49 protein-coding genes, 1 tRNA gene, 3 rRNA genes and 1 other annotated feature (1 of these 54 only partly in view) are annotated in these 57,671 nt (G+C 44.5%); of the genes, 51 read left to right on the top strand and 2 right to left on the bottom strand.

What is annotated here, in order from left to right; translation table 11 throughout:
* The first annotated feature begins 10 nt into the window (after positions 1-10).
* The 19 genes from ACDZ28_RS05480 to ACDZ28_RS05390 all read left to right on the top strand — a co-directional run bounded on the left by ACDZ28_RS05480 (position 11) and on the right by ACDZ28_RS05390 (position 21,553).
* Positions 11-739, top strand: a complete 729-nt coding sequence (locus ACDZ28_RS05480; protein WP_375104162.1) for a glycosyltransferase family 2 protein — start codon at positions 11-13, stop codon at positions 737-739.
* On the top strand, positions 736-1,149 hold the full coding sequence (locus tag ACDZ28_RS05475) for a DUF2304 domain-containing protein (RefSeq protein ID WP_375104161.1): 414 nt from the start codon (positions 736-738) through the stop codon (positions 1,147-1,149). The genes ACDZ28_RS05480 and ACDZ28_RS05475 overlap by 4 nt, the downstream gene beginning before the upstream one ends.
* 359 nt (positions 1,150-1,508) lie before the next feature.
* Positions 1,509-2,456: a YbhN family protein gene (locus ACDZ28_RS05470; RefSeq protein WP_375104160.1), complete on the top strand. Its 948-nt coding sequence runs from the start codon at positions 1,509-1,511 to the stop codon at positions 2,454-2,456.
* Positions 2,449-3,459, top strand: a complete 1,011-nt coding sequence (locus ACDZ28_RS05465) for a glycosyltransferase family 2 protein (protein WP_375104159.1) — start codon at positions 2,449-2,451, stop codon at positions 3,457-3,459. Before ACDZ28_RS05470 ends, ACDZ28_RS05465 begins: the two co-directional genes overlap by 8 nt.
* 16 nt (positions 3,460-3,475) lie before the next feature.
* Positions 3,476-4,219, top strand: a complete 744-nt coding sequence (locus ACDZ28_RS05460; protein WP_375104158.1) for a sugar phosphate nucleotidyltransferase — start codon at positions 3,476-3,478, stop codon at positions 4,217-4,219.
* A 21-nt stretch (positions 4,220-4,240) separates the two neighbouring features.
* Entirely contained in the window at positions 4,241-4,792 is a 552-nt protein-coding gene (gene rfbC / locus ACDZ28_RS05455; RefSeq protein ID WP_375104157.1) for a dTDP-4-dehydrorhamnose 3,5-epimerase, read from the top strand.
* 34 nt (positions 4,793-4,826) lie between these two features.
* On the top strand, positions 4,827-5,849 hold the full coding sequence (gene rfbB, locus ACDZ28_RS05450; RefSeq protein WP_283909249.1) for a dTDP-glucose 4,6-dehydratase: 1,023 nt from the start codon (positions 4,827-4,829) through the stop codon (positions 5,847-5,849).
* Between the two features lie 8 nt (positions 5,850-5,857).
* A complete protein-coding gene (rfbD, locus tag ACDZ28_RS05445) occupies positions 5,858-6,721 on the top strand; it encodes a dTDP-4-dehydrorhamnose reductase (protein WP_076119192.1) in 864 nt (287 codons plus the stop codon).
* 212 nt (positions 6,722-6,933) lie between these two features.
* A complete protein-coding gene (locus ACDZ28_RS05440; RefSeq protein ID WP_375104156.1) occupies positions 6,934-7,956 on the top strand; it encodes a glycosyltransferase family 2 protein in 1,023 nt (340 codons plus the stop codon).
* Positions 7,957-8,113: 157 nt separating this feature from the next.
* A complete protein-coding gene (locus ACDZ28_RS05435; RefSeq protein WP_042132522.1) occupies positions 8,114-9,013 on the top strand; it encodes a glycosyltransferase family 2 protein in 900 nt (299 codons plus the stop codon).
* The gene (locus tag ACDZ28_RS05430) at positions 9,010-10,416 is read left to right on the top strand and encodes an undecaprenyl-phosphate glucose phosphotransferase (protein ID WP_375104155.1); all 1,407 of its coding nucleotides are present in this window, start codon (positions 9,010-9,012) and stop codon (positions 10,414-10,416) included. Before ACDZ28_RS05435 ends, ACDZ28_RS05430 begins: the two co-directional genes overlap by 4 nt.
* A gap of 122 nt (positions 10,417-10,538) precedes the next feature.
* Positions 10,539-11,405 carry a phosphatidylinositol-specific phospholipase C/glycerophosphodiester phosphodiesterase family protein gene (locus ACDZ28_RS05425; RefSeq protein ID WP_375104154.1) on the top strand — a complete coding sequence of 289 codons (867 nt, stop codon included), beginning with the start codon at positions 10,539-10,541 and terminating at the stop codon, positions 11,403-11,405.
* A 228-nt stretch (positions 11,406-11,633) separates the two neighbouring features.
* Positions 11,634-12,353: a heptaprenylglyceryl phosphate synthase gene (locus tag ACDZ28_RS05420; RefSeq protein ID WP_375104153.1), complete on the top strand. Its 720-nt coding sequence runs from the start codon at positions 11,634-11,636 to the stop codon at positions 12,351-12,353.
* Between the two features lie 160 nt (positions 12,354-12,513).
* A complete protein-coding gene (gene pcrA / locus ACDZ28_RS05415; protein ID WP_339288305.1) occupies positions 12,514-14,853 on the top strand; it encodes a DNA helicase PcrA in 2,340 nt (779 codons plus the stop codon).
* A 78-nt stretch (positions 14,854-14,931) separates the two neighbouring features.
* Complete coding sequence (gene ligA, locus ACDZ28_RS05410; protein WP_375104152.1) at positions 14,932-16,944, top strand: NAD-dependent DNA ligase LigA; 2,013 nt, start codon at positions 14,932-14,934, stop codon at positions 16,942-16,944.
* Positions 16,945-17,145: 201 nt separating this feature from the next.
* Positions 17,146-17,853 carry a response regulator transcription factor gene (locus ACDZ28_RS05405; RefSeq protein ID WP_042131255.1) on the top strand — a complete coding sequence of 236 codons (708 nt, stop codon included), beginning with the start codon at positions 17,146-17,148 and terminating at the stop codon, positions 17,851-17,853.
* A gap of 19 nt (positions 17,854-17,872) precedes the next feature.
* Positions 17,873-18,985, top strand: coding sequence for a sensor histidine kinase (locus ACDZ28_RS05400; RefSeq protein ID WP_375104151.1), 1,113 nt, complete (start codon positions 17,873-17,875; stop codon positions 18,983-18,985).
* Positions 18,986-19,049: 64 nt separating this feature from the next.
* On the top strand, positions 19,050-19,649 hold the full coding sequence (locus ACDZ28_RS05395) for a hypothetical protein (protein ID WP_375104150.1): 600 nt from the start codon (positions 19,050-19,052) through the stop codon (positions 19,647-19,649).
* Positions 19,646-21,553, top strand: coding sequence for a transglycosylase domain-containing protein (locus ACDZ28_RS05390; protein WP_375104149.1), 1,908 nt, complete (start codon positions 19,646-19,648; stop codon positions 21,551-21,553). The genes ACDZ28_RS05395 and ACDZ28_RS05390 overlap by 4 nt, the downstream gene beginning before the upstream one ends.
* A 20-nt stretch (positions 21,554-21,573) precedes the next feature.
* Here ACDZ28_RS05390 and ACDZ28_RS05385 read toward each other — a convergent pair whose 3' ends face one another.
* Positions 21,574-22,830, bottom strand: coding sequence for an MFS transporter (locus ACDZ28_RS05385; protein WP_375104148.1), 1,257 nt, complete (start codon positions 22,828-22,830; stop codon positions 21,574-21,576).
* A gap of 414 nt (positions 22,831-23,244) precedes the next feature.
* Here ACDZ28_RS05385 and ACDZ28_RS05380 point away from each other — a divergent pair.
* The 16 genes from ACDZ28_RS05380 to gltX all read left to right on the top strand — a co-directional run bounded on the left by ACDZ28_RS05380 (position 23,245) and on the right by gltX (position 42,451).
* Positions 23,245-24,802 (top strand): 16S ribosomal RNA (locus tag ACDZ28_RS05380).
* Between the two features lie 101 nt (positions 24,803-24,903).
* Positions 24,904-24,979: transfer RNA gene (locus ACDZ28_RS05375), tRNA-Ala, on the top strand.
* A 177-nt stretch (positions 24,980-25,156) separates the two neighbouring features.
* Positions 25,157-28,085 (top strand): 23S ribosomal RNA (locus ACDZ28_RS05370).
* A 133-nt stretch (positions 28,086-28,218) separates the two neighbouring features.
* Positions 28,219-28,335 (top strand): 5S ribosomal RNA (rrf, locus tag ACDZ28_RS05365).
* Together the 16S, 23S and 5S rRNA genes with 1 tRNA gene alongside form the textbook arrangement of a ribosomal RNA operon.
* Before the next feature lie 420 nt (positions 28,336-28,755).
* The gene (gene eis / locus ACDZ28_RS05360; protein ID WP_375104147.1) at positions 28,756-29,928 is read left to right on the top strand and encodes an enhanced intracellular survival protein Eis; all 1,173 of its coding nucleotides are present in this window, start codon (positions 28,756-28,758) and stop codon (positions 29,926-29,928) included.
* A gap of 290 nt (positions 29,929-30,218) precedes the next feature.
* Positions 30,219-30,680: a CtsR family transcriptional regulator gene (locus ACDZ28_RS05355; protein WP_042131251.1), complete on the top strand. Its 462-nt coding sequence runs from the start codon at positions 30,219-30,221 to the stop codon at positions 30,678-30,680.
* A gap of 30 nt (positions 30,681-30,710) precedes the next feature.
* A complete protein-coding gene (locus ACDZ28_RS05350) occupies positions 30,711-31,235 on the top strand; it encodes a UvrB/UvrC motif-containing protein (protein ID WP_042131250.1) in 525 nt (174 codons plus the stop codon).
* A gap of 28 nt (positions 31,236-31,263) precedes the next feature.
* Positions 31,264-32,328: a protein arginine kinase gene (locus tag ACDZ28_RS05345; RefSeq protein WP_042131249.1), complete on the top strand. Its 1,065-nt coding sequence runs from the start codon at positions 31,264-31,266 to the stop codon at positions 32,326-32,328.
* A 35-nt stretch (positions 32,329-32,363) separates the two neighbouring features.
* The gene (gene clpC, locus ACDZ28_RS05340; RefSeq protein ID WP_042131248.1) at positions 32,364-34,832 is read left to right on the top strand and encodes an ATP-dependent protease ATP-binding subunit ClpC; all 2,469 of its coding nucleotides are present in this window, start codon (positions 32,364-32,366) and stop codon (positions 34,830-34,832) included.
* 292 nt (positions 34,833-35,124) lie between these two features.
* On the top strand, positions 35,125-36,492 hold the full coding sequence (gene radA, locus ACDZ28_RS05335) for a DNA repair protein RadA (RefSeq protein WP_060625849.1): 1,368 nt from the start codon (positions 35,125-35,127) through the stop codon (positions 36,490-36,492).
* A gap of 14 nt (positions 36,493-36,506) precedes the next feature.
* Positions 36,507-37,583: a DNA integrity scanning diadenylate cyclase DisA gene (gene disA, locus ACDZ28_RS05330; protein ID WP_042131246.1), complete on the top strand. Its 1,077-nt coding sequence runs from the start codon at positions 36,507-36,509 to the stop codon at positions 37,581-37,583.
* 64 nt (positions 37,584-37,647) lie between these two features.
* Positions 37,648-38,385, top strand: a complete 738-nt coding sequence (pssA, locus tag ACDZ28_RS05325; RefSeq protein WP_042131245.1) for a CDP-diacylglycerol--serine O-phosphatidyltransferase — start codon at positions 37,648-37,650, stop codon at positions 38,383-38,385.
* Between the two features lie 180 nt (positions 38,386-38,565).
* Positions 38,566-39,654: a PIN/TRAM domain-containing protein gene (locus ACDZ28_RS05320; protein ID WP_042131244.1), complete on the top strand. Its 1,089-nt coding sequence runs from the start codon at positions 38,566-38,568 to the stop codon at positions 39,652-39,654.
* Positions 39,655-39,749: 95 nt separating this feature from the next.
* Entirely contained in the window at positions 39,750-40,448 is a 699-nt protein-coding gene (gene ispD / locus ACDZ28_RS05315) for a 2-C-methyl-D-erythritol 4-phosphate cytidylyltransferase (RefSeq protein ID WP_042131243.1), read from the top strand.
* On the top strand, positions 40,445-40,933 hold the full coding sequence (gene ispF, locus ACDZ28_RS05310; RefSeq protein WP_042131242.1) for a 2-C-methyl-D-erythritol 2,4-cyclodiphosphate synthase: 489 nt from the start codon (positions 40,445-40,447) through the stop codon (positions 40,931-40,933). Before ispD ends, ispF begins: the two co-directional genes overlap by 4 nt.
* 54 nt (positions 40,934-40,987) lie before the next feature.
* Positions 40,988-42,451: a glutamate--tRNA ligase gene (gene gltX / locus ACDZ28_RS05305; RefSeq protein ID WP_042131241.1), complete on the top strand. Its 1,464-nt coding sequence runs from the start codon at positions 40,988-40,990 to the stop codon at positions 42,449-42,451.
* 244 nt (positions 42,452-42,695) lie between these two features.
* Here the strand turns inward: gltX and ACDZ28_RS05300 are convergent, their stop codons facing one another.
* Positions 42,696-42,848: a hypothetical protein gene (locus tag ACDZ28_RS05300; RefSeq protein WP_170880370.1), complete on the bottom strand. Its 153-nt coding sequence runs from the start codon at positions 42,846-42,848 to the stop codon at positions 42,696-42,698.
* A 111-nt stretch (positions 42,849-42,959) separates the two neighbouring features.
* Here ACDZ28_RS05300 and cysE point away from each other — a divergent pair, with 111 nt between their 5' ends.
* The 16 genes from cysE to rpoC form a co-directional block, all read left to right on the top strand.
* Positions 42,960-43,652: a serine O-acetyltransferase gene (gene cysE / locus ACDZ28_RS05295; protein ID WP_042131240.1), complete on the top strand. Its 693-nt coding sequence runs from the start codon at positions 42,960-42,962 to the stop codon at positions 43,650-43,652.
* A 48-nt stretch (positions 43,653-43,700) separates the two neighbouring features.
* Positions 43,701-45,110 carry a cysteine--tRNA ligase gene (gene cysS / locus ACDZ28_RS05290; protein WP_042131239.1) on the top strand — a complete coding sequence of 470 codons (1,410 nt, stop codon included), beginning with the start codon at positions 43,701-43,703 and terminating at the stop codon, positions 45,108-45,110.
* Positions 45,107-45,541 carry a Mini-ribonuclease 3 gene (locus ACDZ28_RS05285; protein ID WP_042131238.1) on the top strand — a complete coding sequence of 145 codons (435 nt, stop codon included), beginning with the start codon at positions 45,107-45,109 and terminating at the stop codon, positions 45,539-45,541. The genes cysS and ACDZ28_RS05285 overlap by 4 nt, the downstream gene beginning before the upstream one ends.
* A gap of 37 nt (positions 45,542-45,578) precedes the next feature.
* Positions 45,579-46,343 carry a 23S rRNA (guanosine(2251)-2'-O)-methyltransferase RlmB gene (gene rlmB, locus ACDZ28_RS05280; RefSeq protein ID WP_042131237.1) on the top strand — a complete coding sequence of 255 codons (765 nt, stop codon included), beginning with the start codon at positions 45,579-45,581 and terminating at the stop codon, positions 46,341-46,343.
* A 2-nt stretch (positions 46,344-46,345) separates the two neighbouring features.
* Positions 46,346-46,867, top strand: a complete 522-nt coding sequence (locus ACDZ28_RS05275; RefSeq protein WP_076121171.1) for an NYN domain-containing protein — start codon at positions 46,346-46,348, stop codon at positions 46,865-46,867.
* A gap of 158 nt (positions 46,868-47,025) precedes the next feature.
* Entirely contained in the window at positions 47,026-47,670 is a 645-nt protein-coding gene (gene sigH / locus ACDZ28_RS05270) for an RNA polymerase sporulation sigma factor SigH (protein WP_036680496.1), read from the top strand.
* A 391-nt stretch (positions 47,671-48,061) separates the two neighbouring features.
* Positions 48,062-48,211 carry a 50S ribosomal protein L33 gene (gene rpmG / locus ACDZ28_RS05265; RefSeq protein ID WP_076099620.1) on the top strand — a complete coding sequence of 50 codons (150 nt, stop codon included), beginning with the start codon at positions 48,062-48,064 and terminating at the stop codon, positions 48,209-48,211.
* Positions 48,212-48,231: 20 nt separating this feature from the next.
* Positions 48,232-48,423 carry a preprotein translocase subunit SecE gene (gene secE / locus ACDZ28_RS05260; protein WP_036680497.1) on the top strand — a complete coding sequence of 64 codons (192 nt, stop codon included), beginning with the start codon at positions 48,232-48,234 and terminating at the stop codon, positions 48,421-48,423.
* A gap of 21 nt (positions 48,424-48,444) precedes the next feature.
* Positions 48,445-48,978, top strand: coding sequence for a transcription termination/antitermination protein NusG (gene nusG / locus ACDZ28_RS05255; RefSeq protein WP_036680499.1), 534 nt, complete (start codon positions 48,445-48,447; stop codon positions 48,976-48,978).
* A 75-nt stretch (positions 48,979-49,053) separates the two neighbouring features.
* Positions 49,054-49,479 (top strand): 50S ribosomal protein L11, encoded by a 426-nt coding sequence (gene rplK, locus ACDZ28_RS05250; protein WP_042131235.1) that lies wholly within the window; start codon positions 49,054-49,056, stop codon positions 49,477-49,479.
* An 82-nt stretch (positions 49,480-49,561) separates the two neighbouring features.
* Positions 49,562-50,254, top strand: a complete 693-nt coding sequence (gene rplA, locus ACDZ28_RS05245) for a 50S ribosomal protein L1 (RefSeq protein WP_036680504.1) — start codon at positions 49,562-49,564, stop codon at positions 50,252-50,254.
* 67 nt (positions 50,255-50,321) lie between these two features.
* Positions 50,322-50,474 (top strand) — a sequence feature (ribosomal protein L10 leader region).
* 64 nt (positions 50,475-50,538) lie between these two features.
* On the top strand, positions 50,539-51,042 hold the full coding sequence (gene rplJ / locus ACDZ28_RS05240; RefSeq protein ID WP_042131234.1) for a 50S ribosomal protein L10: 504 nt from the start codon (positions 50,539-50,541) through the stop codon (positions 51,040-51,042).
* Positions 51,043-51,108: 66 nt separating this feature from the next.
* Positions 51,109-51,468 carry a 50S ribosomal protein L7/L12 gene (gene rplL, locus ACDZ28_RS05235; RefSeq protein WP_042131233.1) on the top strand — a complete coding sequence of 120 codons (360 nt, stop codon included), beginning with the start codon at positions 51,109-51,111 and terminating at the stop codon, positions 51,466-51,468.
* A gap of 112 nt (positions 51,469-51,580) precedes the next feature.
* On the top strand, positions 51,581-52,180 hold the full coding sequence (locus ACDZ28_RS05230; protein WP_375104146.1) for a class I SAM-dependent methyltransferase: 600 nt from the start codon (positions 51,581-51,583) through the stop codon (positions 52,178-52,180).
* A gap of 423 nt (positions 52,181-52,603) precedes the next feature.
* Positions 52,604-56,149, top strand: coding sequence for a DNA-directed RNA polymerase subunit beta (gene rpoB, locus ACDZ28_RS05225; protein ID WP_042131231.1), 3,546 nt, complete (start codon positions 52,604-52,606; stop codon positions 56,147-56,149).
* Positions 56,150-56,264: 115 nt separating this feature from the next.
* On the top strand, positions 56,265-57,671 hold the 5' portion of the coding sequence (rpoC, locus tag ACDZ28_RS05220) for a DNA-directed RNA polymerase subunit beta' (protein ID WP_042131230.1). Its footprint extends 2,205 nt past the window's final position; 1,407 of the gene's 3,612 nt are visible here — the first part of the coding sequence; it begins with the start codon at positions 56,265-56,267; the stop codon falls past the right edge of the window.

Here is a 57,671-nt window from a genome sequence, read left to right as displayed (position 1 = left end):
GTGGGTAACATTGCAAAAAAGAGTCCTTTTAATCATTCCGGCTTATAATGAGCAAAGCAATATATTAACTCTATTGGATAAAGTTAATAGTCTAAGTATCACTAATGTTGAAATAGAGTATTTGGTTATAAATGATTGTTCCCAGGACAGTACAAGTTTGTTATGTAAGGGGGCTAACGCTACGATTGTAAATTTACCTTGTAATTTGGGAATTGGAGGAGCCGTTCAGACTGGGTATATCTACGCTTACAATAATGATTTTGATATTGCAATCCAGGTTGACGGGGATGGGCAACATGATCCATATTATGTGAAAGATTTGATAGCACCTATTGTTAAGGGGCATGCCGATTTTGTCATAGGGTCAAGATATATAGAGAAAAAAGGATTTCAGTCTACCGTGTTTAGACGAATGGGTATAAGTTATTTTAGTTTTCTGATAGGGATGTTGTATCGTGAAAAAGTAACTGATCCAACATCTGGGTTTAGAGCGTGTAATAAAGATATTATCAAATTGTTTGCTTTAAATTACCCCACTGATTATCCTGAGCCAGAGTCAATAGTGTATTTATTAAGAAATCGATATAGGGTAATGGAAGTAGCTGTAACTATGAAAGAGAGGGTAGGAGGAGTATCATCTATCCAATCTTTTAAGGCTGTTTATTATATGCTTAAAGTTACTCTCGCCGTATTAATTGACACCTTGAGAAAAAGAACAATAATTGAGGTGGAAAAATGATTGAATTAAAACTCCAACTGACCCTGATAATTAGTTCTCTACTAGTATTCATTGTATTAATGAATATGATAAGGAAATATCGTCTTGAGTTAAAATATGCTTTAATTTGGCTAGCTATGAGTCTCTTAATTATTATATTAGCTATATTCCCTGGAATTTCTGTTTATACCGCTCATTCAATTGGCATTGAAACTCCTGTAAATGTATTATTTCTGTTGTTCATACTTTCAAATCTTACAATATCTTTTAGTATGACGATAGTAATATCTAAAAATGCGTCTAAAATTACTAAGCTAACACAAGAGTTAGGCTTGATTAAAATGGATATAGAACAGTTGAAATCATACCAAATACCAATTAGCAACGAGCAGGTAGAAAAATATCGTTTTTATGAAAGTAGTGAAAGGTAAGTGGAAATTATTTTTTAACTATACTACCAGAATAAAATACATCTGTTTTATTGGGGAATCTATAGTTTTCATCGTATTTTATAATTTTCATAAAAATTAAAGTAGATAACACGTCATAATCTTTTTAGATTTAGAGGTAGTGAAAAGCAGTTTTAATAATCATTATTATTGTAAAAAGTAGCTAACGACTAATATATCTAAGGCTAAAGTGCACGAACCTATTCCTCCTTGACTAGTGCTGAGGCTAGCGCTTACCAACTATCAGTGTTTTTTTGATGGGAGATGAATTTGGTGAGTTGAAAATTATTGATTGATAAAATAAACGAAGTTATTGTTTATGGAGAGAAGAATGGTGAAAGGTGAATAAAAAAAGACTCTTATATGTTGTTTTAGGGGCTGTTTTTTGTATTGGATTAATTTTGTTTCTACAGAATAGATTTGGAAATATTAATTATTATTATTTAATTGCAGGATTTTTTGTATATACATTAGTACTTTTTTTGAGGTCTTTTAAGCTAAATAGAATTCTGAATGTGTACACAAACATTGGTTTTAAGGAAACTTTATCATTAACTGCTTCTAGTCAACTTATGGGTGCATTTATTCCAGGACGGGCTGGAGAGATTCTTGTTTCAGCTTATTTAAAATTTAAATATATAATTGACGTATCTAAAGTTCTACCGATTTTATTCTTAGATAAAATTATAGAGTTACTATGTGTCTTATTGTATTCATTAATTGCAATCTCGATCTTTAGTGGAAATTTATTTTCTTTTGTGAGTGATAATTTTAAAGGTATCCAAGATAACTATTTAATACTGATTGTGGTTATTTTCTGCATAATATTATTTTTTATAATGGTGATAAAAATATTCGGTGCAAGATTAAGGAGTATTTTAGTTAATATAAAGCAAAGCTTGCTTATTCCCATTAAAGAACCAAAACTTGGCGTTATTATTCTCATTACATCCTTTCTCACAATTATTTCTGAATACTTTTATTTATATTTGATATTTCATGCATTTAATATTGAAATCACAATTGCTAAGATAATCATAGTACATTCTTTAGGTATGATAGTTGGTGTTTTAAGTATGATACCAGGTGGCCAGGGTAGTACAGAAGTAACAATGATTGCTATATTACACTTTTGGGGCTATACAACATTAGCAGTATTATCCCCAATCCTAGCGAGTAAAATCTTAACTTATGTTACATTGTTTATTTATGCTGTTCCACTACTACCTTACAGCATTTCTGTGCTAAAACAAAAGAAGATATCTAGAAAGAAGGTGGATAGTGAATAATTTAGTATCTGTCATTATAGTGAATTATAATGGTGCGGATTATATCGGTGAGTCTATTGAATCAATAATCGATCAAACTTACACAAACTTGGAGATTATTGTGTTAGATAATAATTCTAGCGATGATTCTGTGCAGAAAATTAAACAGTATCCCTCAGTAAAACTAATAGAATCAAAGACTAATCTTGGATTTGCTAAGGGTAATAACGTGGCGATCAGAGAGGCTAACGGGGAATATATCGCGCTTCTGAACAACGATGCTACAGCTGAGGCTTCCTGGTTAGAGTCCATGGTTAAAGTTCTTGATCACAATGATGAGTATGGCAGTTGTGGCTGCAAAATAATCTCATATTATGAGCAAGATTATCTTGACTCAGCTGGTTTACTAATCAATCCTAGTGGAATGTCACGAGCTAGAGGTAGAAATGAAAGTATTCATGATTATAATATTTCCGAACCAATTTTAATACCTAGTGGTTGTGCAGTCTTGTACAGAAAAAAGGCCTTAGATGAGGTTGGATTATTTGATGAAGATTTTTTTTGTTATTGTGAAGATACTGATCTAGGATTTCGCCTTCAAATAGCTGGATGGAAGTGCTTCTATGTAAGTGAAGCTGTTGTCTATCATAGATACTCCTCAACTACAGGGAAGTATTCTCTTTTTAAGACTTACTTAGTTGAGCGTAACCATTATTGGTTTGTTATCAAAAACTTCCCGCTTTCTTTGGTTCTAATGAACCCAATGTATACAATTAGACTTTATCTTTACCAACTACTAAATATGTTTAAACAGAAAGGTGCGACTAATGAGTTAATGACTAACACTTCAACGAAAAAATTAGTTTTAACTCTATTAAAAGCGCATAAAGATGTATGGAAAATGCTGTTTGTAATGTTAAAGAAAAGATCTATAAATAATAAGTTGAAAAAAGTAGATAATAGACAAATTAAAGAGTGGATAAAACAGTACAATATATCTGTAGCAGACCTATTTAAGTCTTAACAACTGGAGGTTAGATATGAAAGGTGTCATACTCGCAGGAGGTACAGGCTCACGTCTATATCCTTTAACAAAGGTCACTAATAAACATCTGCTCCCCGTAGGGAAATACCCTATGATTTTTCATTCTGTTTATAAATTAAAACAAGCTGATGTTACAGACATACTAATCGTTACTGGTAAAGAGCATATGGGCGACGTAGTTAATCTATTAGGCAGTGGACGTGAAATGGGTGTCTGCTTTACCTACAAAGTGCAAGATGAAGCGGGCGGAATTGCACAGGCTTTAGACTTGGCCGAGCAATTCGTTGGGGATGATCAAATGATCGTTATTCTAGGTGATAATGTATTTGCTGATGATATTTCACCTTATGCACGTAATTTCCGTGAGCAAAAGATAGGCGCAAAGATACTGATTCAGGAAGTCCCTGATCCGAAGCGTTTTGGGGTGCCTGAATTAGATGGCAATCGGATTTTGTCCATTGAAGAGAAGCCAAGCGAGCCTAAATCTGGTTATGCAGTAACAGGCATTTATATGTTCGATAGCGAAGTATTTAACATTATTAAGACGATTACTCCCTCTGCACGTGGAGAACTAGAGATTACTGACGTTAATAATGCATATATTAAACGTGGAGAATTGACCTTTGATGTTCTTCAAGGTTGGTGGACGGATGCAGGTACACATGCATCATTAGCTAAAGCACATAACTTAGCTCAAGACCTTGTTTTTGGTGAGGAATTCGGAAAGCTGAAACTTTAGATGTGAAGGAGTTTTGTGATTATGAAAGCTACAGCCTTACAACTACAAGGCGCAAGCCTACTAGAACCGGTTGTCCATGGCGACAACCGGGGTTTTTTTATGGAAAGCTACAACGAAGAAATCATGCATAAACTCGGCGTTAACTATCAGTTTATCCAAGATAACCAATCCCTCTCCGCAGAGGTTGGGGTTTTACGTGGCCTACACTACCAATTAAATCCTAAGGCTCAAACGAAATTAATCCGTGTCTTAACCGGTGCTATTTACGATGTAATCGTTGATATCCGTCGTAATTCACCAACATTTGGTCAGTGGGTTGGCGTAATTCTTAGTGAATATAACAAACGCCAATTGCTTGTACCAAAAGGCTTCGCGCATGGATTCTGCACATTGGTTCCGAACACCCAAGTGTTATATAAGGTGGACGAATATTATTCCCCCGAAAATGATCGCGGCATATTATGGAATGATCCGGTGCTAGGTATTGATTGGCCGACTTCGAGTCCAGTATTATCGGATAAGGATCAGCGTCATCCATTGCTGAAGGACGCTGAACTTAATTTTGAGTTATAAACACAATATTTCATGAAATAAAGGTGGTCTACACATGAAACTGCTAGTTACCGGCGGAGCCGGATTTATCGGCAGCAACTTTGTATTATACATGCTGCAACAACATCCTGATTACCAAATCGTTAACGTAGACGCGTTGACGTATGCAGGTAATTTGGAGAATTTGAAATCAATTGAAAATCATCCGAACCACAAGTTCGTAAAAGCAGACATTACAGATGTACAGGCAATGGATGCTTTGTTTAGCCAAGGTGTGGATGTGGTGGTGAATTTTGCTGCTGAATCGCATGTGGATCGGAGTATTTTGGAGCCGGAAGTGTTTGTGAAGACGAATGTGCTTGGAACACAAGTGCTTTTGGATGCGGCGAAAAAATACAGTGTTACTAAGTTCGTTCAAGTTTCTACGGATGAGGTGTACGGATCACTTGGAGCAACTGGGTTGTTTACTGAAGAAACCCCTCTGACTCCGAACAGTCCTTATTCTGCAAGTAAAGCAGGTGGAGATTTGCTTGTTCGTGCATACCATGAAACATTTGGTCTGCCAGTGAACATTACCCGCTGCTCAAACAATTATGGTCCGTATCAATTCCCTGAAAAACTAATTCCGTTGATGATCTCTCGCGCACTTGCGGACCAAGCGTTGCCTGTTTATGGCGATGGGATGAATATCCGCGACTGGTTGTATGTTGAGGATCATTGCAGCGCGATTGATTTAGTCATTCATGAGGGTGTGAATGGCGAAGTTTACAACATTGGTGGTAATAACGAGCGTACGAATGTGCATATTGTAAACACGGTATTGCAGGAACTAGGCAAACCTGATTCACTGATTACTTACGTTCAAGACCGTCCTGGTCATGATCGTCGCTATGGTATAGATCCAACTAAGATTATGAACGAACTGGGATGGAAGCCGAAACATACGTTTGAAACAGGTATTAAAGAAACCATCCAATGGTATCTCAATAACCGCGAGTGGTGGACTCGTATTCAATCTGGGGAATACCAGAAGTACGCTGAATTACAATATGGCGATCGTTTGGGAGAATCTCTATAATGGCTCAACTGAAGGTACTTGTTACAGGAGCGGCCGGACAATTGGGTCAGGACGTAGTTTTACTACTCCAGCATCAAGGTCACCAAGTGATGGGCTGCGACCGTCAAGAGATGGATATCACCGATCTGGATCAGTGTATCCGGGTTATTGGTGAGTATGGACCGGATGCTGTCATTCACTGTGCTGCACACACGGCTGTGGACGCGGCAGAAAGTGATATTGATGCTGCTTATTTAATTAATGCGACTGGAAGTCGAAACGTAGCGATAGCTTCTGAAAAAGCTGGGGCTAAGCTGGTATATATCAGTACAGATTATGTATTTGATGGTTTAGGATCACAGCCTTACCATGAGTATGATAATACTGATCCTAAGAGTATATACGGTAAATCGAAACGTGCGGGTGAAGTGCTCGTTCAATCACTTTCCTCTAAGTATTTCATCGTACGCACATCATGGGTGTATGGTAAATACGGAAATAATTTTGTCAAAACAATGCTAAAGCTTGGCCAAGAAAAGCCAATGCTTCAGGTTGTTGATGACCAAAAAGGTTCGCCTACCTATACAGTCGATTTAGCTCGATTTTTGCTTGAGCTTATTCAAACTGAGAAGTATGGAGTATACCATGCTTCAAATAGCGACTCTTGCACTTGGTTTGAATTTACAAAGGCGATCTTTGCGGAGGCTGAGGATATTCTGGGCCTGAAATTTACTGCCAAGCTTGAACCATGTGCTACAGAACAGTTCCCACGCCCTGCACCACGTCCTCGTAATTCGGTTATGGAGCATTTATCGATACGTACGAACGGTTTTCAGGATATTCGGCCTTGGCGTGAGGGACTAAGAGATTTCCTTCTGGAGCTAAAAGAATAGCATAACTACAATGGAGACTTCCAAATCGTTCATAACGATGCGGGAGTTTTTTTGTTGAATACAAGAATTTATAAGTTTCACTAATATCCTTATATTTCTACGGGAAATGTTTATCATTTTTAAAAGACGACAACATCGTTTCTTCTTGATTCTTTCGCTATAATAAGAAGGGAGTAATTAGTTAATAAGAAATTACGAAGTCGAGGATACTCATGAATAACAAAACAGTAAGTGTACATATCGTCACCTACAACAGCGCGGATGACATTATAGATTGCTTAGAGGCAGTAATGGCACAGGATTATCCTATTGAGAAAATTGTCGTTGTAGACAATGCCTCTTCTGATGGTTGTGCTGAGAGAGTGAGCACTTTTCGCAGCACAATCCCTAAAGCTTCTCTAACTCATTCACTTGAGGGTATTGATCTGCCAAATATACCAAAGAACGAGGAAATATTCACCAACTTAGTACTCATCCAAAACCAAAACAACACAGGCTTCGCCCCAGCCCATAATCAGGCCATTGCCGCGACTGATACGGATTACGTGCTCGTTCTTAACCCTGACCTAACCCTGGCTCCTGACTATGTTTCTAGACTCATTGCACACATGGAAGCCAACCCGCAGATCGGCAGCGCGACAGGCAAGCTTTTGCTTAAGGGTGATCATAGGCTGGTAGACAGCACAGGTCTCCGTATGAACAGAGCACGCCGTGCGTTTGATCGCGGTGCAGGCGAGCCAGCTGATCAATGGACACAGTCGGGTCCGGTATTCGGTGTATCTGGAGCGGCTGCGATGTACTCTCGGCGGATGATCGATGATATTAGTGTTGATGGTGAATTTTTTGATGCTGACTTTTTCGCGTATAAGGAAGATGTGGATGTGGCTTGGAGAGGCCAGTTATTCGGCTGGCAGGGATATTATGATGCTGAAGCGATCGGATATCATGAACGTGGTTGGAAAACATCTGGTCGTAACACCAAGCCGATGTTTATCCGACGAATATCTTACATTAACCGCTATAAAATGATCTACAAGAATGAAACAGCTCGAACTATGCTGAAAACAATCTTCATTTCTCTTCCCTATGAAATTGCAGCTCACGGCTATATGCTGCTTAGAGAGCCACAGTTAATTATAGCGTGGAAGTCCTTTTTCTCTCAGCTCCCTGCGTTAAAAAAGAAGCGGGAGTATGTACAAGCCACAATAAAAGAGAGAAAAAAACACAAAAACTAAACCGAAACTGGAAAAACCTCCCTGAAACGTCACCTCCTCTCAGGGAGGTTTTATGTTATAATAATTGTCGGTAGATTACTATATTTGTCAGGAGCGTTACGTAGTGAATGTAGATGTAAGCATACTTATTGTCAATTACAACACTTGTCGCCTGACGATGGACTGTCTCAGGTCGGTGTATGACTCAGAAACGAACTATTCCTATGAGATTATTTTGATAGACAACAATTCCCGTGATGAATCAGTAGAGAAGATTAGTAGAGAGTTTCCAGGTGTAATGTTGATCGCCAATAACGACAATGTTGGTTTTGCCCGTGCTAATAATCAGGGGATGGAAGCTTCATCCGGACGGTATGTGCTTCTGCTCAACTCAGATACGGTAGTACGTAAGGATACGCTGGAGACAATGATCTCCTTTATGGACAGTCGACCCGATGTTGGGGCGTCAGGATGTAAGATTATTTTACCGGATGGTTCGCTGGATAAAGCGTGTAAGCGTGGATTCCCTACACCGTCAGCTTCCTTCTATTATGCTTTTGGATTTAGCAAACTATTTCCAGACCGCCCGAGGTTTAACGGTTACCAATTAGGTTATCTGGACCCGGATCTTGATTACCCGATAGATTGTCTGGTGGGTGCGTTTATGTTGCTGCGGCGGGAGACGATTGATCAGGTGGGCGGATTAGATGAAGAATTCTTTATGTACGGTGAGGATTTAGACTGGTGCTATCGAATTAAAGAGGCTGGTTGGGGGATTTATTATTATCCGAAGACCTCTATCGTACATCTTAAAGGCGGCAGCGCTAGACGTAGGCCGTTCAAGATCGTCTATGAATTCCACAGGGCAATGATTTTATTTCATCGTAAGCATTATAGTAAGAAGTACAACAGTATGATAAATGGAACAGTATATGCCGGCGTAGGTGTGAAGTTCGCACTTTCGCTTTTGCGGAATGCCTTAACCTCTCCTAAAACGGTCACATCGCCTGCTCAGAGTCTTAACTCTGCTAATGAAACAGGTGTACGTAACGAAAAGAATACTGAGGTGAATTTATGATTCGGCGTAATCAGAAATTTTTGACACAGCTCTATATGGTTGCTGACTTTATTGTCATCCAGCTGTCCTTTTTAGCGGCTTGGTGGATCAAGTTCAAGAGTGGATGGATGGAATCTTATAATACGCTGCCTGTAGAGTCGTACGCTTACTGGAGTATGATTTATGGCGGAATTGCAGTGTTAATCGGGATATTATTGTCACTGTATTTGCCTAAGCGGAAGAAACGTTTTGTCGATGAATTTATTAAGATCTTCCAAGTACACATCATGAGCATTTTCATCCTGCTCGGTCTGATGTTTTTTGTGAAAGAAATCGATATCTCTCGTACTTACCTTGCTATTTATATGGGATTTAATGTTTTTTCTATTATGCTGTACCGTTATGTGCTGAAGAAGATGCTGAAATCTTTTCGCGAAAAGGGCTTCAACCGACAGTTTGTACTTATCATCGGTGCAGGTACGTTAGGCAAAAGATTCTATAATAATTTAGAGCAATACCCTGAGCTCGGGTACGAAGCGATTGGTTTCTTGGATGACTATCACACTTGGGATGGAATTGAAGAACAACGCTATAAGCCGATCCTGGGAACAGTTGACCAGTTGTCCGGTATGCTAGAGATGCTGCCTGTGGATGAAGTTATACTAGCATTGCCGCTCGATGCGCATTCGAAGTATCCTTCAATTATTGCAGCCTGTGAAAAAGCAGGTGTGCGCACATTAATTATCCCTGACTTTTTTGACTACTTACCAGCGCGGCCGTACTTTGATAACTTTGCAGGCATGCCAATGATTAATGTTCGTGATATTCCACTAGATATGACGGGTAATAAGATGGCAAAACGATTGTTTGATATTGTGTTCTCCTTGTTCGCAATCATTATGATATCTCCTGTAATGCTCATCGTAGCCCTTGGTGTCCGACTTACTTCTCCGGGACCGATTATATTCCGGCAGGAACGTGTGGGACTGAACCGTCGTAATTTCATGATGTATAAGTTCCGCTCGATGAAGATGCAGCAGGACGGCGAAGAGGATACAGGCTGGAGTACACCAGAAGATCCTCGTAGAACTAAATTTGGGACCTTTATCCGTAAGACAAGTCTGGATGAGCTTCCGCAATTTTTTAATGTGTTGCTGGGACATATGAGCGTGGTTGGACCTCGACCAGAACGCCCGTATTATGTGGAACAGTTCCGTGACGAAATTCCAAAGTATATGGTAAAACACCATGTACGCCCTGGAATCACAGGCTGGGCACAGAGCAATGGACTCCGCGGTGACACTTCCATCGAGGAGCGGATCAAACACGATATTTTCTACATTGAGAACTGGTCTTTACTGTTCGATATTCGAATTATTTTCAAAACGATTCGCAACGGCTTCGTCAACAAAAATGCTTATTGATTCCTGCACTGATTCAGATTTGCTAAAACTTTAATTGGATCCCCGTTTCTACCTATGGTAGAGCGGGGTATTGTTTTTCTATTGGTTTTATAATCTAAACTTCGCAAAGGAAACTCTCAACTATGGATAAGAAAAGGATTGTTGCAACCGTAACTGTAATTGGGGCTCTTATAACTCTACTTGTAATCGCTTTTAGTAATGAAGACGAGCAGCCTGTAAGCGGCTTTGAAGCTCACAAGGTCGTGGCACATGCCATGGGTGGCATTAACGGTCATACATACACCAATGCTTTTGAAGCGTTTGTAGCTAATTATGCACAAGGAACTCGCGTATTTGAAGTAGACTTGTTATTATCGGCTGATGATCAGCTAGTTGGTCGGCATGAGTGGTCAGGGAATATGAGTAAGCTCTTAGGACAGTTGGATGTGCTTCCTGCTAATAAACAAGGGGTTGTACTAGATTATAAAGAATTCATGGATAGTCCAATTCTGAATATCTACTCCCCAATCGATGTTGAGAGGTTGCTTGATCTGATGCAGCATTATCCAGATGCCTATATCGTGACGGATACGAAAGAGATCAAATCTGAACTTATAAATAAACAATTTACATTGTTGGTAGAAGCGGCGCAGCGCCGGGATCCAGCCATATTAGATCGAATTATTCCACAAATATACAATCAGACGATGCTTGATGATATCAATAAGGTTTATTCTTTTCCGGAAGTGCTTTACACCCTGTACCAGTCCAAGGATACGGATGAACAAGTTATTGAGTTTGTTAATAAAACAGGTGTGGATATTACCATGCCGGTTAGCCGGGCCAACAAGAGCTTTATTAAAAAGCTGAAGAAGGCTGGCGCTCGTGTATATGTTCATACAGTGAATGAAGAAGATGAAATTCGGGAGTTATCCCGTATGGGCGTGGATGGTTTTTACACTGATTTTGTGCCGGAAGAGGATTTGATTAACATCTCAGGTGTACGTTGAAATCTTTGACTACTTATTACCACTAATATATCTCTACAAAGTGGTGCTTTCCATAGATGTGTATTCAGGTGCTTTGCGGGAGTCCCAAAATTTATATACGAAAAAATGTTCGCATTTTTGTTCGCTTTAAATTGACACACCTGCTGTGCTGGCATAGACTAGATCTATATCTTTTGCGGCGGCAGGAGTGTCTTTGTCTTGCCCAAATGACTATTAAGGATGATTCTCATGAAAGCAGTGCAGCAAATGATCAAACCTTGGCGGCATGTGTTTAAGCTAGACCCTGACCGGATGATTTCGGATGAGGATTTGGAGGCTGTTTGCTTATCAGGCACGGATGCCATACTGATAGGGGGCTCTACAGGAGTAACCTATGAGAATACAGTGGATCTCTTATCAAGAGTGAGGCATTTTGAGTTACCCTGTGCACTCGAGGTATCCGAACTTGAAGCTGCTGTACCCGGATTTGATCTTTATATGATTCCTATGGTGCTTAATACGCCTGATACAGCCTGGATTGTAGGCCATCATCGCCGAGCTATTGAACGCTATGGATTTATGATTCCATGGGATTCGCTTCTAACGGAAGGTTATATTGTGCTGAATAGTGACTCTTCAGTTGCACGGATTACAGGGGCTGAGACGGCCATTGATGCTGAAGAAGCGGCTGCATATGCCCAGGTTGCGGACAGGCTGATGTCACTGCCGATTGTTTATCTTGAATACAGCGGTAGATTCGGGGATATGGAGACCGTGCGGACGGTGCGTGAAATGGTGGAGCAGGCTCAGCTTTTTTATGGAGGGGGCATTACTTGTGAGGCAGAGGCCGAGCAAGCAGCAGCTCTATGTGATACAGTAGTGGTCGGCAATATTATTTATAGTGATGTACAGCAGGCACTGCTAACAGTTGCGGCTGTGAAGAAGACAGTACAAGAGCAATTTGATTAAAATATAAGAAAGTATAAGTTTCACGTTATACATTATCTTTATATTTTTCGTATAAACACTTACCGTCCTTATAAGGACGTCGAAGGTGATTATGCTTAGTGGTTATTTTTAGGACTACTTTTGATTTGTGATTTTATATTTAGAAAGGAGCATATTACACATGCAACTTATTAGCATACAAGACGCAGTAAGTCGACTGAATCCTCCACAAAGACAGGCTGTCGAAACTACTGAAGGACCACTTTTGATTATGGCTGGTGCGGGCAGTGGGAAGACGAGAGTGTTGACTCACAGAATTGCCTGGCTGATTGCCAATCGAAAGGCGCCGCCTTGGGCGATTTTGGCGATTACGTTTACGAATAAAGCTGCGCGGGAAATGCAGGAACGTGTATCTAAGCTTGTCGGACCTGAGGGAAGAGATATCTGGGTATCCACCTTTCACTCTATGTGTGTTCGGATTTTGCGGAAGGATATCGAGCGGATTGGTTTTACCTCCAACTTCTCCATTCTGGACTCTACAGATCAGCTATCCGTAATACGTAACTGTATGAAGGAACTGAATATTGATACGAAGAAATTCGAACCAAAAGCTGTGCAGGCCATCATTAGCGCATCGAAGAATGAGCTGATCACTCCGGCGCAGTATGAGCAGAAGGTTGGCGATTATTTTGAAGGCTTAGTTGCAAAGGTATATAAGATGTATCAAAGGCGTCTAAGAAGCAATAACTCGCTTGATTTTGATGATTTAATTATGAAGACCATTGAACTGTTTAAGGAAGTTCCCGAGGTCCTTGATTTCTACCAAAAGAAATTCAAATACATCCACGTGGATGAGTATCAGGATACGAACAGAGCACAGTATATGTTGTGCCGTATGCTCGCTGACAGCCACCACCGGATTTGTGTGGTAGGGGATAGTGATCAGTCGATTTATCGCTGGCGCGGAGCGGATATTACAAACATTCTTAATTTTGAAGAGGACTATCCAGAAGCGAAGACCATTCTTCTTGAGCAGAACTACCGTTCAACTGCTAATATCCTGAATGCAGCCAATGGTGTGATCGCACTCAATAGTGGACGTAAGCCGAAGAAGCTGTGGACCGATTCCGAGGAAGGCGCCAAGATTAAGGTGTACCGGGCGGACTCCGAGCATGATGAAGGTTACTTTGTAACCGGAGAAATCAGCAAAAATGTGAAACAGGGTCAGGCCTATCAGAATCATGCGATACTGTATCGTACAAATGCCCAGTCACGGGTAATCGAGGAAATTCTAATTAAATCTGATATTCCATATCAAATCGTAGGCGGGATTAAGTTCTATGATCGTAAAGAAATCAAGGATCTGCTCGCTTATTTACGCCTGCTGTCAAATCCTGATGATGATATCAGCCTGACGCGTATTATTAATGTACCTAAGCGGGGATTAGGGGATACAACGGTTGGCAAGCTGGCAGCTGCGGCTGCTGAGCGTGGTGTTTCTATTTTCCGCGTACTGCAAACTGTAGATGATTTGGGCTTTGCTGGGCGGACGCGGAATATGCTAGTAGAGTTCTACGATATGATTGAAGCTCTGCATCGTATGGTGGAGTTCTTGTCCGTAACCGAACTGACGGAAAAAATACTAGAGATGTCGCAGTATCGTTTGGAGCTGCAAAATGAAAACACACTCGAATCTCGCTCGCGACTAGAGAACATCGATGAGTTCCTGTCGGTGACGATGGAGTTTGAAAAGAATAACGAGGACAAGTCGCTTGTCTCCTTCCTCACGGATCTCGCGCTTATCGCAGATATTGATAGTGTAAATGATGATGAAGAGGACCGTAGTGACGCTGTAGTCCTGATGACGATGCACAGCGCCAAAGGTCTGGAGTTCCCAACGGTGTTTATTGTCGGGATGGAAGAAGGCGTGTTCCCGCACAGCCGTGCTTTCCAAGATAACGACGAGCTTGAAGAGGAACGCCGCCTTGCGTATGTAGGAATCACCCGCGCCGAGAAACAATTGTTTCTCTCTTGCGCGCGGATGCGTACGCTCTTTGGGCGGACGACGGCGAATCAGCCGTCCCGCTTCATTGAAGAGATTCCAGAGGAACTGAAGGAAGATACCGCTAAGACGCAGGACCGTTTCCAACGTGGAGGCTCGGAGGTAGGCGGTGCTTACGGTGGACGCGGCTTCAGTGGCGGCAGTCGTGGGAACTTCGGCGGCCGAAGTGGAGCCGCTGGTGCGGCACCGATTGGCAGCGGAAGCACAGCGTCCGCAGCGACAAGCAAAAGCAGCGTGACCGTAACCTCAGGAGGCGCTCAGCGCGCTACTGGATCAGGTGCTGCAGCAGCTGGCGAATACAAAGCGGGTGATAAGGTTTCACACGGCAAATGGGGCACCGGTACCGTTGTGGCTGTTAAGGGCACCGGGAATGACACGGAGCTGCAGATTGCTTTCCCGGCACCAGTGGGTGTAAAACGACTGCTTGCAGGGTTTGCACCGATTACCAGGGTGGAATAATAGTAGGAAACGATTAACGAACGGATATTTAGACCACGCTAACCATTAGGAAACTTATTGACGGAGGGATGTACCTGCATGGATGCTATGCATGTGATGGAAGAGCTTGTTGCGGAGTTAAATAATTATAATTACCACTACTACACGCTGGATGCTCCGCTAGTCAGTGATAAGGAATACGATGTTTTATACGACAAGCTTGTAGCGCTGGAGGCTGAGAGTGGCTTCGTACTACCGGATTCACCTACACAACGTGTAGGTGGAGAGCTGCTTAAGGGCTTCACGCCGCATCGGCATCTGGCTCCGCTTTGGAGTCTCGATAAAGCACAGAATATTGAACAGCTGCGGAGCTGGAATACGCGGGTACTCCGGTTAGTGAATGAGTACAATCTTAAGAATCCAGACAACCCTCTTCCTGATCCTTGTTATGCAGTAGAGCTGAAGTTCGATGGCTTAACGCTGAATTTAACCTATCGAAATGGCGTTCTTGAACAGGCATCGACGCGTGGTAATGGTGTCATTGGTGAAGGAATCCTTGCGCAGGTGAAGACCATTAAGTCTGTTCCATTAACGATTCCTTTTAAAGAAGGGGTCATTGAGGTTCAAGGTGAAGGGATTATGAATCTGTCTGTGCTAGCTGATTATAATACACGGGCTGCAGAGCCGCTGAAGAATGCGCGTAATGCAGCAGCAGGTGCACTGCGCAATCTAAACCCGAAGACTACTGCAGAACGTCGTTTGAATGCATATTTCTATAATGTAGGTTTTGCAGAAGGTGTAGAATTCGCCGATCATCAGGAGATGATGGATTTTCTGCGGAATAACAAATTCAAAGTAAATCCTTATTTGACTTACTGTAATGATTTCGATGATGTGACCGAACAGCTTGCTGGAATCGAGGAGAGTCGTTCGAGTCTTGATTACCTCATTGATGGAGCTGTAATCAAGGTGACTGATTTCCGTATTCGAGAAGTTCTTGGTTACACTGATAAGTTCCCCCGCTGGGCAGTGGCTTATAAATTTGAGGCTGAAGAAACAACGACCGTGCTTGAGTCTGTTAGCTGGAATGTAGGACGTACAGGCAAAGTGACTCCGCTGGCTCGTGTTGAAGCCGTAGAACTTGCTGGAGTTACTGTACAGAATTGCACATTAAATAATGTAGGCGATATTGAGCGCAAAAACTTGAAATTCGCCTTAGGCGCTCGAGTGTTTATTCGGCGTTCTAATGATGTTATCCCGGAAATTCTCGGTAAGGTAACAGAGGAGAATGACGGAGGAGAAATTATTTTTCCTGAGGACTGCCCGGCTTGCGGATATCCGCTAGAAATGCGCGGTGCGCATCTTTTCTGTAATAATAAGCTGAACTGTAGACCGCAAATTATTAGTCGGATCACCCATTTCGCTTCTCGTGATGCGATGGATATTGAGACGTTTAGTGAGAAGACGGCAGGTCAGCTCTACGACGAGCTTAATGTACATGACTCTGCGGATCTGTATGAATTGTCTTTTGAACAGCTTGTACAGTTGAACCGTTTTGGGGAGAAAAAAGCAAAGAATTTGCTGCAAGCGTTAGAGGATAGTAAAGGGCGCGATCTCGCCTCATTCTTATTTGCGTTAGGAATCCCTAACACAGGTAAAGCAACAACCAAGATGCTGGCTGATCATTTCCGCGATCTGGATGCTGTAATGCAGGCTAAAGCCGAGGAACTCGCCGAGTTACCGGACATTGGTGGGATTGTCGCTGAGAGTATTGTTAATTTCTTCGCAGATCCTGTAGTCGTGGCAAATGTTGCTCGCTTGCGAGCTTTGGGCGTTGAAGCAAAGGCTCCTGAAGCACCGCGTCCTGTTAATACCGATTCCTTCTTTAGTGGAAAAACTGTAGTGTTGACCGGTTCATTACAAAAGCTTACACGTGACGAAGCGGCTGAGCGCTTAGAAGCGCTTGGAGCAAAGGTATCCGGAAGTGTATCCAAGAAGACCGATTTGGTTATTGCCGGAGAGAAGGCAGGCAGTAAACTGGCCAAGGCACAGCAGTTAGGCATTCAAGTCATTGAAGATGAGGATGAGCTGATTCGATTGCTGGAGATGTAAGCATATTTTCAATAGATCCTAAAAGGGTACCCGTTCCATTTCGTTTAAGTACGAGAGGAGCGGGTGCCCTTTTTTGCGTAACCTACTTTATTGTCATGCGATTGTAAGTACATGTTTCTATTTTCGAGGAAAATCGTTCGATTGATCTGCTAATATAGAAGCTATAGATATTATTACTATAATTGAAAGGAAACCCCTTCCGTGAAGAGAGAGACGATATTGTTAGTAGATGATGAGAAGGAAATAGTCGAGCTATTATCGATATACCTCTGTAATGAGGGTTATCGGCTGCTTAAAGCCTATGATGGAATGGAAGCGCTGGCGTGTCTGCAGAAGGAAGAAGTAGATTTAATCATTCTTGATGTCATGATGCCTAAGATGGATGGACTAGTTGCGTGTATGAAGATCCGTGAAGAGCGGAAGATGCCAATTATCATTCTTTCAGCCAAAAATACCGATATGGACAAAATCTCAGGACTCAGCATAGGAGCGGACGACTACGTGGGCAAGCCGTTTAATCCTTTGGAGATTGTAGCTAGAGTGAAGTCACAGCTGCGTCGTTACCACGCCTTCAATAAAGAAAGTAATAGCTTGGGAACTGACAACAAACTGAGCTTTGAAGATTTAACTATAGATACGTCTAAGCATGAGGTACATATAGACCAGCAGAAGATTAAGCTGACTCCTCGGGAATTTTCTATTTTAGAGCTTTTGGCAAGGCACCAAGGTCAAGTGCTCAGCTTAGAGCAGATATACGATAAGGTTTGGAACGAACCATTTTTAGATGGGGGTAATACTGTTATGGTACATATTCGTAACCTCCGCGACAAAATCGAAGTGGATTCGAAGCGCCCGCGTTATATACAAACCGTCTGGGGAGTTGGGTATAAATTAGATGGACCTTCCTGAAAGGATTAGGTGAGGCTTCTTGAATTCCAAATATATAACTACGATTCGTTGGAAGTTTATATACGCCTTTTTGCTTAGTGTGCTTTCCGGTGGATTACTGCTGTTTGCAGGTTACCAGCTCGTTAATTTCATGATCTATTTGAATCCAGCGTCAGAGTCGGCTCCCTATTCACGTATCTTACGCTGGATCATTAATCATATTGGTTCTATGCCACTGCTGACCGCCGCTGGTATTATCAGCTTTTTGCTATTCTTTTTTATCTATACTCGTAAAGTAGTACTTTATCTGGAGGAGATCACCAAAGGGATTCGGGAAATCACAAGCTCTGGGATGTCGCACCGAATTGAAGTTAGAACCACGGACGAGCTGGGAGTGCTGGCTGAGAATATTAATGAAATGGCTGAACGTTTGCAGCACTCCGTGGAGGAGGAACGTAAAGCTGTGAACGCGAAAAATGATTTGATCACTGGTGTTTCACATGATTTAAGAACCCCGCTTACCTCTGTCCTCGGTTTTCTGGAGTATATCGAGCAGGATCGATGTCAGGAAGAAGTAGAAATACGTTATTACGTGAGTATAGCCTACAACAAATCGCTTGTGCTGCGTAAACTGATCGACGATCTTTTTGAATATACACGTGTTAATAGTGGAGAATACCCTCTGGTTCTGGAGAGATTAGATTTAAAAGCCTTTATACGGCAGTTAGCGGAGGAATCCGTTCCCGAACTAACAAAGGCTGAAATGACCTATGAGATCGATGACCAAGCAGATGAGTTATGGATAGAAGCTTCCCCTAAAGAGTTAGTTCGTGCTTATGAGAATTTGATTACGAACGCGATCCGTTACGGTAGAAGCGGCGGAAAAGTGGAGATTGGTTTCAGTAAAAAGGAGAATGAAGCGGTTGTCCGCATTAGCAACTTTGGAGAGATGATTGCAGAGAGTGATATCCCTTTTATTTTTGAACGATTCTATCGGGCAGAGAAGTCCCGTTCACAGCATACAGGTGGGTCGGGCCTAGGTCTTGCCATTTCAAAAAGTATCATTGAACGCCATAATGGCGTTATTTATGTAGAAAGCTCCCCCCTTCGAACGGATTTTAACACCCATTTCCCATTCTTCAGAGAATCTTAAGAAAACTCTTGGCGGGTTCTTAAGATTTGGAAGATATCCTTGTGAGCACAAGGAGGGGATTACTATGCACAAACTTCAGACGATTCGTATCCACTATCTTTATATTTTTATAGGGAGTGCTCTTTTGAGTGCTGCCTTTCTTTTTGTTGTCCAGCGGGGTGTTGCTTTGCTGTACACTCATTATTCGGGGCAATCAGGCGCTTTTTTTGTCCGTCTTACCCACGGGGTCATTAATCATATTGGAAAAATCCCCTGTGCTGTTATTCTATTTTTTCTGCTCTTCAGCGGTCTGTTTATTCTACGTTCACAGAAAATTTCCGATGATTTGCACACCGTATTGGTTGGGACCTCAGAGTTGGCAGACAAGGGAGCAACAAAAGAAATTAAGGTCCTCTCTGGAGGAGAATTAGGGCAAATCGCCGCTAACCTGAATCGTATGCAAAGAATTGAAGTTCCGAATAGAGGCGTAGCACCAGAAACGATGCAAGATACACCAGCTGTAGCTTTATTGATTAGGACTCGGGCAATTCTCCGTACTCTTCGTGAGGTAGAAGAGGGTGACATTACAGATGATGGGGCAGAAGCGCACGCACTTCTTGAAGCGGCAAATGTTGAAGCCCGTAGTATGGAGCGGTTCCTAGAGAACCTGATTATAGAATCATGAGTGCCGTTACCGAAAAAAAACTAAGTGGAGTCCATTCAGACAAAGATGGCAGATGGATCGTGCGTACTCGGATACTCCGTCTGGGATATTTATTTTTTGATGCGAGTGTCATTGGAATAATAATAGCGCTTGTGGGTTTGCTTTACGTATTTCAATACGGCGGACAAGTGGTTAAACAACAAGAGGATAAACTTCTACTGCCGGAATCGAGCATCATTAAGACCTCGGATGGGACGACATTAAGAATGATCCCTTTACCGGGTTCTGGGTATAGACATCTAGCAGAGCTGGAGGAGATGCCTGCATTATTGATAAATACATTTTTAGCAGTGGAGGACCGTCGTTTCTATAGCCATCAGGGAATAGATTACAAAGGGATATCTCGCGCCTTTTTGAATAATGTTGTGGATATGGATCTCTCCGAGGGCGGAAGCAGCATCACTCAGCAGCTTGCTCGCAATCTTTATTTGAACAGGAACAAGAATGTGATACGCAAGCTAAATGAAGCATCCATTGCGCTTGCTTTGGAGCGGCAGCTATCTAAACGAGAGATTCTAGGGCTTTACCTCAATCAGATTTATATGGGACGAGGACAGTATGGAGTGAAAGCAGCTGCCGAGCGTTACTTCGGTGTATCTGATTTGAAAAAACTAGAGATATGGCAAGTAGCCACCCTAGCGGGAATTCCTAAAGGACCGTCTATTTATAATCCGGTAGACAATAGTACATTATCCAAAACAAGAAGGGATCTCGTTCTACAGATCATGCTAGATCAAGGACTGATCACTACTGAACAAATGATGGAGGCCAGAGATAAACAGTATCAACCTCCGGCTGCGAACAAAGTAGAAGTCATTGGCGTGCATTATGTGGATGCTGCGCTTAAGGAAGCTTCTCAGATCACTGGAAAGTCAGTAGAAGAGCTTCGAACGGGAGGCTACACTATCGTTACAGGGTTGAATATTAAAGCGCAGCAGGCGCTTGAACAGGCTTTTCTTAAGGCGTCTTCTTTCCCGCCCGATGGAAAAGATCAACAGGTGGAAGCAGCTATGACCATCATGGATCATCGTACAGGTGAAGTGGTGGCACTGATTGGTGGGCGTGAGCAAAACGAGGGGAGCTTGAACAGAGCTACAATTGATGCGCGGCAGCCAGGCTCCAGCTTCAAGCCGATCATTGATTATGGACCCGCGCTAGAGAGCGGGAAGTATAGCCCAAATAGTATACTGTCTGATCATAAATATGCTTATGGCAACTATGTACCTGAGAATTTGAATGGTGTGTATCAAGGTCAAATTACAATGAGTAAAGCGCTGCAAAAATCCGTGAATGCGCCAGCCGTTTGGCTTTTGAAGCAGGTTGGAATCTCTTCTGCACGGCAATTTGCCGCGAAATTAGGAATAGTACTGACGGAGGAGGACAACCATTTATCAATAGCTTTAGGAGGGCTTCATAAAGGGGTATCTCCACTTAAAATGACACAGGCCTACGGTGTCTTTGCTAATGGAGGTAAATTCAATGAGGCTCATATGGTGCGCTCGATAACTGATGCAGGAGGGAAAGTCGTATATACACATCCCACTGTATCACGTCAGGTGATATCGCAACGAACAGCAGACGCAATGACGACTATGCTGCGTAGTGTTGTCAATGAAGGAACCGGCAAAAAGGCACAAATGAACAGACCCGTAGCAGGGAAAACCGGAACAACTCAATTGGACCTGCCAGGTGTGAGCAAGAAAGCAAATCGGGATCTATGGTTTGTTGGTTATACTTCGGAATGGACAGCTGCAGTGTGGATGGGGTTTGATCGTACAAATAAGGATAATTATATGACAGAGGGCAGCGGGAAGGCTGCCGCTCTATTTTCTACAGTGATGAGTAAAGCGCTAAGTAATTATTGATTCTATGATGTTATTGATGTTTATTGAGCGGCCCATTCTTCTAGTTTCTCATCTCTAGGAAGCAGGAGAGCGAGGAAACCGAGAAGAGGCAGGAAGCCACAAGCTATAAACACTTTTGAAATCCCAATGCTGTCAATCAGATTGCCGAGTACCAAGGAGCCAATTCCCCCGAGACCAAAAGCAAGACCGGTGATTAACCCTGAGACTGTTCCGATATTCCCTGGATAAAGCATTTGAGCATAGATTACAGTAACAGAGAAGCTGGACAAAAGGATGAAACCGCCAATCAGTAGGAGTACAGCGGCCCACATTTGGTTCACAAAGGGGAGAGCCAGCGCGAAGGGCACTGTTCCGACCATAGAGAGAAGAATGAGATTACGCCGTCCGAAGCGGTCTGCCAAGGGGCCTCCAAAGAATGTACCAACGGCACCAGCTGCTAAATACATGAAAATGTAGATTTGGGCTTTATCAAGCGTCATTTGGTATTTGTCCATTAAATAGAAAGCGTAGTAGCTGCCGATAGAAGCGCCGTACCATGATCTTACAAAGACTAGGAAGACAAGGATAATTGTTGCTGTTCGAATACTTTTGCGGCGGGCAGGATCGATTGCACGAGCTGTTGATTTCTTATGAAATGTATATCCCGCATCCAGCATCTCCCGATACCAGCGAGCAACGTAAGTCTGGACGGCGATACCGGCAGCTGCAACGATAGTGAAACCAAGCGCCCCAATCTGCCCAAAGGGGATGAATATCCATTTCGTGAGCATTGGTCCTAAAGATTGCCCAGCATTACCTCCGACTTGAAAAATGGATTGCGAAAGGCCTTTTCGCTGCCCGGCAGCCATATGAGCAACACGCATGCCTTCCGGATGAAAAGTAGCTGATCCGAAGCCGATTAGCATGACGGAAAACAATACAAGAATATAGTTGTTGGCAAAAGCCAATAAAAGTACGCCTAAAAATGTGCTGCACATGCCTAGTGGTAATAATATAGGACGAGGCTTACGGTCAGCAGCATATCCGATGACTGGTTGGATAACTGAGGACGTCATGTTTAGGGCAAAGGAGATCCATCCGATCTGAGCAAAGGAGAGCAATAAGTTATCTTTGAGAATAGGGAAGATTGCAGGTATAACTGCCTGAATAGAATCATTAAATAAATGAACAAAGCTGACTGCCAGCAAAATCTTATAGATTGTTGCTTGCTGCAGATTACGCTGCTCCTTGTCCTTAAGGTTTGTTGGGGTCTCAGCACTGGATGGTTGATTTTTCATTTAGACTCCTCTCTGTACGTATCATTCGAAGTTAATATATGGGATTGCGATAAGTTCTATTTAGCCACAGATCACGGATGATTGGAATCAATTTGTGTTGGTTTGTGCTGGTTTGAAAGTATTTATACGTCGATAATTTTTTATTTCAAAAAAAGCTTGCAAACATAAGAACCGCATGGTATATTATCTCTTGTGCTTATGACGCATCGAACAAATGAAACACAAACGATGAAAAAATAAGTTGACAAGAAATACGAAAACATGATATACTCAAATTCCTGTGCAAGAGACATTGAATGTCGAAATGCTGGGAGCAAGTTCTTTGAAAACTGAACAAATGGAACGCGTTAATTTTTAAAAGATTCATTTAATGAATCGTCAGTTTCAAAATGAGCATATCGCTCTTTTCAATACTAATTGGAGAGTTTGATCCTGGCTCAGGACGAACGCTGGCGGCGTGCCTAATACATGCAAGTCGAGCGGAGTCATTTTGAAAGCTTGCTTTCAAAATGACTTAGCGGCGGACGGGTGAGTAACACGTAGGCAACCTGCCCCTTAGACTGGGATAACTACCGGAAACGGTAGCTAATACCGGATAATTTCTTTCTTCTCCTGAAGAAAGAATGAAAGACGGAGCAATCTGTCGCTGAGGGATGGGCCTGCGGCGCATTAGCTAGTTGGTGGGGTAACGGCCCACCAAGGCGACGATGCGTAGCCGACCTGAGAGGGTGAACGGCCACACTGGGACTGAGACACGGCCCAGACTCCTACGGGAGGCAGCAGTAGGGAATCTTCCGCAATGGACGAAAGTCTGACGGAGCAACGCCGCGTGAGTGATGAAGGTTTTCGGATCGTAAAGCTCTGTTGCCAGGGAAGAACGTCCGGTAGAGTAACTGCTATCGGAGTGACGGTACCTGAGAAGAAAGCCCCGGCTAACTACGTGCCAGCAGCCGCGGTAATACGTAGGGGGCAAGCGTTGTCCGGAATTATTGGGCGTAAAGCGCGCGCAGGCGGTCATTTAAGTCTGGTGTTTAAACCTTGGGCTCAACCTAAGGTCGCACTGGAAACTGGGTGACTTGAGTACAGAAGAGGAAAGTGGAATTCCACGTGTAGCGGTGAAATGCGTAGATATGTGGAGGAACACCAGTGGCGAAGGCGACTTTCTGGGCTGTAACTGACGCTGAGGCGCGAAAGCGTGGGGAGCAAACAGGATTAGATACCCTGGTAGTCCACGCCGTAAACGATGAGTGCTAGGTGTTAGGGGTTTCGATACCCTTGGTGCCGAAGTTAACACAGTAAGCACTCCGCCTGGGGAGTACGGTCGCAAGACTGAAACTCAAAGGAATTGACGGGGACCCGCACAAGCAGTGGAGTATGTGGTTTAATTCGAAGCAACGCGAAGAACCTTACCAGGTCTTGACATCCCTCTGAATCTGCTAGAGATAGCAGCGGCCTTCGGGACAGAGGAGACAGGTGGTGCATGGTTGTCGTCAGCTCGTGTCGTGAGATGTTGGGTTAAGTCCCGCAACGAGCGCAACCCTTAACTTTAGTTGCCAGCAAGTAATGTTGGGCACTCTAGAGTGACTGCCGGTGACAAACCGGAGGAAGGTGGGGATGACGTCAAATCATCATGCCCCTTATGACCTGGGCTACACACGTACTACAATGGCCGGTACAACGGGAAGCGAAGCCGCGAGGTGGAGCCAATCCCATCAAAGCCGGTCTCAGTTCGGATTGCAGGCTGCAACTCGCCTGCATGAAGTCGGAATTGCTAGTAATCGCGGATCAGCATGCCGCGGTGAATACGTTCCCGGGTCTTGTACACACCGCCCGTCACACCACGAGAGTTTACAACACCCGAAGTCGGTGGGGTAACCCGCAAGGGAGCCAGCCGCCGAAGGTGGGGTAGATGATTGGGGTGAAGTCGTAACAAGGTAGCCGTATCGGAAGGTGCGGCTGGATCACCTCCTTTCTATGGAGAATCGTCTTCTGCAATGAAGACATTCAAATCGGAAGTTAAACTTCCACAATTATTTAACGCGTATCCATTTGTTCGGTTTTGATGGAATTTGCGGGGCCATAGCTCAGCTGGGAGAGCGCCTGCCTTGCAAGCAGGAGGTCAGCGGTTCGATCCCGCTTGGCTCCACCAACAAACTTCATCTATTTGTTATGTCTAGAATAGTTTTATCTTGATCCTTGAAAACTGGATACCGAAACGAATTTGCGTTTTAGAACATCTTTTAGCAACTTGTGCAAACAAGTAAATGTTATTAGTGAGATGATTCCAAGAGAGATATCGTATGATATTTTCCTGCGGAAAAATCATGGTTAAGCTAATAAGAGCACACGGAGGATGCCTAGGCGCCAGGAGCCGACGAAGGACGTGGCGAACAACGAAACTGCCTCGGGGAGCTGTAAGCAAGCTTTGATCCGGGGGTGTCCGAATGGGGAAACCCAGCTGTGGTAATTCGCAGTTACTCACATCTGAATACATAGGGTGTGTAGAGGCAGACCAGGGGAACTGAAACATCTAAGTACCCTGAGGAAGAGAAAACAATAGTGATTCCGTCAGTAGCGGCGAGCGAACGCGGAACAGCCTAAACCTAAGAGCTTGCTCTTAGGGGTTGTGGGACGTCTCACATGGAGTTACAAAGGAATATGGTAGGCGAAGAGGTCTGGAAAGGCCCGCGATAGAGGTAAAAGCCCTGTAACCTAAACTGTGTTCTCTCCGAGACGGATCCCGAGTAGTGCGGGGCACGTGAAACCCCGTATGAATCCAGCAGGACCATCTGCTAAGGCTAAATACTACCTGGCGACCGATAGTGAAACAGTACCGTGAGGGAAAGGTGAAAAGCACCCCGGAAGGGGAGTGAAATAGAACCTGAAACCGTGTGCTTACAAAAAGTCAGAGCCCTATCTATGGGTGATGGCGTGCCTTTTGTAGAATGAACCGGCGAGTTACGTTTAACATGCAAGGTTAAGTCGAGAAGACGGAGCCGCAGCGAAAGCGAGTCTGAATAGGGCGACTCAGTATGTGGACGTAGACCCGAAACCGTGTGATCTACCCCTGTCCAGGGTGAAGGTGCGGTAACACGCACTGGAGGCCCGAACCCACGCACGTTGAAAAGTGCGGGGATGAGGTGGGGGTAGCGGAGAAATTCCAATCGAACTCGGAGATAGCTGGTTCTCCCCGAAATAGCTTTAGGGCTAGCCTCGGTATAAGAGTAGTGGAGGTAGAGCACTGATTGGGTGCGGGGTCCGCAAGGATTACCAAGCTCAGTCAAACTCCGAATGCCATATACTTATTGCCGGGAGTCAGACAGTGAGTGCTAAGATCCATTGTCAAAAGGGAAACAGCCCAGACCATCAGCTAAGGTCCCCAAGTGTGTGTTAAGTGGGAAAGGATGTGGAGTTGCACAGACAACCAGGATGTTGGCTTAGAAGCAGCCACCATTGAAAGAGTGCGTAATAGCTCACTGGTCGAGTGACTCTGCGCCGAAAATGTAACGGGGCTAAACACACCACCGAAGCTATGGCTAGATACGTATGTATCTGGGGTAGGGGAGCGTTGTATGTGGGTTGAAGGTGTACCGTAAGGAGCGCTGGACAGCATACAAGTGAGAATGCCGGTATGAGTAACGAAAAGATCAGTGAGAATCTGATCCGCCGAAAGCCCAAGGTTTCCTGAGGAAGGCTCGTCCGCTCAGGGTAAGTCGGGACCTAAGGCGAGGCCGAAAGGCGTAGTCGAAGGACAACAGTTTGAAATTACTGTACCACCGTAATCCGCTACGAGCGATGGGGTGACGCAGGAGGGTAGTGACGCGGACTGATGGATATGTCCGTCTAAGCAGTGAGGCTGATGTGTAGGCAAATCCGCACATCATTAAGGCTGGGCTGTGATGGGGAGCGAAAATTGTAGTAGCGAAGGTCATGATCTCACACTGCCAAGAAAAGCCTCTAGCCAGGAGAAGGTGCCCGTACCGCAAACCGACACAGGTAGGCGAGAAGAGAATTCTAAGGCGCGCGGAAGAACTCTCGTTAAGGAACTCGGCAAAATGACCCCGTAACTTCGGGAGAAGGGGTGCCCCGGTAGTGTGAATAGCACGAGGGGGCCGCAGTGAAAAGGCCCAAGCGACTGTTTAGCAAAAACACAGGTCTGTGCGAAGCCGCAAGGCGAAGTATACGGGCTGACGCCTGCCCGGTGCTGGAAGGTTAAGGGGAGTGGTTAGGAGCAATCCGAAGCTATGAACCGAAGCCCCAGTAAACGGCGGCCGTAACTATAACGGTCCTAAGGTAGCGAAATTCCTTGTCAGGTAAATTCTGACCCGCACGAATGGCGTAACGACTTGGGCGCTGTCTCAACGAGAGATCCGGTGAAATTTTAATACCTGTGAAGATGCAGGTTACCCGCGACAAGACGGAAAGACCCCATGGAGCTTTACTGCAGCTTGATATTGAATTTGGGTACGATCTGTACAGGATAGGTGGGAGCCGTAGAAATCGGAGCGCAAGCTTCGGTGGAGGCGCCGTTGGGATACCACCCTGATCGTATCTAGGTTCTAACCTAGTGCCCTAATCGGGTACGGGGACCGTGTCAGGCGGGCAGTTTGACTGGGGCGGTCGCCTCCTAAAGAGTAACGGAGGCGTTCCAAGGTTCCCTCAGAATGGTTGGAAATCATTCGAAGAGTGCAAAGGCATAAGGGAGCTTGACTGCGAGACCTACAAGTCGAGCAGGGACGAAAGTCGGACTTAGTGATCCGGTGGTACCGCATGGAAGGGCCATCGCTCAACGGATAAAAGCTACCCTGGGGATAACAGGCTTATCTCCCCCAAGAGTCCACATCGACGGGGAGGTTTGGCACCTCGATGTCGGCTCATCGCATCCTGGGGCTGAAGTAGGTCCCAAGGGTTGGGCTGTTCGCCCATTAAAGCGGTACGCGAGCTGGGTTCAGAACGTCGTGAGACAGTTCGGTCCCTATCTGTCGTGGGCGCAGGAAATTTGAGAGGAGCTGTCCTTAGTACGAGAGGACCGGGATGGACGTACCGCTGGTGCACCAGTTGTTCCGCCAGGAGCATGGCTGGGTAGCTACGTACGGACGGGATAAGCGCTGAAAGCATCTAAGCGTGAAGCCCCCCTCAAGATGAGATTTCCCAATTAGTAAGACCCCTTGAAGACGACGAGGTAGATAGGTTGGAGGTGGAAGTGCAGTAATGCATGGAGCTGACCAATACTAATCGGTCGAGGGCTTATCCTATACTTAAAATGCAAATTCAATTCGGATTCAGTTTTCAGGCATCAAGCCTGTAACCAATAAGCTGCATGTCCTTTATAAGGGCTGATATTTTCTCGCAGCGATTTCGAGAAGCGAAAGCTTCGAAAAAATCATGTTTGGTGGCGATAGCGGAGGGGTTCCACGCGTACCCATCCCGAACACGACCGTTAAGCCCTCCAGCGCCGATGGTACTTGGACCGAAGGGTCCTGGGAGAGTAGGACGTTGCCAAGCACAATTAGACCACTGTTGAGTCATCGACAGTGGCTTTTTTGCGTTTATTATAGACTGTGGAAAACTTGTGGATAATATTTTGAATTTGCAGAAAAGTTACGCACATGTGGATAGATGATTGGAAGAGAAATAATCCCTAAATAGTGTGGATTAAATACATATTTATATGGATCTGTCAACAGAAAACCTAAGTAGTACACGGGTTGCTGTGGATATAGCCGGGATTATGTGGATAGAGCTATTGATAAGTGGATAACTATTTTAACTTGGATGTGACAAGATTTCAAGACTATTTTTAAAACTGCATAGAGCTGTGGATAACTAAAAATAAAGTTATAAATAATGCAATAGATTAGCGCACAATTGATGCTCTTGTTATACTTATCCTAAAAGTAATTTTATAAAGGATGAGGTGAGTTTGTGGTAATAAGACAGTTACGCCCAGATGAGTTCGATGCAAGCATGAACTTGTCAGAATATGCTTTTCAATACAAGTTACCTAGCGACAAACGGGAAAGTGCTCAAAAAAGTTTCAAGCCGGAACGGGTATGGGGTGCCTTTGAAGATGGGACACTCGAAGCAAAATTGACGCTTCTGCCATTCCAAGTGTACATACAAGGGAAAGTAGTGCCTATGGGTGGTATCGCTGGGGTAGCAACATGGCCAGAGAACCGCAGACAAGGGCATGTGGCAAAGCTTTTAACACATGCACTGCAAACGATGAATGAAGCGGGTCAAACGCTCTCTTTTCTGCATCCGTTCCTGATTCCCTTTTATCGTAAATTTGGTTGGGAAGTTTATTGTGAATATAAGAAATACTCCATTCCTGTAGCGAAGTTTCCCAAGAAGGTTGAAGTTGAGGGCAAAGTTAAACGGGACATTAAAGATATCGAAGTATTGGATAGCTTATACAATCAATTCGCTGTCAGATATAACGGGACACTTAAGCGTGATTTGGACTGGTGGGAGAATTCTGTATTAGATGACGAAGGAAAAAGTGCAGTGTTTTACTCTAAAAGTGGTGAACCAGAGGGATATGTGCTGTATAAGGTAGAGAACAGAGAACTGGTCATTGATGAATTTGTTTTTTTGAACGAACAAGCTCGGCAGGGGCTGTGGACATTTCTTGCGAACCATGATTCGATGGTGACCGGTGCATCGTTGAAGCTGGTGCCTTCGGACGACATGTTACCCTTCTTGCTGCCAGATCCGCGTATAGAACAGGAGAATTATCCTTATTTTATGGGTCGTATTGTGAATGCTAAGACATTCATTGAAGGTTATACCTTCAGAGGAAACAGCAGCCCAAAGAAACAGCTTATTTATATAGAAGATAAATACGCACCTTGGAATGATGGATTGTGGGAATGGAATATTTCTAATGAGGGATCGGCAACTTTTACACGCGGGGAAGGGAAACTGGCAGAAGCAGACTTAAACTGTGATATCGGCACATTGACGGCATTAATGCTTGGATATAAACGTCCGGCAGAGTTAGCTCGTTATGGATGCATCTCAGGTCATTCAGCTGCACTGGAATGGTTTGAAGAAATCTTACCGCAAGCACACACTGCATTATTTGATCATTTTTAAAATAAAAATTCGGGCTCTCCCCTTCGAAAGATGTTGGGAGGGCTCTTTATTTCCGAATACATTCGCTGAAAAAAGTGAAAAATAAGAGAATCCACTTGGAATTAGCACAGAATATGTTATAATATTAAAAAGTCAAAGAAAGTCAAAGTCAACGAAACTTAATGACATTGATCCGATCCTCTGAACACGTGGAATTATCCACAAATGTTTAAGTTCAATTAAAGACCATTGTCATTATGAATGCAAGTTGCAATCGGTATTATAAAGATTTAAGCACTGGAGGATGAGTGATGCGCAATATCTCTGATATTATCGAACAATATCTGAAGAATATTTTGCATGAAAGTCCCGAAGGTACGGTGGAAATCCAGCGAAATGACCTGGCGGACCAGTTCTCATGCGTACCGTCACAGATCAATTATGTCATCAGTACACGCTTTACTTTGGAAAAAGGTTATGTGGTGGAAAGTAAGCGTGGTGGCGGGGGATATATTCGTATTCAACGTTTTGAATTGCCACCAAACGTGGCACTGCATGCCCATTTAAACCATACTATAGGTGGCGGGATTGATCAGAACGCTGCTGAAGGGCTGATTTATCAGCTGGAGGAAGCCGGTTTTCTAAGTAAGCGTGAAGCGTGCCTTATGCGCGCTGCTGTTTCTCGGGAATGCCTAACGGTTAAGATTCCATACCGGGATGAGATTCGTGCCAAGATTATGAAGGCGATGTTAATCTCTTTGTTAGGCAAATAATTGTCAACCATAAGGGAGGGGCTTTCGCTTATGCAATGCCAGGAATGTGGCGTCAAGCCGGCAACACTCCACTTCACTAAGATCGTGAATGGAGAGAAGACGGAGTTTCATATCTGCGAGAGCTGTGCACGGGAGAAGGGGGAACTCATTCCCGGAACGGCTGGAGGGTTCTCGATCCACAGTCTGCTGTCAGGTCTGCTTGATCTAGAGGGTGCCGGCAAGGAGAAGTCGGCTGCAACGAAGACAACGCAGAGTCTGCAATGTGAGAATTGTGGGATGACGTACTCCCAGTTTAGCAAGTTAGGCCGTTTTGGCTGTAGCTCCTGTTATAAATATTTTAACAGCGCACTTGACCCGCTTTTTAAGCGAGTGCATGGTAGTACTTCACATGTAGGTAAGATTCCGAAACGTGCAGGAGCTCAGATTGTATTTAGACGCCAAATTGATGAACTCAAGAAGGAATTACAGCAGAGTATTACACAAGAAGAATTCGAGAAGGCAGCGGAGCTGCGGGATCAGATTCGTAAACTTGAAAAAGAAATAGCACAAGAGTAAAGTCTTTGATATATAGGGGGGATATGACATGTCAAGTCTCCGATTTACTGAACAAGCACTTAGTGATTGGATGCGCTCTGGAGGCAGCCACTCCGAGATTGTAATTAGCAGTCGTATGCGTATTGCCCGTAATCTAGAGCATCTTCCGTTTCCAATGCTGGCTTCCTTAGAGCAATCGGAAGAAGTGTTAGAGCTGTTGGCTCCTGTGTTTCATGAGGAAGCAGCTGCAGATTTCGGATCTTTTCAACTCCTAAAGCTTGATGAAGTGAATGAACTGGACAAAAAGGTACTGGTTGAGAAACACCTAATCAGTCCTAACTTGGCTAATGATTCGCGCAGCGCGGCTGTCTTGTTAAATGAAGATGAGTCGGTCAGCATCATGATTAACGAAGAGGACCATCTGCGAATCCAATGTCTGTTTCCTGGTCTTCAGGTTAGAGAAGCATGGGAACGTGCGACGGCGATCGATGATATATTTGAAGCAGCTGTCAATTACGCTTTTGATGATAAAAGAGGATACTTGACCAGTTGCCCCACTAATGTGGGTACAGGGCTTCGTGCCTCAGTAATGCTGCATCTGCCAGCACTTGTAATGACGCATCAGATCAATCGCATATTGTCTGCAGTGAACCAAGTAGGATTGACTGTAAGAGGAATTTACGGTGAGGGCAGCGAAGCAGTAGGGAACATCTTTCAAATTTCCAATCAGATCACCCTCGGTCAAACGGAGAGTGAAATTATTGAGAATCTTCACAGTGTAGTTACGCAGATCATAGAGCATGAGCGAAATGCACGTGAACGGTTGCTTGTTGATTCCGCACTGAGAATAACCGACCGAGTGAAGCGTTCTTATGGGATTTTATGTTATGCAGCTCTTATGGAGCTTAAAGAATCTGCACAACGACTGTCTGATGTGAGACTTGGGGTTGATCTTGGCATTCTGGAAGGTCTTTCGATTTCAGTGCTAAATGAACTTAACGTTAAGACACAGCCAGGATTTCTGCAAAAGATGTTCGGCGATGAGTTAAACGCCACTGAACGAGATATGTATCGGGCAAAACTGCTCCGAGAGACACTGGGAACACAACATTAATATAGATATTTACTATTCATGGAGGTGCAGGAGATATGATGTTTGGAAGATTTACGGAACGCGCACAAAAAGTGCTAGCGCTGGCGCAGGAAGAAGCTGTTCGTTTAGGACACAACAATATTGGCACAGAACATATTTTGCTCGGACTTATTCGTGAAGGAGACGGCATTGCTGCTAAGGCATTAATTGCTTTAGGGCTAGGTCTTGAAAAAATCCAGGACGAAGTGGAGACACTGATTGGCAGAGGTCAAGAACAGCCTACGAACATTGCTTATACTCCTCGCGCTAAAAAAGTGATTGAGTTGTCGATGGATGAAGCCCGTAAGCTGGGACATACGTATGTCGGCACTGAGCATATTTTGCTTGGACTTATCCGTGAAGGGGAAGGTGTCGCGGCACGTGTGCTTAATAACCTCGGCATCAGCTTGAATAAAGCTCGTCAGCAAGTGCTGCAGCTCCTGGGAAGCAGCGAGGCTGCCTCTAGTCATAGTGGAACTCCGGCTAATGTCAGCACACCGACTCTAGATGGTCTTGCGCGCGATTTGACCGCCTATGCTAAGGAGGGCAATCTAGACCCGGTTATCGGCCGTAGCAAGGAGATTGAACGTGTTATTCAGGTACTGAGTCGCCGGACTAAGAATAACCCGGTACTGATCGGTGAACCTGGTGTTGGTAAGACAGCTATCGCTGAAGGACTTGCACAAAAGATTATCAACAATGAAATCCCAGAAACACTTCGCGACAAACGCGTCATGACGCTCGACATGGGCTCAGTAGTGGCTGGAACAAAATATCGCGGTGAATTTGAAGACCGCCTCAAGAAAATCATGGATGAGATTCGCCAAGCAGGTAATATCGTGCTCTTTATCGATGAGCTTCATACGCTGATCGGTGCTGGCGGCGCTGAAGGTGCGATTGATGCATCTAACATTCTTAAGCCGGCTTTGGCCCGTGGAGAACTTCAGTGCATAGGCGCTACTACGCTTGACGAATATCGTAAATATATTGAAAAAGATGCAGCGCTCGAACGACGTTTTCAACCGATTACGGTGGATCAGCCTTCTCCAGAGGAAGCGGTCCAAATTCTGTTCGGACTTCGCGATCGTTATGAAGCGCATCACCGTGTAAAGATTACGGATGAAGCTATTGTGGAAGCAGTGAAGTTGTCCGATCGTTACATTCCGGACCGTTTCCTGCCAGATAAAGCGATTGACCTTATCGATGAAGCAGGATCTAAAGTAAGGCTTCACTCTTACACCATCCCGCCAAATCTGAAGGAACTTGAAATGCGCTTGGATGATATCCGCAAGGAGAAAGATTCCGCAGTGCAGAGTCAAGAGTTTGAAAAAGCGGCGGCCTTGCGTGATACAGAGCAAAAGATCCGTGAAGAGCTTGATACGACAAAGAATCAATGGAAAGAAAAACAGGGTCGCACGGATTCAGAGGTTACACCTGAAGACATCGCACAGGTTGTAGCTAGCTGGACGGGGATACCTGTAAGCAAGCTGAAGGAAGAGGAGACCGACCGTCTGCTTAACATGGAGGCTTTACTTCATGAACGAGTGATCGGCCAGGATGAAGCCGTTAAGGCAGTTAGCCGGGCACTACGCCGTGCGCGTGCAGGTCTTAAAGATCCGAAACGTCCAATGGGTTCCTTTATCTTCCTCGGTCCTACAGGTGTAGGTAAAACTGAGTTGGCTCGTGCATTGGCTGAAGCCATGTTCGGCGATGAGAATGCGGTCATCCGTATTGATATGTCGGAATACATGGAGAAGCACTCCACGTCCCGCTTAGTCGGAGCCCCTCCTGGATATGTTGGCTATGAAGAAGGCGGCCAATTAACCGAGAAGGTACGCCGTAAACCTTATTCTGTAGTGCTGCTTGATGAAATTGAAAAAGCGCATCCAGAAGTATTCAATATTCTACTGCAGGTTCTTGAAGACGGTCGTTTGACTGACTCTAAAGGACGGGTAGTTGATTTCCGTAATACATTAATTATTCTGACTTCTAACGTAGGCGCACAAGCGATCAAGAAGAATTCGACACTTGGATTCACAGCTGTGCAAGATGCTGGAGCAGAATACGGTAATATGAAGGGCAAGGTTATGGAAGAGCTTAAGAAGAGCTTCCGTCCTGAGTTCTTGAACCGGATTGACGAAATCATCGTCTTCCATTCCCTCGATGAGAAGCATATTGCTGAAATCGTTACGTTGATGTCTGATGAGCTGCGCAAGCGGCTGCGTGAATATGATGTTGATTTCGTACTCACGGATGCGGCGAAGGCTTTCCTGGCTAAGGAAGGTTACGACCCAGCCTTTGGTGCACGTCCATTGCGTCGTGCGATTCAGAAGCATATTGAAGACCGTCTTTCTGAGGAATTGCTCCGAGGAAATATCCAAAAGGGTGATTCGCTCAACATTGATGAAGTTGGCGGAGAACTTGTAGTGAATAAAGTGGATGCTCCTGTAGCGCCATTGCTTGAAAAAGAAGTAGAATCCGAATAAAAAAATGGAATAAATAAGGCTTCCGCTCCTCAGTTTTTTAGAGGGGTGGGAGCTTTTTTTAATATAAGAAAGTATAAGTTTGAAACAATACTTTATTTCTTATATCTCTTGCTTAAACGCTTAGCGTCCTTATATGGACGCTGAAGGCGTTTATACTTGTTGTAAATTTTTCACTTAAAAATATACATTTAGTACAAATGCCGAATGACCTTTCGTTAAAGAGGCAGAAATGGTAAACTTTCATTAGAAGAAAATATCCGCAATTTAAAAGTTCGGACCGTAAGGAGAACAAATGGCTAAACCAAAAACTAAATTTTTTTGCACTGATTGTGGATACGAATCGCCAAAATGGTTCGGTAAATGTCCCGGGTGCCAAGCTTGGAACTCCATGGTGGAGGAAACGGAAAGCGTAGTCAAAACACAGGGAATGAATGCCCCTATTTTTCATAGTAAAGAAAAGGCACAATCGATCATAAGTATAGAAAGTGACAAGGAACCGCGCATACTGACAGGTATAGGTGAGCTTAACCGTGTTCTCGGTGGGGGGATCGTGCCAGGATCGCTGGTATTAGTAGGGGGAGACCCAGGAATCGGTAAATCTACGCTCTTATTACAGACATCGCATGCTCTAACAACTCAGGGATTGCGAGTGCTGTACATCTCGGGCGAAGAATCGGTAAGGCAAACTAAGCTACGTGCGGATCGCCTCGGTGCGTTGTCAGCTGAGCTATATGTACTATGTGAGACGAATATGGAAAGCATAGAAGAAGCGATTGAACAAATTCAGCCGCAATTTCTTGTGATCGATTCGATTCAGACTGTATTTATGCCAGAAGTGACGAGTGCGCCAGGCAGTGTGACTCAGGTTCGGGAATGTACGACAAGATTTATGCGTATCGCTAAGATTCGGGGAATTGCAACAGTTCTCGTTGGGCATGTCACCAAGGAAGGCGCTATTGCAGGCCCACGGATGCTTGAACATATGGTGGATTGTGTGCTGTATTTTGAGGGAGAGCGGCATCATACGTATAGACTTCTGCGGGCTGTAAAGAACCGCTTCGGTTCAACGAATGAAATCGGCATTTTCGAAATGGGTGAAGTGGGCTTAACAGAAGTAGAAAATCCGTCTGAGCTCTTCTTGTCGGAACGTCCACTCGGTGTAGCCGGATCCACCGTCGTGGCCAGTATGGAAGGGACTAGACCGGTGCTTGTTGAGCTTCAGGCTCTTGTCGCTGCTACTCATTTCCCCTCCCCGCGCCGGATGTGCACAGGTATGGATCATCAACGGATGGCACTCATTATCGCTGTACTGGAGAAGCGAATGGGCATGTTCCTACAGAATCAGGATGCATACCTTAACGTGGCTGGAGGAGTAAAGTTGGATGAACCGGCGATTGACTTAGCAGTAGCTATTAGTATCGCTTCCAGCTTTCGTGATATTTCAACAAAACCTTACGATGTTTTCTTCGGTGAAGTAGGACTTACAGGTGAAGTAAGAGGTGTTTCACGCGCGGAAATGCGTGTGAAGGAAGCCGCGAAGCTAGGCTTCCGGCGGGTGATTATGCCAGAGAAAAGTTTGAAGGGCTGGAAGCACCCGCAAGATATCCAGATTATAGGCGTCAGTACCGTAGCAGATGCACTATCGGTCGCGTTAGATTAGGGGGCACAGGGATTATGAAAGAATATAACCAATTAGAGAATATGAATGATCTGCTCAGACTGGCGGCACCGGGAACACCTTTTCGGGAAGGTCTGGAGAATGTGCTGCGCGCAAAGACGGGAGCACTAATCGTCGTTGGCTATAGTCCCGAGGTGATGGAAGTAGTAGACGGAGGATTCTCCATTAACTGCGATTTTTCGCCCAATTATTTATATGAGCTCGCCAAAATGGACGGTGCCATTATTCTTAGTGAAGACTTAAAGCGGATTTTGTATGCAAATACACAATTAATTCCGGATTCGTCTATTTCATCAATCGAGACAGGCATTCGTCACCGGACCGCCGAGCGTGTAGCGAAGCAAACAGGCAAACTGGTGGTTTCCATTTCACAGCGCCGTAATATCATTACTCTGTATCAAGGCTCCATTCGATACGCACTAAAAGAAATCGGAGCTATTTTGGCTAAAGCTAATCAAGCGATTCAGACCCTCGAAAAGTACAAAGCGGTTCTTACACAAGGACTGACGAATTTGTCTGCTTCAGAGTATGAGGGAATCGTAACCGTGGCCGAAGTGGTCGGAGTGATTCAGCGGGTAGAGATGGTTCTACGCATAAAAATGGAGATCAAACGATATATAAATGAATTAGGCAACGAAGGACGCTTAATCAGCATGCAGATGGAAGAACTGGTTGGAAATACAGAGGAAGAAGCATGGCTCCTATACAGAGACTATGCTAAGGAAGAGCAAGAAGATAAAATTCGTGAAATTATTGCCGGTCTCAAACGTATTAGTGATGATGACCTAATGGATGATAACCATATTGCTCGATTGCTGGGCTACTCTTCAACGGCAATTTCATCCGAAGAAGTGGTTACACCACGTGGGTATCGTCTGCTTAACAAAATTCCGCGGCTTCCAAATGTGATCATTCATAATCTGGTGGAGCGGTTTGAAATGCTGCCTAATTTGATGTCTGCAAGCATAGCCGAACTGGATGAAGTGGACGGAATTGGGGAGGTGCGAGCTCGTAATATTCAGGATGGGCTCAAACGTTTACAGAAGCAAGTTCTTATTGACAGGCAAATGTAAATAACATACAATCACGTAATATTGGAGCTATTTAAGGCCAATGTGAGAAAATTGAGGTGAAGAAATGATACAAAAATCAATTCCGAGTCTTTTTACCATAGGTAACTTGATGCTCGGAATGTTTGGTATCATGATGGCGTTTGACGGTAAAGTTAGCATGGCCGCTATCATGGTTATTATTGCTATGCTGTTAGACGGATTGGATGGCCGAGTTGCTCGTGCACTTAAATGTGAGAGTGAATTTGGTAAGGAACTGGACTCTTTGTCTGATGTCGTTTCCTTTGGAGTAGCGCCGGCTGTTATTATGTACGTTTCAAGCCTGCATGATTTGAATTCTGCATTAGCCTGGACAGTAACTGCAATTTTCCCGGTGTTTGGGGCATTGCGCCTTGCTCGCTTTAATGTTCAACCAGGGGTTCCTGGTTATTTCATCGGTTTGCCAATTCCTGCTGCTGGTGGTGTACTTGCCACATTAGCTCTTTTTAATAAAGATGTTTCCGCTCCGTTTATGATCGTGGCTACACTGCTCTTATCGTATTTGATGGTCAGCACTGTTAAATATCCTAATTTTAAGAAGGTCGGCTTGCCTAAAAAAGTGGTTGTCGGTGCGCCAGTAGTCATTATTGTTGCTGTGGCAGTTGCCGTTGTATTCCCAGAGGAAATTGCTAAGCTAATCTTCGTCTTACTTGGGATTTACGCGTTATATGGTTTTAAACAAAACATCGATCGATTGACAGCAAGACGCCGTCACCGTCGTAGAAGACGTTCCGAAGATAAAGTGTATCACTCAAAGAACGGTTAAAGCATTCACTCGTAGTAAGGATAAATTCATACATTTATTACTAAAGGCTTTGTCTTCCCTAGGGATGGCAGAGCCTTTTTGCAATTACAGCGCTACTCCAAGTTTATCGTCTTGAAAATTGGAACATACTGGTGAGGTATAGATCATTCAAGGATGAATAAAAAGGAGGTGCGTTAGGTTATGTGGAAAAAAGTGATATTGTCTTTTGCTTTAATATGTGGAGCTTGGTCTGGTTTTTCGCTATACCATGCGCTTGAAAGAGGATTCCCCAAGGGGATGGAAAAGCTGAGTGAAAGTTTACCTGTAGAGGGAAGCATTTTATTTACGGTGCTGGGTGCCATTATTTTTTTGTTTGCGGGGTCTTTATGCGCGGAATGGGGAGGTTCAAAACTGCGGGAGGCGGTTCTGTACTGTTCGCGTATACCAATGAATGAATTGGCTGCAGGTGCAGCTGGGCTTACAGGGGGGCTTCTACTGTCTCTTCTGTTATATCCTGCGATGATTTGGCTTGGAAAAGCAGGACAGCTGCTCCAGGTACCCGTTACGTTAGCTTTTGGATATATGGGGCTGCGGATCGGACTGGAGAAAAAAGAGGAACTAGCTGCACTTTGGACAACTGGACGATGGGGACAAGCGGCTGAGCCGGAAGGTCGTGGGCTGGAGGAGCATAAAATCCTCGATACTAGCGTGATTATTGATGGACGGATTGCTGACATTTGTAAAACTGGTTTTATTGAAGGAACGATTGTTATTCCGGAATTTGTACTTGAGGAGCTCCAGCATATTGCAGATTCTTCCGATCTACTGAAACGGAATCGCGGACGGCGGGGACTTGATATTCTCAATAAGATTCAAAAAGAGCTTGATGTGAAGGTGTTAATCTATGAGGGGGATTTTGAAGAAATCTCTGAGGTGGATAGTAAGCTGGTGAAGTTAGCGAAGGTACTGCGAGGTAAAGTAGTTACAAATGACTTCAACTTGAATAAGGTATGCGAATTGCAGGGAGTCTCAGTTCTGAACATTAATGATCTTGCGAATGCCGTAAAGCCCGTAGTGTTGCCCGGTGAGGAAATCGTAGTTCAGGTCATTAAGGATGGCAAAGAGCATGGACAAGGCGTAGCCTATTTAGATGATGGAACGATGATCGTTGTGGAAGGCGGACGTGAATATATCGGGACTACGATGGAGGTACTTGTCACTAGTGTGCTTCAAACTTCAGCTGGACGGATGATATTTGCGAAGCCAAAGCTCTTGGAAAAAGCACAATAAGTAAAGATAAAGTGCATGGCAACTGTCCTATGGGTTGGAAATGCCCGCCAAACACGTTATGATGGGAATATACGTGAAAGACAGGAGCCTGAGTAATGTCAAACAGTGTGGGCGTCGTCATTGTGGCGGCAGGCAGAGGAACGCGAATGGGGACTGTAGAGAGCAAGCAATATCTGTTATTGCAGGGTAAACCAATTATCGTTCATACGCTGGAAGTATTTCAGCAGCACGAATTGATTTCCGAAATCGTGCTTGTAACCGGTAAGGAAGATATTGAACGCTGCCGGGAATGGATACAGCTCTATAAGCTGGACAAGGTTAAGGCTATCGTGCCTGGTGGATCTGAGCGTCAGCATTCTGTACATAAAGGATTGTTGAAACTTACGACACAGTGGGTAATGGTGCATGATGGGGTTCGCCCGTTTGTACAGCCGATTGAAATTGAGGCATGTTACAAGCGAGCGAAGCAGATCGGTGCTTCAGTTCTTGCTGTACCAGTCAAAGATACGATCAAACAGGTAGATAACGAAGGCAAAGTACTTTCTACGCCGGATCGGCGAAGTCTGTGGGCGATTCAAACCCCGCAGACTTTTCGTCTTTCTGAATTGCTGGATGCTTATGCGGTAGCGGAGCGGGATGGTTTTTTAGGTACAGATGATTCCAGTTTAGCGGAACGTGCCGGCATTCCGGTTTCTGTGGTAGAGGGAAGCTACAGAAATATTAAGATTACGACGCCTGATGATTTAGATTTTGCAGAATTCACAGAAAGAAACAGGGGAGAGGGACAATCATGATCGCTGTAGGACAAGGATTTGATGTACATCAACTGGTAGAGGGAAGGCCTTGTATTATTGGAGGAGTTACGATTCCATATGAAAAAGGACTATTGGGACATTCCGATGCAGATGTGCTGCTGCACGCAGTAAGTGACGCTATTCTAGGCGCGCTTGGACTAGGTGATATTGGCAGACATTTTCCGGACACAGATCCGGCGTTTAAGGACGCGGATAGCTTGAAATTATTAGAACAAGTATGGGCGCTTGCTAGCGAGCGTGGTTATAAGCTTGGGAATATCGATTCAACGATTATTGCCCAGAAACCAAAGATGGCGCCTTACATTCCTCAAATGACGGAGATCATTGCTCGTGCGCTTCATGCAGACCCGTCCAAGGTGAATGTTAAAGCCACCACTACCGAGCAGCTTGGTTTTGCCGGTCGTGGCGAAGGAATCGCCGCACAATCTATTGTCTGTCTACTCCAAGATGTGATATCATCTTGAGATGGTCTAAGTAGTAAATTCTAAGTTTTAACCATATGAAGCGGAGGGAATATAATGACGGATCAAGTCCGGGTGCGTTACGCACCGAGCCCTACGGGACATTTACATATAGGTAACGCCAGAACGGCGCTGTTTAACTATCTGTTCGCCCGTAATAAAGGCGGTAAATTCATTATCAGAATTGAAGATACAGACGTGAAGCGCAATGTCGCAGGTGGCGAAGAGAGCCAGCTTAAATATTTGAAATGGCTAGGTATGGATTGGGATGAGAGCGTTGATGTTGGCGGAGAGTATGGACCTTACCGCCAGACTGAACGTCTGGATCTTTATCGCGTATATTGGCAGGATTTGCTGGATAGAGGTTTGGCTTACCGTTGCTATTGCACAGAGGAAGAACTGGAAGCGGAACGTGAAGAACAGACTGCTCGTGGAGAAACTCCTCGTTATTCCGGTAAACACCGTGATTTGACGGAAGAGCAACGCCTTGCTTTTGAAGCTGAAGGACGGGTAGCTAGTATTCGCTTCCGCGTACCAGAAGATCGTACGTATGCGTTCGATGATATCGTAAAGGGCAACATTTCTTTTGACACGAAGGAAATGGGTGACTTTGTTATTGTAAAGAAGGACGGAATTCCGACCTACAACTTTGCGGTAGCTGTTGATGATCATCTGATGGCTATTACCCATGTATTACGTGGAGAAGATCATATTTCCAATACCCCGCGTCAACTTATGATCTTTGAAGCACTTGGCTGGGAACCGCCTTTGTTTGGTCATATGACCCTTATTGTTGGCGACAACCACAAGAAGCTCAGCAAACGGGATGAATCCGTTATTCAATTTATCGAGCAGTATGACGAATTGGGTTATTTGCCTGAAGCTTTGGTTAATTTCATTTCTCTCCTGGGCTGGTCGCCAGAAGGTGAAGAAGAAATTTTCAGTAAAGAAGAACTTATTTCTATTTTTGATGCGGACCGATTGTCCAAAAGTCCGGCTGTATTCGATAAGAATAAGCTGGCGCATCTAAATAATCACTATATTAAGCATGCTGATCCTAAACGGATCTCGGCATTAGCGATTCCACATCTACAAAAAGCGGGGAAAATACCGGCTGAGCTGAATGATGAGCAGCAGGCATGGGCAGAAAGCCTTGTAGCACTGTATCAAGAGCAGATGACCTCTGCTTCTGATATTGTAGAGTTATCTGAACTATTCTTCCGCAGTCATCTAGAGTTAGAAACAGAAGCGGCGCAGGTTCTGGCTGAAAGCCAAGTGCCGGAGGTCTTGTCTGCTTTCCTAGCTAAGGTTGAAGCCTGTCAGGATTTCAGTGCTAGCAACATGGCTGTTCTAATTAAAGAAGTACAGAAGGAAACAGGTCACAAGGGTAAAGCGTTATTTATGCCGATCCGTGTAGCTCTGACCGGACAAACACACGGACGTGATCTCAATATAACGATTGCTTTGCTCGGCCAAAACCGAGTTATCGAACGTTTGAAATCACAAATTAAGGGAGCTTAAGGCAGGATTACTTATCACTAAGCCTCTTGTCAGTCCCTTAGCTTTTGCGCTAAGATAGTACCATATGATAATAGCTGTGATCAGGAGAAGTACGTCCATTAAGGCAATTGCCAGAGAGAATAACCGAGAAAGGGATACCTTTCGGGCTGGGAGTTATTCATTTGTCCGGGGCAGAACATGCGCCTGTGAGCTGCACGGTTGAACGATCCTTAAGGCTCGTTAGATCGTGCCGGGTACATCGCCGTTAATGATGCCAAGTGGAACGAAGGAACTCTGCCGATGGTAACAACGCAGCCTGTTTGATTCGTTCAAGCAGAGTGGAACCGCGGTTAAACGTCTCTGCAGCTTTATGCTGCAGGGGCTTTTTTTGTTTCGAGGTATCTTTTTTATATAACAAACCAAGCAAACACCCACAGCATATGTATGATAAGAATGATGAATTGGAGACAATACCTCCCTTGTGTACCTGTAAACAGGAGATGGGGGAGTCAAGAAGAGAGGAACCGTGATGTTTAAGCATATTAAGTCGGACATTCGGGCGGTATTCGATAACGATCCCGCTGCCCGCAGCTGGTTCGAGGTTGTCTTCACATATGCAGGGTTGCACGCCATTTGGGGTCATCGAATTGCTCATTCTTTTTTCAAACGCCGCTGGTATACAATGGCCCGTTTGGTCTCACAGTTTAGTAGATTTATGACCGGTGTTGAGATCCATCCCGGAGCCGTCATCGGAAATAGGCTGTTTATCGACCATGGTATGGGGATTGTTATTGGAGAAACCTGTGAAATCGGTGATGATGTTATTATCTATCAAGGGGTTACACTCGGGGGAACAGGGAAAGAAAAAGGTAAACGTCATCCCACAGTTGGCAACAATGTAGTTATTGGTTCTGGTGCGAAGGTATTAGGATCGTTTCGTATCGGCGACAATTCAAATATAGGTTCTAATGCAGTTGTGTTGCGTGAAGTGCCAAATAACAGTACGGTAGTAGGGAACCCGGGCCGTGTAGTAAAACGAAACGGTGAACGTGTATCCGATCGTTTGGATCATACCAAGATGCCAGACCCGCTCGTAGATTCACTTCGTTTTTTGCAAAAAGAAATCGAAGAGATCAGAGAGAAGCTTGGCGAAGAAGATAAGCAAAAGACCGCACAGCGACTGGCTGAAACTCAGCAGTATATTGGTGATTACGAAATTTAAGCATATCCGGTACTAAGGAATCGGGACAACAGAAAGGGTTGGAATAGGATGGCTTTACAAATTTACAACACAATGACACGCAGCAAGGAGCAGTTTGTGCCCCAGGAATCGGGCAAAGTGAAAATGTACGTATGTGGTCCAACCGTTTATGGATATATGCATATCGGAAATGCTAGACCTATTATTGTCTTTGATATGGTCCGGAATTATTTGGAGCAACTTGGCAATGAGGTACGGTATGTCACGAATTTCACGGATGTAGATGATAAACTGATACGCAAAGCAGAGGAAATGAATACAACAGTAGCGGAGGTTGCGGAGATTTTTATCGCTGCCTATCTTGAGGATCTCGAAGGACTTGGAGTGAAGCCGGCGACATTGAATCCGCGGGTTACAGAAAGCATGGATCTGATCATTAAATTTATTAAAGACCTTGAGGAAAAAGGGTACGCATATGAAAGCGGCGGCGATGTATTCTATCGCACTTCCAAATTTGAAGACTATGGTAAGCTGTCTCGTCAGAATCTAGATGAATTACAGTTTGGTATTCGTGTAGAGGTTGATTCACGTAAAGAGAAGCCTGAGGATTTTGTACTATGGAAAGCGGCGAAGCCAGGTGAAGTGTATTGGGAAAGCCCTTGGGGGAATGGACGTCCAGGCTGGCATATTGAATGCTCGGCCATGGCAAGAGAGTTCTTAGGAGATACAATTGATATCCACGGTGGCGGACAAGATCTGCAGTTCCCGCATCATGAATGCGAATGCGCTCAGACAGAAGCTCTGACAGGAAAACCACTCTCTAATTACTGGATGCATAATGGATTTCTCAATATCGGGGACGAGAAAATGTCCAAATCCCTTGGTAATGGTTGGCTTGTAAAAGATATCCGTGGGCAATTTAAAGCTGGAACTATCCGCTACTTCATGCTCTCGACACATTACCGTAATCCTTTGAACTTTTCTGTTGATTCGTTGACTTCAGCCGAAAAGAGCGTAGAGCGTATCTCTCTAGCTGAGAGCAATGTTAAGCATCGTCTTGAGCTTGCTGCAGAAGTTGCCCAAGGTGAAGTGAGCTTAGAGATTAACGATAAATTATCTGCTATAGTGGCCAATTTTCATGCTAAAATGCAGGATGACTTTAATACCCCTGATGCGATTACCGCTATGTTTGATTGGGTGAGTCTTGCAAACCATACCCTTGCGAATAGTGAAGCAGCCCCTGCTGATTTTGCTGCGTTGCTGCAAGCTTTTGGGGAAATGAATGCTGTGCTGCGTTTGACACCTGAGCATGAGGAAGAAGAGATCGCGAGTGAAGAAGTTGAACGATTGATCGCGGAGCGGGTTGAAGCACGTAAGAATAAGAATTGGAGCCGGTCCGATGAGATTCGTGATGAATTAGGCCGCTTGGGCATATTGCTTGAGGATACTCCGCAAGGAATGCGGTGGCGGCGTAAATGAGTGAGGAACGCAAGTTTCAGAACGGGTGGTTTCCTTACGAGCCTTCCAAACCTGCGCGACTCCTCTCACCAATTGTACTTGCCTATGTAGGAGATGCTATTTACGAGGTGTCAGTTCGTCAGTATTTAGTATCTCTTCCGAATTTACGCCCAAACCATTTGCATCGCTCTGCTACAGGACTTGTATCCGCTAAGGCGCAGAGTGCCATTCTTGGATTTTTGGAGCCGAATCTCACAGAAGAGGAAAAGGATGTCGCCCGTCAGGGGAGAAACGCTAAGTCGGGAAGTATTCCTAAGAATGCAGATGTGCTTGAATACCGTCATGCTACTGCTTTTGAGTGCCTGATTGGTTACTTATACTACACAGGTCAACAAGAGCGAATACAAGAAATTGTACACAGTGGTATACAGTTTATGTTGAATCAGCCGTGATAAGGCTTTTGTGAAATAGAGAATAGGAGAAGTGGACATGGAAGAAGATTTGAAGACAGAAGAGGAAATATTAGCTGGGAAGCATTCAGTGCTTGAAGCACTTCGTGCGGGTCGTACTCTAAACAAAATATGGATCGCAGAAACGGCTCAGAAGCATCTGACTGCACCAATCGTCGCTGAAGCACGCAAAGCGGGGATTGTCATTCAACATGTGGACAAGCGTAAGCTGGATCAACTCGCTCCAGGAGTTCAACATCAAGGGGTAGTTGCTCAAGCGGCACCTTTTGCCTATGTCGAGGTAGATGATTTGCTTGCTGCAGCAGAAGCTAAAGGAGAGCCTGCATTCCTAATTTTGCTGGATGAGATCGAAGATCCACATAACCTGGGATCCATTCTGCGGACAGCAGATTGTACTGGAGTGCATGGAGTAATTGTACCTAAACGTCGTTCGGCTCAGATTACTGCTACCGTTTCCAAAACATCGGCGGGTGCCGTTGAATATGTTCCGGTTGCGCGGGTGACTAACCTAGGTCAGACCATTGATCGTCTGAAAGAGCAGGGAGTCTGGGTAGTAGGTACAGATGTGGATACAGATCAGAATCTGTTTGGATCCAATATTTTCACAGGACCGGTAGCTGTTGTAATCGGTAATGAGAATAAAGGGATGGGACGCCTGATTCGTGAGAAATGTGATGTATTACTTAAACTGCCGATGGCCGGAAAGATCAATTCATTAAATGCCTCTGTCGCCGCAGGAGTCATTATGTATGAAGTGGTACGCCTTCGGCAACAGCAGGGATAACTATGGCCGACTGGCGTGATGTGCTGCTTGTGGACGGATATAATATGATCGGTGGCTGGCCGGAACTTGCGGCACTGTCCCAGATTGGTATGCAGGAAGCACGCGACCGCTTGATGGATTTGCTGGCTGATTACCAGGCTTACTCAGGACGAAGGGTTATTGCTGTGTTTGATGCATACCGCGTTCCAGGATTGGGACGGTCATTTGTCCAAGGCAAAGTCCAGGTGTTTTTCACCAAGGAAAAAGAAACCGCAGACGAGTGCATCGAGCGACTGGTTGGGGAATTTAGCAACCGACGTCGCCAAATCTATGTTGCAACGAGTGACTTAGTGGAGCAGCATATTATTTTTGCTCAAGGTGCACTGCGGATTTCTGCAAGAGAATTACATCTAGAGATTGAAGAGAATCAGAAACAAGTGAAAAAGGCTATCGAACCGGGAAGTATCAGTTCTACACGTCATTCTTTAGGAGACAAACTGCCACCTGATGTGCGGAGTAAACTGGAAAATTGGCGTAGACAGTGATAGTTGGGAAGATTTAGGTAATATTTTTATTCCATTATATGCTATTCCAGATTGTTTTTGGACAAATCCGGTTGACGATGTAAGGTAACATAATATATACTGATCCTATATTTCGCGAAGTAACGATGTGTCTTGCGTTGCAGCCGGGGGGATTCTTGGTGAGTGTCGACCTCAAGGAAATAATGCTGTCTGAGTATGATTTCATAAGTGATGAAGATATTGTCGAGGCTTTCCGTGGTGGCGACAGTGGCGCATTGGAACACTTAATTAATAAATACCGTAATTTTGTACGTGCTAAAGCCCGCTCTTATTTCTTGATCGGGGCAGACCGTGAAGATATTGTTCAAGAAGGAATGATTGGTCTATATAAGGCTATTCGTGACTTTAAAGGTGACAAGCTCTCTTCATTTAAAGCTTTTGCTGAGCTCTGCATTACACGTCAAATTATAACCGCTATTAAGACGGCCACTCGTCAGAAGCATATTCCGCTCAATTCTTATGTTTCTTTGGACAAGCCCATTTATGATGAAGATTCTGACCGAACGCTTATGGATGTCATTTGTGGAACTCAGGTTCTAGATCCAGAAGAACTAATTATTAATCAAGAAGAATTCATTGGACTTGAAGATAAGATGGCAGAGATTTTAAGTGACCTAGAGCGTAAGGTTCTAATGTTGTACTTAGACGGAAGATCTTATCAGGAAATTGCTGAAGATCTAAAGAGGCATGTCAAATCTATTGACAACGCTTTACAACGTGTAAAGCGGAAATTAGAAAGATATCTAGAAGTGCGCGACAATTAATGATATAATGAACACAAGAGGGCTCGTACATCGAGTTCTTTTTTTTAGTCTCATGAAATTGCTCGGATAGAATTAGGGTCTAATACCATAAATTCCTATTTGAGTCGATTTTAGTCGTTGCCGTTGAGGGTAGGTTTATACACAGTCGGAATACCCCATAATGATAAGGAAGACAGCGAAGTGTGAGGAAGAGATAGACCCAAAGACAGGGTACGGCCATATGACTATAACACCCGAAATTACCCAGTGCAGAACGGAATTCTTTCGTTGACACAGACCTTGACATTATGCTAAAGTGTTTTAGGTAGGCCTAAATTCGCGGCTTTTTTTAGGATCAATATTTACGTCTTCTAATTGTTTAGTTAGAAGGACGTCTCGGGAGGTGCACATCATGCGGGTAATTATCACTTTGGCTTGTACAAGTTGCAAACAAAGAAACTATGCGACTACCAAAAACAAGCGAAATCACCCCGACCGCATGGAGATGAAGAAATTTTGCAAGTATTGTAACTCGCAAACTCCTCATCGCGAAACCAGATAGTCTGTGGAGGTGTAGTCGGCATGAAACGTAGTTTCAAGTCTATGTTTTCCTTTTTCACTGAGAGCTGGAGTGAACTCAAAAAGGTTCGCTGGCCAAGTCGTAAAGAATTGACCAACTATACATTGATCGTTCTCGGTACAATTGTAGTTGTCGCTATTTACTTCTGGGTTCTGGACATCGGTATTTCCGCTGTGATTGAAGCGATTATTTAGAGAGGTCCCAGGTGGCTTGATATGGAAAAAAGATGGTATGTCGTTCATACCTATTCTGGGTATGAGAATAAGGTCAAAGCCAATTTGGAAAAGCGCGTTGAGTCCATGGGCATGGAAGACAAAATATTCCGCGTTCTTGTTCCTATGGAAGAAGAAATCGTAAACAAAGACGGTAAGAAAAAAACCGTCATGCGTAAAGTTTACCCGGGTTATGTTTTGGTGGAAATGGTTCAGACTGATGATTCCTGGTATGTTGTCCGCAATACTCCGGGCGTTACTGGATTTGTTGGTTCGACAGGCTCAGGGTCTAAACCGACAGCTTTGCTTCCGGAAGAGGTAGAACAAATTCTGAAGCATATGGGCATGGTTGAACCTAAAGCGAAGATTGATTTCGAAATCAAGGAATCCGTACGTATTATGGTTGGTCCGTTTGCGAATTTTGTGGGTTCCGTGGAAGAAATTTTGGCTGACAAGAGCAAGATTAAAGTGCATGTTAACATGTTTGGACGGGAAACCCCGCTAGAGTTGGATTTCACTCAAGTGGAGAAAATATAACATAAGCTAAGGGTTTCTTGTGGGAGAGCGCTAATGGCGTTCGAAGACCACTATTTTTGCAAGGAGGTGTCACTCATGGCTAAAAAAGTTATTAAAATGGTGAAACTGCAGATTCCTGCAGGGAAAGCGAATCCAGCGCCTCCAGTAGGTCCGGCGTTAGGTCAAGCAGGTGTCAACATCATGGCATTCTGTAAGGAATTTAATGCTCGTACTGCCGACCAGGCTGGCTTGATCATTCCGGTTGAAATTACAGTATTTGAAGACCGTTCCTTTACGTTCATCACTAAAACTCCTCCGGCTGCTGTTCTGCTTCGCATCGCTGCTAAAGTAGAAAAAGGATCCGGCGAACCAAACAAGAAAAAAGTAGCAAAAATCGGCCGCGCAGCGGTTCGTGAAATTGCTGAAACAAAAATGCCCGACCTTAACGCTGCATCTGTAGAAGCTGCAATGCGTATGGTTGAAGGTACTGCTCGCAGTATGGGTATCACAATCGAAGACTAGTAGTTTTCGAAGAATCGGTCATTCGTGACCCGCAAGTATGTGGGAGGAATTTCCGCTAACACCACAAAGGAGGAACATTTTCATGGCTAAACATGGTAAGAAATACCAAGAAGCTGCTAAGCTGATCAACAGCGAAGCAACTTACGAGCCTTCAGAAGCTGTAGAGCTTGTGAAAAAGGCAGCGACTGCAAAATTCGACGAAACCGTTGAAGCAGCAGTTCGTCTGGGTGTAGACCCGCGTAAACAAGACCAAGCAGTTCGTGGTGTTGTTGTCCTGCCTCACGGCACTGGTAAAACACAACGCGTGCTTGTATTTGCAAAAGGTGAAAAAGCGAAAGAGGCAGAAGCTGCTGGCGCGGATTTTGTTGGTGATCAAGACATGATCAACAAAATTCAACAAGGCTGGTTTGAATTTGATGTCTGCGTAGCTACACCTGACATGATGAGTGAAGTCGGTAAACTAGGTCGTCTGCTTGGTGGTAAAGGTCTTATGCCTAACCCTAAAGCTGGCACAGTTACATTCGATGTTTCCAAGGCTGTGCAAGAAATCAAAGCCGGTAAAATCGAATACCGTCTCGACAAAGCGGGTCAAATTCACGCGCCAATCGGCAAAGTGTCCTTTGATGCTGCACAATTGAACGATAACCTTAAAGCTCTTATCGACGCTTTGAACCGTGCGAAACCAGCTGCTGCTAAAGGTGTATACCTTAAAGGCATCTCGATTTCTTCCACAATGGGTCCTAGCGCTCGTGTGAACACAACCGTCTTCAGATAAATAAGGGTTGACTCTTTGAGTCAATTTTGATAATCTATAACAGTTGTGAAACTTAAGGTATCAATCTTAACCTTGAATATGCTTACCGTAGACAGTAGGTGCCTTAGTGCTTAATTCCCTACCGAGGTGTTGTGATAGAAACAAGAAGTAACGAGCTCGCTCGTATAACTTTCGTTTTATCAAGCCTTCGTGATTCTGCGGAGGCTTTTCTAATGCCTGCGTAGGAGCGGTGATGCTTTCCTTGGAAAGGGCGCCGACACATAAATTTTCAGGAGGTGTATACATTGGCAAATGCAAAAGTAATTCAAGCAAAACAGGATGCGGTTGACGTTGTTACTGCGAAACTGCAAAACAGTCTTTCGACTGTTGTAGCGGACTACCGTGGATTGAACGTTTCCCAAGTGACTGAACTGCGTAAGCAACTTCGTGAAGCTGGCGTTGAGTTTCAAGTCCTGAAGAACACATTGCTACGTCGCGCAACTGCTGCGGCTGAGTTGACTGAGTTGGATGAAGTTTTGACTGGTCCAACAGCTATCGCATTCAGCGCAACTGATGCAGTAGCTCCAGCTAAAATTTTGAACGATTTCGCCAAGAAAAACGACGCTTTGAAATTGAAAGGCGGCGTAGTAGAAGGACGTGTCATCGACGCGGACCAACTGAAAGCACTGGCTGAGCTTCCATCCCGCGATGGTTTGCTGTCCATGCTGCTTAGCGTACTTCAAGCTCCAATGCGCAACTTCGCGCTTGCAGTTAAAGCTGTTGCTGAAAAAGAAGAACAAAGCGCGTAAGCCTTTGACTCTTGCAGCATAAATCATTACCACAAACAAATTTAAATTATAAATGGAGGTTCAATCATGAGTAAAGAAGCAATCTTGGAAGCAATTAAAGGCATGAGCGTATTGGAACTGAACGACCTGGTTAAAGCAATTGAAGAAGAATTCGGCGTAACTGCAGCAGCTCCAGTAGCAGCTGGCGGTGCGGTAGCAGCAGTTGCTGAAGAGCAATCCGAATTTGACGTAATTTTGACAGGCGCTGGCGCTTCCAAAATCAACGTTATCAAAATCGTTCGCGAAATCACAGGCCTTGGCTTGAAAGAAGCTAAAGACCTTGTAGACAACGCACCAAAAGCAATCAAAGAAAAAGTAAGCAAAGAAGAAGCCGAAGCTACTAAAGCAAAATTGGAAGAAGCAGGCGCAGCTGTAGAAGTGAAGTAATTCCTTCTATACTGAAAACCCCTTGAACTTGTTCAAGGGGTTTATTTTATAAATAGAGTTAGTAGGGTTTTGTAAATACAAACTATTAACATAAAGGAAAGGGAGGATAGAGATGTCGCAACATTATTATTCGCAGCAACCGGAAGTGCGTCATGACAGACGTACCATCGACACCGTTCTAAGAGGCAAAAGCTTTCGTTTTACGAGCGATGCGGGTGTTTTCTCTAAAGGAGATATCGATTACGGTAGCCGAGTTCTTATTGAAGCTATGATCATTCCGGACGGTTCGGCAGTGCTTGATGTGGGTTGTGGATATGGACCGATAGGCATAAGTGCAGCATACCTAGCCCCCAAAGGGCAAGTGACGATGATTGATATTAACAGTCGTGCGGTAGAACTTGCGCGTGAGAATGCTCAGTACAATGGAATCCGGAATGTTACGGTAATGGAAAGCGATGTACTCGGCGCATTGAATGAACAACAAAAGTTCGATGTGATTCTTACCAATCCTCCGATACGTGCAGGAAAAGCTGTAGTGCATCAGATTTTTGAAGAAGCTTATGATCATTTGAATGAGGGTGGCTTTCTGTGGATTGTTATTCAGAAGAAGCAGGGTGCTCCGTCAGCGGTAGCTAAACTTGAAAGCTTGTTCTCGAATGTGGAAGAAGTGGGGAAAGATAAAGGTTATCGTATTATTAAAGCTCAGAAATAAAAATCAATAGGTTATTGACATGTGATAGTGATAATGGTATTATTATAAAATGTCAGTATTAAGATAGGCTCCATGTCTTTAGTTTGCTGAAAATGTCAAGCGATATATTGTCGCCGGCTAGCGCAAGCCGTACGGCAAGTTTTGTGCGAATTGGTTCTCTATGCTCTGGCGTAGCGAGTGTTACGCGGTAATAGATAATAGCGCATAAACTGTTGCTTGGTGACGTATAATATGTACGTTTTGGGCAAATCTACTGGATAAGGAGTATTTTGGTCATGGATAAGTGCGCTCTTTTTTCGAAGATTTCGATAAGGGCTTTTCTTTTATTTATGACTGAATCCTTGTAGTATGGTTCCATTATACGGTTCCAAACAAGGGTTCGCAATCAATTTTTAAGTGAGTAGACATGAGGGGTGAGTAAAGTTGGCAGGACATCTTGTTCAGTATGGTCGACGCACTCGGCGGAGCTATGCGAGAATTAACGAGGTACTCGAGGTCCCGAACCTGATCGAGATCCAACAAAAATCGTATGATTGGTTTTTGGAGGAAGGATTGCGGGAAATGTTTCAGGACATCTCGCCGATCCAGGATTTCACAGGTAATTTGGTACTAGAGTTCATTGATTACAGCCTGGGTGAACCAAAATATACGGTTGACGACGCTAAAGAGCGGGACGTGACGTATGCGGCTCCTCTGCGTGTAAAGGTGCGGCTCATTAATAAGGAGACCGGTGAGGTCAAAGAGCAGGAAGTGTTCATGGGAGATTTCCCGCTGATGACGGAGACCGGCACTTTTATTATTAACGGTGCGGAACGGGTTATTGTCAGCCAGTTGGTTCGCTCTCCAAGCGTCTATTTCAGCACAAAAGTGGATAAGAACGGCAAAAAAACCTACACCGCCACAGTAATCCCGAACCGCGGAGCCTGGTTGGAACTTGAGACCGACGCTAAGGATATTATGTATGTTCGTATCGATCGGACTCGTAAAATTCCTGTTACCGTACTTTTGCGTGCTCTCGGTTTCGGTAGTGATGCCGAAATTCTGGAATTGCTTGGCAATGATGAATATATTCGCAATACGCTGGATAAAGACAACACGGACTCCACGGAGAAGGCGCTTATTGAAATTTACGAGCGTTTGCGTCCGGGCGAACCGCCGACACTAGACAATGCCAAAAGTTTGCTGGTCGCGCGTTTCTTTGATCCAAAACGCTACGACCTAGCCAATGTAGGCCGTTACAAAATCAATAAAAAGCTACACATTAAGAACCGTCTTTTCAATCAACGTCTTGCTCAGCCTTTGGTTGACGAAGCTACAGGAGAAATCCTGGCAGAGTCCGGCCAAATGGTCGATCGCAGACTGCTTGATGAATTGATCCCATATTTCGAAAAGAATGTTGCCTTTAAAAACTACCGTGTTACTGGTGGGGTTATGGACAGCGAAGATATTCCTCTTCAGACGATTGACGTATTCTCGCCAATTGAAGAAGGTCGGGTTATTAAGCTGATCGCTAACGGCAACATCGACAAGTCTGTTAAGCACATTACTCAAGCTGATATTATATCCTCGATCAGCTACTTTATTAATTTGCTTCACGGAATTGGTAATACCGATGATATTGACCATTTGGGTAACCGTCGTCTGCGTTCTGTGGGTGAACTTCTTCAGAATCAGTTCCGTATCGGTTTGTCCCGTATGGAGCGCGTTGTGCGTGAAAGAATGTCGATTCAGGATGCTAATGCAATTACGCCTCAAGCTCTGATCAATATTCGTCCGGTTATCGCGTCCATTAAAGAGTTCTTCGGTAGCTCTCAGTTGTCTCAATTTATGGATCAGACGAACCCGCTTGCGGAACTTACGCATAAACGTCGTCTATCTGCACTCGGACCCGGTGGTTTGACACGTGAGCGCGCGGGCTTTGAAGTTCGTGACGTCCATCACAGTCACTACGGTCGGATGTGTCCAATTGAAACACCGGAAGGTCCGAACATTGGATTGATCAACTCCTTGTCTACCTTTGCTCGTATCAACGAATACGGCTTTATTGAAGCTCCATATCGTTGGGTAGATCCAAAGACAGGTAAGGTAACTGAACAAATCGATTATCTGACTGCTGATGAGGAAGATAATTATGTAGTTGCTCAGGCTAATGTATTGATCGACGAAGATGGCTCCTTTAAGGAAGACATGGTAATCGTTCGTTACAATAAAGACTCTGACAACATTACAACGATGCCAAGTAATCGTGTAGATTACATGGACGTTTCGCCTAAACAGGTCGTATCCGTCGCTACGGCGCTCATTCCGTTCCTTGAGAACGATGACTCCAACCGCGCACTGATGGGATCTAACATGCAGCGTCAAGCCGTTCCACTTCTAATTCCTAAAGCTCCGCTGGTCGGAACAGGGATGGAGCATAAATCCGCTAAGGATTCTGGCGTATGTGTTGTTTCTAAGTATGACGGTATTATCGAACGTTCTTCAGCTAATGAAATTTGGCTGCGCCGGGTTGAAACAGTCGAAGGCAAAGAAGTTAAAGGCGATATCGTTAAATATAAATTACACAAATTTATGCGTTCTAACCAAGGTACCTGTATTAACCAACGTCCTCTTGCTAAAAGAGGGGACATTGTTAAGAAAGGTGATATCCTGGCAGATGGTCCTTCCACAGAAATGGGCGAACTTGCTCTTGGCCGCAACGTTGTCGTTGCGTTCATGACTTGGGAAGGTTACAACTACGAGGATGCGATCCTGTTAAGTGAGAAACTAGTTAAGGAAGATGTATACACTTCGATCCATATCGAAGAATACGAATCTGAAGCTCGTGACACTAAACTGGGGCCTGAAGAAATTACTCGTGATATTCCAAACGTGGGTGAAGAAGCTCTGCGCAATCTTGATGAGCGTGGAATCATCCGTATCGGTGCGGAAATCAGCGCTGGTGACATTCTGGTTGGTAAGGTTACTCCGAAGGGTGTAACTGAACTGACAGCAGAAGAACGTCTCCTGCACGCTATCTTTGGTGAGAAGGCTCGTGAAGTACGGGATACCTCTTTACGCGTTCCTCACGGTAGTGATGGTATTATCGTGGACGTTAAAGTATTTACACGTGAGAACGGTGATGAACTGCCTCCTGGTGTAAATCAATTGGTTCGTGTCTATATCGCTCAGAAACGTAAGATCTCTGAGGGTGACAAAATGGCCGGACGTCACGGTAACAAGGGTGTCGTTGCCCGTATCCTGCCAGAAGAAGATATGCCGTTCCTTCCGGACGGTACGCCAGTACAGGTTGTACTTAACCCTCTAGGCGTTCCTTCTCGTATGAACATCGGACAGGTGCTCGAGGTCCATATTGGTATGGCCGCATTGCGTCTGGGTATTCACATTGCAACGCCGGTATTTGACGGAGCGCGTGAGTACGACGTGTTTGATACGATGGAAGAAGCAGGTATGCAGCGTAATGGTAAGACTGTATTGTACGATGGTCGGACAGGTGAACGCTTCGAACGTGAAGTTACTGTCGGCGTCATGCATATGATTAAACTGGCGCACATGGTTGATGATAAGATTCACGCCCGTTCAACAGGTCCTTACTCATTAGTTACGCAACAGCCGCTGGGTGGTAAAGCTCAGTTTGGTGGACAGCGTTTCGGGGAGATGGAAGTGTGGGCGCTTGAAGCTTATGGTGCTGCATATACATTGCAAGAAATTTTGACCGTGAAATCCGATGACGTGGTTGGTCGCGTGAAAACGTACGAATCCATCGTCAAAGGTGAAAATGTACCGGAACCAGGTGTTCCTGAATCGTTCAAAGTATTGATCAAAGAACTGCAGTCCCTGGGTATGGATGTTAAGATTCTTAGCGGTGACGAGCAGGAAATTGAAATGAGAGAATTGGACGATGAGGACGAGACGTCAGGCGACAAGCTAAGCCTCAATTTAGAAGGCGCAGAAGTCGGAGTAGAATAATCACGCTAGGAGCTTTAGAGTTCCATTTTATAAAGGACCGCGCCCTCTTTTGATGTAACAGTCAGAGGAGGGCAAAGCGGTACTAAATCAGGATTAGGTTAAGGAGGGTTGCTCCTTGTTGGACGTTAACAATTTTGAATTTATGAAAATCGGACTCGCTTCTCCGGAGAAGATTCGTTCATGGTCCCGCGGAGAAGTTAAGAAACCGGAAACCATTAACTATCGTACATTGAAACCGGAAAAAGAGGGTCTTTTCTGCGAGCGTATCTTTGGACCGCAAAAAGACTGGGAATGTCATTGCGGTAAATACAAACGTGTCCGTTATAAGGGCGTAGTCTGCGACCGTTGTGGCGTTGAAGTTACTCGTGCTAAAGTTCGTCGTGAACGTATGGGTCACATTGAATTGGCTGCTCCGGTATCTCATATCTGGTACTTCAAAGGTATCCCAAGCCGTATGGGCTTGGCACTAGATATGTCTCCAAGATCTCTTGAAGAGATTATCTACTTCGCTTCTTATGTTGTAACTGATCCAGGTGAAACACCATTGGAAAAGAAACAACTTTTGTCCGAAAAAGAATATCGTAGCTACCGTGAAAAATACGGTTACGGTTTCCAAGCCGGCATGGGTGCTGAAGCTGTTAAGAAGCTTCTTCAAGACATCGACATTGAGAAAGAACTGGAATTCCTCAAAGAAGAACTGCGTACGGCTCAAGGCCAACGTCGTAACCGGGCGATCAAACGTCTGGAAGTTATTGAAGCATTCCGTAACTCAGGCAACAAACCTGATTGGATGATCATGGATGTACTACCGGTTATTCCTCCGGAACTTCGTCCGATGGTTCAATTGGATGGTGGCCGTTTTGCTACGTCTGATTTGAACGATCTGTATCGTCGTGTTATTAACCGGAACAACCGTCTGAAAAGACTGCTTGATCTTGGTGCTCCTGACATTATCGTGCAGAACGAGAAACGGATGCTACAGGAAGCTGTCGATGCTCTCATCGATAACGGCCGTAGAGGACGTCCTGTAACGGGTCCAGGTAACCGTCCACTTAAATCACTCAGCCATATGCTGAAGGGTAAACAAGGACGTTTCCGTCAGAACTTGCTCGGTAAACGGGTTGACTACTCTGGACGTTCCGTTATCGTTGTAGGACCGTACCTGAAGATGTATCAGTGCGGACTTCCTAAGAAAATGGCGCTAGAATTGTTCAAGCCTTTCGTTATGAAAGAATTGGTTAACAAGGGCCTAGCCCACAACATAAAGAGCGCGAAACGTAAAGTTGAGCGTGTAAGTCCTGAAGTATGGGATGTACTTGAAGAAGTAATCAGAGAGCACCCAGTACTTCTAAACCGCGCACCAACACTTCACCGTCTCGGTATTCAAGCTTTTGAACCGATTTTGGTGGAAGGTCATGCTATTCGTCTTCACCCACTCGTATGTACGGCTTACAACGCCGACTTTGACGGTGACCAAATGGCGGTGCACGTTCCTCTGTCAGCAGAAGCTCAAGCGGAAGCA

The organism is Paenibacillus sp. RS8, from assembly GCF_041956825.1.
In the GTDB taxonomy this organism is placed as follows: domain Bacteria; phylum Bacillota; class Bacilli; order Paenibacillales; family Paenibacillaceae; genus Paenibacillus_AQ.
Note: the sequence above shows the minus strand (reverse complement) of the source record. Positions and strands in the feature narration are given on the sequence as shown.

What these genes read in the sequence shown, in the direction of transcription:
- rpmG (WP_076099620.1), top strand. Translation starts at nt 48,062, where the DNA reads ATGCGGGTAATTATCACTTTGGCTTGTACAAGTTGCAAACAAAGAAAC.
- ACDZ28_RS05275 (WP_076121171.1), top strand. Translation starts at nt 46,346, where the DNA reads ATGGCCGACTGGCGTGATGTGCTGCTTGTGGACGGATATAATATGATC.
- cysS (WP_042131239.1), top strand. Translation starts at nt 43,701, where the DNA reads ATGGCTTTACAAATTTACAACACAATGACACGCAGCAAGGAGCAGTTT.
- ACDZ28_RS05230 (WP_375104146.1), top strand. Translation starts at nt 51,581, where the DNA reads ATGTCGCAACATTATTATTCGCAGCAACCGGAAGTGCGTCATGACAGA.
- disA (WP_042131246.1), top strand. Translation starts at nt 36,507, where the DNA reads ATGAAAGAATATAACCAATTAGAGAATATGAATGATCTGCTCAGACTG.
- ACDZ28_RS05430 (WP_375104155.1), top strand. Translation starts at nt 9,010, where the DNA reads ATGATTCGGCGTAATCAGAAATTTTTGACACAGCTCTATATGGTTGCT.
- ACDZ28_RS05390 (WP_375104149.1), top strand. Translation starts at nt 19,646, where the DNA reads ATGAGTGCCGTTACCGAAAAAAAACTAAGTGGAGTCCATTCAGACAAA.
- rplL (WP_042131233.1), top strand. Translation starts at nt 51,109, where the DNA reads ATGAGTAAAGAAGCAATCTTGGAAGCAATTAAAGGCATGAGCGTATTG.
- ligA (WP_375104152.1), top strand. Translation starts at nt 14,932, where the DNA reads ATGGATGCTATGCATGTGATGGAAGAGCTTGTTGCGGAGTTAAATAAT.
- rfbB (WP_283909249.1), top strand. Translation starts at nt 4,827, where the DNA reads ATGAAACTGCTAGTTACCGGCGGAGCCGGATTTATCGGCAGCAACTTT.
- rplK (WP_042131235.1), top strand. Translation starts at nt 49,054, where the DNA reads ATGGCTAAAAAAGTTATTAAAATGGTGAAACTGCAGATTCCTGCAGGG.
- ACDZ28_RS05285 (WP_042131238.1), top strand. Translation starts at nt 45,107, where the DNA reads ATGAGTGAGGAACGCAAGTTTCAGAACGGGTGGTTTCCTTACGAGCCT.
- pcrA (WP_339288305.1), top strand. Translation starts at nt 12,514, where the DNA reads ATGCAACTTATTAGCATACAAGACGCAGTAAGTCGACTGAATCCTCCA.
- ACDZ28_RS05475 (WP_375104161.1), top strand. Translation starts at nt 736, where the DNA reads ATGATTGAATTAAAACTCCAACTGACCCTGATAATTAGTTCTCTACTA.
- ACDZ28_RS05355 (WP_042131251.1), top strand. Translation starts at nt 30,219, where the DNA reads ATGCGCAATATCTCTGATATTATCGAACAATATCTGAAGAATATTTTG.
- ispD (WP_042131243.1), top strand. Translation starts at nt 39,750, where the DNA reads ATGTCAAACAGTGTGGGCGTCGTCATTGTGGCGGCAGGCAGAGGAACG.
- ACDZ28_RS05385 (WP_375104148.1), bottom strand. Translation starts at nt 22,830, where the DNA reads ATGAAAAATCAACCATCCAGTGCTGAGACCCCAACAAACCTTAAGGAC.
- ACDZ28_RS05345 (WP_042131249.1), top strand. Translation starts at nt 31,264, where the DNA reads ATGTCAAGTCTCCGATTTACTGAACAAGCACTTAGTGATTGGATGCGC.
- ACDZ28_RS05320 (WP_042131244.1), top strand. Translation starts at nt 38,566, where the DNA reads ATGTGGAAAAAAGTGATATTGTCTTTTGCTTTAATATGTGGAGCTTGG.
- cysE (WP_042131240.1), top strand. Translation starts at nt 42,960, where the DNA reads ATGTTTAAGCATATTAAGTCGGACATTCGGGCGGTATTCGATAACGAT.
- secE (WP_036680497.1), top strand. Translation starts at nt 48,232, where the DNA reads ATGAAACGTAGTTTCAAGTCTATGTTTTCCTTTTTCACTGAGAGCTGG.
- rlmB (WP_042131237.1), top strand. Translation starts at nt 45,579, where the DNA reads ATGGAAGAAGATTTGAAGACAGAAGAGGAAATATTAGCTGGGAAGCAT.
- ACDZ28_RS05435 (WP_042132522.1), top strand. Translation starts at nt 8,114, where the DNA reads ATGGACTGTCTCAGGTCGGTGTATGACTCAGAAACGAACTATTCCTAT.
- radA (WP_060625849.1), top strand. Translation starts at nt 35,125, where the DNA reads ATGGCTAAACCAAAAACTAAATTTTTTTGCACTGATTGTGGATACGAA.
- clpC (WP_042131248.1), top strand. Translation starts at nt 32,364, where the DNA reads ATGATGTTTGGAAGATTTACGGAACGCGCACAAAAAGTGCTAGCGCTG.
- gltX (WP_042131241.1), top strand. Translation starts at nt 40,988, where the DNA reads ATGACGGATCAAGTCCGGGTGCGTTACGCACCGAGCCCTACGGGACAT.
- ACDZ28_RS05350 (WP_042131250.1), top strand. Translation starts at nt 30,711, where the DNA reads ATGCAATGCCAGGAATGTGGCGTCAAGCCGGCAACACTCCACTTCACT.
- ACDZ28_RS05460 (WP_375104158.1), top strand. Translation starts at nt 3,476, where the DNA reads ATGAAAGGTGTCATACTCGCAGGAGGTACAGGCTCACGTCTATATCCT.
- ACDZ28_RS05425 (WP_375104154.1), top strand. Translation starts at nt 10,539, where the DNA reads ATGGATAAGAAAAGGATTGTTGCAACCGTAACTGTAATTGGGGCTCTT.
- rfbC (WP_375104157.1), top strand. Translation starts at nt 4,241, where the DNA reads ATGAAAGCTACAGCCTTACAACTACAAGGCGCAAGCCTACTAGAACCG.
- rplA (WP_036680504.1), top strand. Translation starts at nt 49,562, where the DNA reads ATGGCTAAACATGGTAAGAAATACCAAGAAGCTGCTAAGCTGATCAAC.
- ACDZ28_RS05395 (WP_375104150.1), top strand. Translation starts at nt 19,050, where the DNA reads ATGCACAAACTTCAGACGATTCGTATCCACTATCTTTATATTTTTATA.
- nusG (WP_036680499.1), top strand. Translation starts at nt 48,445, where the DNA reads ATGGAAAAAAGATGGTATGTCGTTCATACCTATTCTGGGTATGAGAAT.
- ispF (WP_042131242.1), top strand. Translation starts at nt 40,445, where the DNA reads ATGATCGCTGTAGGACAAGGATTTGATGTACATCAACTGGTAGAGGGA.
- pssA (WP_042131245.1), top strand. Translation starts at nt 37,648, where the DNA reads ATGATACAAAAATCAATTCCGAGTCTTTTTACCATAGGTAACTTGATG.
- ACDZ28_RS05440 (WP_375104156.1), top strand. Translation starts at nt 6,934, where the DNA reads ATGAATAACAAAACAGTAAGTGTACATATCGTCACCTACAACAGCGCG.
- ACDZ28_RS05420 (WP_375104153.1), top strand. Translation starts at nt 11,634, where the DNA reads ATGAAAGCAGTGCAGCAAATGATCAAACCTTGGCGGCATGTGTTTAAG.